Source organism: Defluviitoga sp. (assembly GCF_035349255.1).
In the GTDB taxonomy this organism is placed as follows: domain Bacteria; phylum Thermotogota; class Thermotogae; order Petrotogales; family Petrotogaceae; genus Defluviitoga.
In genome coordinates this window covers 1-51,352 of the sequence record NZ_DAOPSE010000010.1, presented here as the reverse complement: position 1 = coordinate 51,352, position 51,352 = coordinate 1, and the positions used below count along the sequence as shown (strand labels likewise).

The 51,352-nt window shown below is 31.9% G+C and carries 45 protein-coding genes, 2 tRNA genes and 1 pseudogene; 28 read left to right on the top strand and 20 right to left on the bottom strand.

All coding sequences use genetic code 11. From position 1 onward, the window contains the following. Positions 1–49 precede the first annotated feature (49 nt). The gene (locus PKN74_RS04185) at positions 50–1,462 is read right to left on the bottom strand and encodes a TldD/PmbA family protein (protein ID WP_472308919.1); all 1,413 of its coding nucleotides are present in this window, start codon (positions 1,460–1,462) and stop codon (positions 50–52) included. A gap of 215 nt (positions 1,463–1,677) precedes the next feature. On the opposite strand from PKN74_RS04185, the gene fsa reads away from it, so the two are divergent. Then, on the top strand, positions 1,678–2,343 hold the full coding sequence (gene fsa / locus PKN74_RS04180) for a fructose-6-phosphate aldolase (RefSeq protein WP_472308917.1): 666 nt from the start codon (positions 1,678–1,680) through the stop codon (positions 2,341–2,343). 36 nt (positions 2,344–2,379) lie between these two features. Here fsa and groL read toward each other — a convergent pair whose 3' ends face one another. Together groL and groES are read right to left on the bottom strand one after the other, a co-directional pair. After that, positions 2,380–4,002, bottom strand: a complete 1,623-nt coding sequence (gene groL / locus PKN74_RS04175; RefSeq protein WP_472308915.1) for a chaperonin GroEL — start codon at positions 4,000–4,002, stop codon at positions 2,380–2,382. A 20-nt stretch (positions 4,003–4,022) separates the two neighbouring features. Further along, entirely contained in the window at positions 4,023–4,292 is a 270-nt protein-coding gene (groES, locus tag PKN74_RS04170) for a co-chaperone GroES (protein WP_472308913.1), read from the bottom strand. A gap of 483 nt (positions 4,293–4,775) precedes the next feature. Between groES and PKN74_RS04165 the strand changes: the two genes are divergently transcribed. The 7 genes from PKN74_RS04165 (at position 4,776) to PKN74_RS04135 (ending at position 13,048) form a co-directional block, all read left to right on the top strand. Continuing rightward, a complete protein-coding gene (locus PKN74_RS04165; RefSeq protein WP_472308911.1) occupies positions 4,776–5,705 on the top strand; it encodes an aldo/keto reductase in 930 nt (309 codons plus the stop codon). Between the two features lie 98 nt (positions 5,706–5,803). Further along, positions 5,804–6,757, top strand: coding sequence for a carbohydrate kinase family protein (locus PKN74_RS04160; RefSeq protein WP_472308909.1), 954 nt, complete (start codon positions 5,804–5,806; stop codon positions 6,755–6,757). Positions 6,758–7,204: 447 nt separating this feature from the next. Further along, a complete protein-coding gene (locus tag PKN74_RS04155; RefSeq protein ID WP_472308907.1) occupies positions 7,205–7,954 on the top strand; it encodes a copper homeostasis protein CutC in 750 nt (249 codons plus the stop codon). 48 nt (positions 7,955–8,002) lie between these two features. Further along, a complete protein-coding gene (locus PKN74_RS04150) occupies positions 8,003–9,283 on the top strand; it encodes a homoserine dehydrogenase (RefSeq protein WP_472308905.1) in 1,281 nt (426 codons plus the stop codon). Next, on the top strand, positions 9,283–10,347 hold the full coding sequence (gene thrC / locus PKN74_RS04145; RefSeq protein WP_472308903.1) for a threonine synthase: 1,065 nt from the start codon (positions 9,283–9,285) through the stop codon (positions 10,345–10,347). Before PKN74_RS04150 ends, thrC begins: the two co-directional genes overlap by 1 nt. Positions 10,348–10,423: 76 nt before the next feature. Beyond that, positions 10,424–11,857 (top strand): aspartate ammonia-lyase, encoded by a 1,434-nt coding sequence (locus PKN74_RS04140; protein WP_472308901.1) that lies wholly within the window; start codon positions 10,424–10,426, stop codon positions 11,855–11,857. A 15-nt stretch (positions 11,858–11,872) separates the two neighbouring features. Then, entirely contained in the window at positions 11,873–13,048 is a 1,176-nt protein-coding gene (locus PKN74_RS04135; protein ID WP_472308899.1) for an NAD(P)-dependent malic enzyme, read from the top strand. Between the two features lie 43 nt (positions 13,049–13,091). Here PKN74_RS04135 and PKN74_RS04130 read toward each other — a convergent pair whose 3' ends face one another. The 4 genes from PKN74_RS04130 to PKN74_RS04115 are packed head-to-tail and all read right to left on the bottom strand — an operon-like array spanning position 13,092 to position 17,434. Next, positions 13,092–14,336: a Gfo/Idh/MocA family protein gene (locus tag PKN74_RS04130; RefSeq protein ID WP_472308897.1), complete on the bottom strand. Its 1,245-nt coding sequence runs from the start codon at positions 14,334–14,336 to the stop codon at positions 13,092–13,094. Positions 14,337–14,359: 23 nt separating this feature from the next. Next, on the bottom strand, positions 14,360–15,187 hold the full coding sequence (locus PKN74_RS04125) for a sugar phosphate isomerase/epimerase family protein (RefSeq protein WP_472308895.1): 828 nt from the start codon (positions 15,185–15,187) through the stop codon (positions 14,360–14,362). Between the two features lie 23 nt (positions 15,188–15,210). Further along, positions 15,211–16,236, bottom strand: coding sequence for a Gfo/Idh/MocA family protein (locus PKN74_RS04120; protein WP_472308893.1), 1,026 nt, complete (start codon positions 16,234–16,236; stop codon positions 15,211–15,213). Positions 16,237–16,264: 28 nt separating this feature from the next. Next, positions 16,265–17,434 carry an ROK family protein gene (locus tag PKN74_RS04115; protein WP_472308891.1) on the bottom strand — a complete coding sequence of 390 codons (1,170 nt, stop codon included), beginning with the start codon at positions 17,432–17,434 and terminating at the stop codon, positions 16,265–16,267. A 508-nt stretch (positions 17,435–17,942) separates the two neighbouring features. On the opposite strand from PKN74_RS04115, the gene PKN74_RS04110 reads away from it, so the two are divergent. From PKN74_RS04110 to PKN74_RS04075, 8 genes are all read left to right on the top strand, one after another. Continuing rightward, positions 17,943–19,181, top strand: a complete 1,239-nt coding sequence (locus PKN74_RS04110; protein WP_472308889.1) for an ABC transporter substrate-binding protein — start codon at positions 17,943–17,945, stop codon at positions 19,179–19,181. Between the two features lie 165 nt (positions 19,182–19,346). Further along, positions 19,347–20,747 carry an alkaline phosphatase family protein gene (locus PKN74_RS04105; protein WP_472308887.1) on the top strand — a complete coding sequence of 467 codons (1,401 nt, stop codon included), beginning with the start codon at positions 19,347–19,349 and terminating at the stop codon, positions 20,745–20,747. Between the two features lie 225 nt (positions 20,748–20,972). Next, on the top strand, positions 20,973–22,214 hold the full coding sequence (locus tag PKN74_RS04100; RefSeq protein ID WP_472308885.1) for a carbohydrate ABC transporter permease: 1,242 nt from the start codon (positions 20,973–20,975) through the stop codon (positions 22,212–22,214). Positions 22,215–22,216: 2 nt separating this feature from the next. Beyond that, positions 22,217–23,053 (top strand): carbohydrate ABC transporter permease, encoded by an 837-nt coding sequence (locus PKN74_RS04095; RefSeq protein WP_472308883.1) that lies wholly within the window; start codon positions 22,217–22,219, stop codon positions 23,051–23,053. Then, positions 23,054–24,160: an alkaline phosphatase gene (locus PKN74_RS04090; protein WP_472308881.1), complete on the top strand. Its 1,107-nt coding sequence runs from the start codon at positions 23,054–23,056 to the stop codon at positions 24,158–24,160. 2 nt (positions 24,161–24,162) lie between these two features. Continuing rightward, positions 24,163–24,924: an endonuclease/exonuclease/phosphatase family protein gene (locus PKN74_RS04085; RefSeq protein ID WP_472308879.1), complete on the top strand. Its 762-nt coding sequence runs from the start codon at positions 24,163–24,165 to the stop codon at positions 24,922–24,924. 33 nt (positions 24,925–24,957) lie between these two features. After that, positions 24,958–26,064, top strand: a complete 1,107-nt coding sequence (locus PKN74_RS04080; protein ID WP_472308877.1) for an alkaline phosphatase family protein — start codon at positions 24,958–24,960, stop codon at positions 26,062–26,064. Further along, entirely contained in the window at positions 26,048–26,809 is a 762-nt protein-coding gene (locus PKN74_RS04075; RefSeq protein ID WP_472308875.1) for a PHP domain-containing protein, read from the top strand. The genes PKN74_RS04080 and PKN74_RS04075 overlap by 17 nt, the downstream gene beginning before the upstream one ends. 57 nt (positions 26,810–26,866) lie before the next feature. Here the strand turns inward: PKN74_RS04075 and PKN74_RS04070 are convergent, their stop codons facing one another. Further along, a complete protein-coding gene (locus tag PKN74_RS04070; protein ID WP_472308873.1) occupies positions 26,867–28,042 on the bottom strand; it encodes a type III PLP-dependent enzyme in 1,176 nt (391 codons plus the stop codon). Positions 28,043–28,256: 214 nt separating this feature from the next. Here PKN74_RS04070 and PKN74_RS04065 point away from each other — a divergent pair. The 4 genes from PKN74_RS04065 (at position 28,257) to PKN74_RS04050 (ending at position 31,486) form a co-directional block, all read left to right on the top strand. Beyond that, positions 28,257–28,344: transfer RNA gene (locus tag PKN74_RS04065), tRNA-Leu, on the top strand. A 298-nt stretch (positions 28,345–28,642) separates the two neighbouring features. Next, the gene (locus PKN74_RS04060; RefSeq protein ID WP_472308871.1) at positions 28,643–29,794 is read left to right on the top strand and encodes an MFS transporter; all 1,152 of its coding nucleotides are present in this window, start codon (positions 28,643–28,645) and stop codon (positions 29,792–29,794) included. Positions 29,795–29,917: 123 nt separating this feature from the next. After that, on the top strand, positions 29,918–30,865 hold the full coding sequence (locus tag PKN74_RS04055; RefSeq protein ID WP_472308869.1) for a GAF domain-containing protein: 948 nt from the start codon (positions 29,918–29,920) through the stop codon (positions 30,863–30,865). Positions 30,866–30,877: 12 nt separating this feature from the next. Next, a complete protein-coding gene (locus tag PKN74_RS04050) occupies positions 30,878–31,486 on the top strand; it encodes an NUDIX hydrolase (protein ID WP_472308867.1) in 609 nt (202 codons plus the stop codon). On the opposite strand, the gene PKN74_RS04045 is transcribed toward PKN74_RS04050, so the two are convergent. Together PKN74_RS04045 and PKN74_RS04040 are read right to left on the bottom strand one after the other, a co-directional pair. Continuing rightward, complete coding sequence (locus PKN74_RS04045; protein WP_472308865.1) at positions 31,483–32,730, bottom strand: glycerate kinase type-2 family protein; 1,248 nt, start codon at positions 32,728–32,730, stop codon at positions 31,483–31,485. The genes PKN74_RS04050 and PKN74_RS04045 overlap by 4 nt on opposite strands. A 23-nt stretch (positions 32,731–32,753) precedes the next feature. Next, a complete protein-coding gene (locus PKN74_RS04040) occupies positions 32,754–33,698 on the bottom strand; it encodes a sensor domain-containing diguanylate cyclase (protein WP_472308863.1) in 945 nt (314 codons plus the stop codon). A gap of 313 nt (positions 33,699–34,011) precedes the next feature. Here PKN74_RS04040 and PKN74_RS04035 point away from each other — a divergent pair, with 313 nt between their 5' ends. Next, complete coding sequence (locus PKN74_RS04035) at positions 34,012–34,971, top strand: potassium channel beta subunit family protein (RefSeq protein ID WP_472308861.1); 960 nt, start codon at positions 34,012–34,014, stop codon at positions 34,969–34,971. 56 nt (positions 34,972–35,027) lie between these two features. On the opposite strand, the gene lpdA is transcribed toward PKN74_RS04035, so the two are convergent. Beyond that, positions 35,028–36,386: a dihydrolipoyl dehydrogenase gene (gene lpdA / locus PKN74_RS04030; protein ID WP_472308859.1), complete on the bottom strand. Its 1,359-nt coding sequence runs from the start codon at positions 36,384–36,386 to the stop codon at positions 35,028–35,030. Positions 36,387–36,390: 4 nt separating this feature from the next. Beyond that, positions 36,391–36,732 (bottom strand): carboxymuconolactone decarboxylase family protein, encoded by a 342-nt coding sequence (locus PKN74_RS04025; RefSeq protein ID WP_472308857.1) that lies wholly within the window; start codon positions 36,730–36,732, stop codon positions 36,391–36,393. Between the two features lie 186 nt (positions 36,733–36,918). Between PKN74_RS04025 and PKN74_RS04020 the strand changes: the two genes are divergently transcribed. Beyond that, positions 36,919–36,994 (top strand) — tRNA-Pro (locus PKN74_RS04020). A gap of 72 nt (positions 36,995–37,066) precedes the next feature. Here the strand turns inward: PKN74_RS04020 and PKN74_RS04015 are convergent. Beyond that, a complete protein-coding gene (locus tag PKN74_RS04015; RefSeq protein WP_472308855.1) occupies positions 37,067–38,035 on the bottom strand; it encodes an adenine nucleotide alpha-hydrolase family protein in 969 nt (322 codons plus the stop codon). A gap of 400 nt (positions 38,036–38,435) precedes the next feature. On the opposite strand from PKN74_RS04015, the gene PKN74_RS04010 reads away from it, so the two are divergent. Further along, complete coding sequence (locus PKN74_RS04010; protein ID WP_472308853.1) at positions 38,436–39,326, top strand: AEC family transporter; 891 nt, start codon at positions 38,436–38,438, stop codon at positions 39,324–39,326. On the opposite strand, the gene PKN74_RS04005 is transcribed toward PKN74_RS04010, so the two are convergent. From PKN74_RS04005 to PKN74_RS03975, 7 genes and pseudogenes are all read right to left on the bottom strand, one after another. Then, complete coding sequence (locus PKN74_RS04005; RefSeq protein WP_472308921.1) at positions 39,323–40,993, bottom strand: putative ABC transporter permease subunit; 1,671 nt, start codon at positions 40,991–40,993, stop codon at positions 39,323–39,325. The two genes, PKN74_RS04010 and PKN74_RS04005, sit on opposite strands and share 4 nt — an antisense overlap. Beyond that, positions 40,962–41,714, bottom strand: coding sequence for an ABC transporter ATP-binding protein (locus PKN74_RS04000; protein ID WP_472308851.1), 753 nt, complete (start codon positions 41,712–41,714; stop codon positions 40,962–40,964). The genes PKN74_RS04005 and PKN74_RS04000 overlap by 32 nt, the downstream gene beginning before the upstream one ends. 301 nt (positions 41,715–42,015) lie before the next feature. Beyond that, a pseudogene (locus tag PKN74_RS03995) lies at positions 42,016–43,248 on the bottom strand (peptidase U32 family protein). Next, positions 43,245–44,600, bottom strand: a complete 1,356-nt coding sequence (locus PKN74_RS03990; protein WP_472308849.1) for a hypothetical protein — start codon at positions 44,598–44,600, stop codon at positions 43,245–43,247. The pseudogene PKN74_RS03995 and the gene PKN74_RS03990 overlap by 4 nt, the downstream one beginning before the upstream one ends. Positions 44,601–44,618: 18 nt before the next feature. Continuing rightward, complete coding sequence (locus tag PKN74_RS03985) at positions 44,619–45,593, bottom strand: AI-2E family transporter (protein WP_472308847.1); 975 nt, start codon at positions 45,591–45,593, stop codon at positions 44,619–44,621. A gap of 49 nt (positions 45,594–45,642) precedes the next feature. Then, positions 45,643–46,200 carry a DUF4416 family protein gene (locus PKN74_RS03980; RefSeq protein WP_472308845.1) on the bottom strand — a complete coding sequence of 186 codons (558 nt, stop codon included), beginning with the start codon at positions 46,198–46,200 and terminating at the stop codon, positions 45,643–45,645. Further along, a complete protein-coding gene (locus PKN74_RS03975; protein WP_472308843.1) occupies positions 46,187–46,777 on the bottom strand; it encodes a helix-turn-helix domain-containing protein in 591 nt (196 codons plus the stop codon). The genes PKN74_RS03980 and PKN74_RS03975 overlap by 14 nt, the downstream gene beginning before the upstream one ends. A gap of 168 nt (positions 46,778–46,945) precedes the next feature. On the opposite strand from PKN74_RS03975, the gene PKN74_RS03970 reads away from it, so the two are divergent. The 5 genes from PKN74_RS03970 to PKN74_RS03950 all read left to right on the top strand — a co-directional run. After that, positions 46,946–48,625: an acyl-CoA mutase large subunit family protein gene (locus PKN74_RS03970; protein ID WP_472308841.1), complete on the top strand. Its 1,680-nt coding sequence runs from the start codon at positions 46,946–46,948 to the stop codon at positions 48,623–48,625. A gap of 337 nt (positions 48,626–48,962) precedes the next feature. Beyond that, the gene (locus tag PKN74_RS03965; protein WP_472308839.1) at positions 48,963–49,364 is read left to right on the top strand and encodes a cobalamin B12-binding domain-containing protein; all 402 of its coding nucleotides are present in this window, start codon (positions 48,963–48,965) and stop codon (positions 49,362–49,364) included. Further along, positions 49,342–50,262, top strand: a complete 921-nt coding sequence (gene meaB, locus PKN74_RS03960; protein ID WP_472308837.1) for a methylmalonyl Co-A mutase-associated GTPase MeaB — start codon at positions 49,342–49,344, stop codon at positions 50,260–50,262. Before PKN74_RS03965 ends, meaB begins: the two co-directional genes overlap by 23 nt. A 1-nt stretch (position 50,263) precedes the next feature. After that, positions 50,264–50,686, top strand: coding sequence for a methylmalonyl-CoA epimerase (gene mce / locus PKN74_RS03955; RefSeq protein WP_472308835.1), 423 nt, complete (start codon positions 50,264–50,266; stop codon positions 50,684–50,686). A 44-nt stretch (positions 50,687–50,730) separates the two neighbouring features. Further along, on the top strand, positions 50,731–51,352 hold a 622-nt coding region (locus PKN74_RS03950), incomplete at its 3' end, for a carboxyl transferase domain-containing protein (RefSeq protein ID WP_472308833.1).

Sequence of the window (51,352 nt, the reverse complement as noted above, 5' to 3'; positions counted from 1 at the left end):
TTTTTTATAAGTAATAAAGCCTTTTCTAAAATTTGTTGTATATTATTCATCATTCTTTTCCTCCTTTTACTATTCCCCCAACAACCATTTTCGGGATTCTAATGGTAGGTTGTGCATCCGAAACAGGCGCAGATTGGCCATCCTTTCCACATGTTCCTACTCCAAAACCTAGATCATTTCCAACCATATCTATACTTTCAAGAACCTTGAGCCCGTTACCAACTAAACTTGCTCCTCTAATAGGTTTTGTTATCTGTCCGTTTTCTATAACATAACCTTCATTAATGCCAAACTGAAAATCTCCACTTATGACATCTACTTGTCCACCACCCATTTTTCTAACGAAAATTCCGTAATCTACTGATTTTATAATGTCTTCCGGGTTATCATCCCCAGGTAAAATCAATGTGTTCCTCATTCTGACTATCGGTAAAACCATATAGGATTCCCTTCTCCCGTTTCCTGTTGGTTGTACAGAAAACTTTTTAGAAGTTATCTTTGAATGCATGTATCCTCTTAAAATACCATTTTCAATTAAAATTGTCCTTTCTGTGGGAGTTCCTTCATCATCATAATTGAGTGTACCTCTCTTGTTCATTATTGTCCCATCATCGACAACAGTAATTTTCTCGGAAGCAATTTTTTGGCCTATCTTATCCCTATATACAGAACCAGATAAAACTAAATCAGCTTCCATGCCATGTCCACAAGCCTCGTGAATCATAGTTCCGCCGGCTTCGGAAGAAATAACAACCGTAAACTCACCTGCAGGAGCCTCTTCTCCTTCAATTTGAGCCACAACTTGTCTAACTGCATCGTCAACAACTTTTTTCATCATTTGTTCTGTAAAAAATTCAAACCCTTCGTTTGCTGCATCTCCTGCATAACCTATAAACAAATTCCCTTCTTCATCTTCGCCAATAACTGTGACACTATAACGAGGGTAGTTTCTAATATCTTCGGCTATGGTTCCCTCAGAATTTATTATTTTTACTTTTCTACAACTATCTGAATATGAAATAGTAACCTGTTTAATTCGACTATCTACATCCCTTAATAAATTGACTCCTGCAAGAACTTTTTCAACTTTCTTATCTATTTCTACTTCATCAAAAGGGATTTGGAAAGGGGAAAAATTTCTTTTTTCACTCTCTTTCAAATCTTCAACCTTTAATGTTTCTTGGGTTTCAAATCTTTCCGATGCTATCGCTTTTAAATTATTTGCAAGGCTTATAAGATTTTCAAAAGTTGGTTCGTTAGTGTGTGCAAATATAGTTTCTTCCCTTGATACTACCCTCAAACTTGCTCCTCTACTACTTGAAAAATTTACTTTTTCAATTTTACCATTGTCATACAAGATAAAAGTACCATAACTATCTTCTAAAAAGATTTCTGAATATTCTCCACCACACGAGAGAGAATGATTCAATACTTCTATATACTGTTCTTTACTTAATTCCACTTTTTATCCCTCCTAATAATTTCCAAATTCGGAACCTCTATACAATTATACACGTATAAATTGCTAAAAATAAAATCAACATAAAATTTAAAAAAAATAATATTTAATCCTTTTTTGATTTAATTCTTTTTGAGATATAATTGATATACTATAATCCGTTTTAGATTTTAATAATAATTTTGAAATTATCTAAATAATAGTTGGGAGGGAACATGATGGAAATTTTTTTGGACACCGCTAACATCAATGAAATTAAAAAAGGTGTTGAATGGGGTATAGTAGATGGTGTTACAACAAATCCTACCTTAGTTTCAAAGGAAGAGGCTCTTTTTGAGGAAAGAATAAAAGACATATGTGAAGTAGTTCAAGGTCCTGTAAGTGCCGAAGTCGTCTCAACGGATTATGAAAAAATGGTAGAAGAAGCGCAAAAATTAGCTAAACTAAGTGAGCATGTTGTAGTTAAAATTCCTTTGATTCCTGATGGTATAAAAGCTATAAAGACTCTCACTAGAAAAGGTATTAAAACTAACGCTACACTTGTTTTCAGCCCTTTACAGGCTCTACTTGCTGCAAAAGCAGGCTCAACTTATGTTAGTCCTTTCATAGGAAGAATGGATGATATAGGTAATACAGGAATGACAATAGTAGAAGAGATAATGGACATTTTTATTAACTACGGTTATGAAACAAAAGTGATAGTCGCTAGTGTCAGACATCCACAACATGTTTTAGAAGCCGCTTTAATTGGAGCGGATGTTGTAACTATGCCTTTTGGCGTTTTAGAAAAGATGTTTAAACATCCTATGACAGATATCGGACTTGAAAACTTTCTTAAAGATTGGCAAAAATATCAGGAATATCTCAAAAATAAACTTAAATAAAAAACGTGCCTTCCGGCACGTTTTATTTTTTGCTTATTAATACATGTCGGGAACTTCAGGCATAGCAGCCGCAGTTTCCTCTTTTGGTTCCTCCACCACCAAAACTTCGGTTGTAATCAACATCGACGCTATGGATGCCGCGTTTTGCAGAGCACATCTTGCCACTTTTGTAGGATCTATTATTCCTGCTTCATACATGTTAACATATTTTTCCTTCAAGACATCGAATCCATAAGCTGGATCGTCACTCTCCTGGATTTTTTGAATGATGATGGCAGGTTCTAATCCAGCATTTATTAAAATTTGTCTTGTTGGTGCATCTAGTGCCTTTGCAACAACTAAAGCTCCTATTTTTTCGTCACCGTCCAATTGTTCAGCAATTTCCTCGACCGCCTTACGTGCTCTGAGTAACGTGACGCCTCCACCTGGAACGATTCCCTCTTCAACAGCTGCTCTAGTGGCAGATAATGCATCCTCTATTCTATGCTTCTTTTCTTTTAATTCCGTTTCCGTTGCAGCTCCTACTTTAATAACAGCGACACCGCCCGACAATTTTGCTAATCTTTCTTGTAAAGTTTCTTTTTCATATTCAGAAGTTGTATTTTCAATTTGGGCTCTTATCTGCTTAATTCTATCCTTAATTTCTTCTGGATCTCCTTTTCCACCAACGATTATAGTATCTTCTTTACCAACTCTAACTAGGTCGGCACGACCCAGATCTTCCAAAGTTATATTTTCAAAAGAAAGTCCAAGTTCTTCCGTTATAACAACTCCACCAGTTAGTACAGCTATATCTCCTAACATCTCTTTTCTTCTATCACCAAAACCTGGTGCTTTTACAGCTACCGATTCTAAAGTGCCTCTTAATTTATTCAATACCAGAGTTGAAAGAGCTTCTCCTTCTACATCTTCTGCTATTATTACCAAGGGTTTTCTAGTTTTTGCAACACTTTCTAGGAGAGGTAATAGTTCTCTTACGGTAGATATTTTCTGTTCTGTTATTAGGATATATGGTTCTTTTAGTTCTGCCTCCATTTTTTCTGGGTTAGTTACAAAATATGGAGAAATATAACCCCTATCAAATTGCATACCTTCTGTAAATTCAACAAAGGTGTCTAAAGTTTTAGAATCTTCCACAGTTATGACACCATCTTCTCCAACTTTATCCATAGCTTCAGCAATTAGACTTCCGACTTCTTCACTGTCAGCAGATATAGCTGCAACATGAGCAATTTCTTCCTTACTTGAAAGTTTTCTGCTCGAATTTCTAATATGTTCTACAGCTTTATCGGTTGCTTTAGCAATACCATTCTTCATTAAAATTGGATTTGCTCCAGCAGCAACATTTTTTAAACCTTCTTTGATCATAGCTTGGGCCAAAACAGTAGCTGTAGTGGTTCCATCTCCTGCTACATCATTTGTTTGAGAAGCAACTTCCTTTAATAGTTCTGCCCCTAAGGCTTCAAATTTATCCTTAACTTCTATTTCCTTCGCAATGGAAACTCCGTCATTTGTTATTGTTGGTGAACCCCAACTTTTTTCAAGTACAACATTTCTACCTTTTGGACCTAAAGTTATCTTTACAGCATCTGCCACTATGTTTGCACCTTTTTCTAAGGCTCTTCTAGCTTCTTCGTTAAATTTTAACATTTTTGCCATTGTCAAGACACCTCCTACTTTTATTCTTCTATTTTTGCTAATACATCATCGACGTCAATAATAATATATTCTACGTCTTCAATTTTAATTTCTGTACCTGCATACTTTGAAAATATTACTTTGTCTCCAATTTTTAAATCAAACTCTTCTTCTAGCTTACCAATTTCAACAATTTCTGCTTTTTGAGGCTTTTCTTTTGCAGAATCTGGTAATACTATACCACCTTCTGTTTTCTTTTCTTCTTTTATAGGTTTAATAAGTAGTCTGTTTCCTAACGGTTTTACTGTCATTTGTTAATACCCCCTTTGTATATTTTTGATTAATTATTTTTAATTATTTTAGCAATTAAAGGTTAAGAGTGCTAATCCTTTAATATGATAACATTTCTAGGTTAAATAGGCAAGGTTGAAAAAAAACAATTATTCAGGAATAAGAGCGTTTATACCGATTTATTTCTAATTAAGTGTAAAAATCTCTTGTTTTCTCCATTTTTCTCTCTTTTTCTATTTTAAACACCTATTATTAAACAAAAAGAAAGCAAAAATAATCTAAGAAGTAACATTTTTTACCTAATTCGTAACTCAAAAATTTATCATAAAGCTGAAAGTTGATATAATTAGAGTATTAATATTTGAAAATATTTTTAATATGAATTTTAAACGACTTAAATTTTTTTTAATTTCTTAGACACTAAAATTATTAATCAGATTTCTGTATTATTTAGCTTATTTATTTTCAAAAGTTTTTACATCTATTGAAAAGAGGTGAGGATTTTGAGATACAAGAAACTTGGTAAAACAAATATAAATGTTTCCGTTGTTGGACTAGGTGCTTGGCAACTTGGTGGAGACTGGGGTCCTTTAGAGAAAGATCACGCTTTAAAACTACTAAATTTAGCTTACGACAATGGAGTTAACTTTTTTGATACTGCACCTGTATATGGTTTTGGAAGATCTGAAGAAGTAGTAGGAGAATTTTTGAATCAAATTAATAGAGATGAAGTTTACATCGCAACTAAGTGTGGCTTAGAGTGGGATAATAAAAGCAGAATTAGAAACAACCTAAAAAAAGAAAGGGTTTTGAAAGAAATAGAAGAATCTCTTACTAGATTGAAAACCGATTATGTCGATCTTTATCAAATTCATTGGCCTGATCCAAATACCTTATTGGAAGAAACAGCAGAAGCCCTTCAAAGAATACTCGATGATGGAAAAGCAAGGTATATTGGTGTTTCTAATTTTAGCGCTGAACAATTAGAAAAATTGTGTAAATACTTAAACGTTGTCTCCACACAAAATTATTACAATATGCTTGTTAGAGACATTGAAAAAGATTTGTTTCCAATAGTAAAAAAATATAACTTAACCATTATTCCTTACAGCCCGTTGGCTAAAGGATTGCTTACAGGAAAGATAACGAAGGATTTTGAACCATCCAAAGACGACCCAAGAGCTGGAGATAGAATATTTAAGGATAAAAAGCTATTTTTAAAAAATATAAAAAAAGTTGACAAAATAAAAGATATTTCTAACAAAATAGGAAAACCTCTTTCACAAATAGCAATAAATTGGTTGTTATATCATGATGAGGTTAGTACTGTTATTGCAGGTACTAAGAATGAACAACATTTACTGGAAAACATTAACTCGAGTGACTGGGTCATGACTAAAGATTTATTCGAAGAAATAAATAAACTATTATGATTATATATATTGGTTATAATTGTGACTGAATTTATCAATAAATTAAAGTTACCTTATTTACAAAATGCATAAAAATATAGCTCCTAGGAGGTAGATGTATGTCTATTCTTTGTGCAGGTGAAATCCTTTATGATTTTATATCTCAATCTCCTAACAAGGGTTTGGGGGAAAGTGAGATATTTGAAAAAAGGCCAGGTGGTTCTCCTTTTAATGTCGCAGTTGGATTATCAAAACTAGGCGCAGAGGTTTCATTTTTGACCAAAATAGGTTCTGACGAATTTGGGAAGTCGCTTTTAAACTACATTAAAGAAAGTAATATTAATACAGATTGTGTTATTTTTCAGAATGGGTATAAAACTACTTTAGCTTTTGCTGCTGTAGATGAGAATGGAAAAGCTGAATATGAATTTTATAGAGATAATGCTGCAGATGTTAACTTAAAAATGGAAGATTTGAAAAATTTACAACTCAATAAATTTTCACTCTTTCATTTTGGTTCTATAGCTTTGTTGGAAAAACCTACATCCCTAACTTTAAAAAATTTATTTGAAGAATTAGTCTCTAAAAAGAAAATTACTTCTTTTGATCCAAATATCAGAAAATCTATGATAAAAAACGAAGAAATATATTTGAGACTTATTAATCAAATAATCAAGAAAGTTGATATCTTAAAATTGAGTGACGATGATCTTTATTATATTACAAAAGAAAAGAATGTTGAGAAAGCTGTTTCTAGTTTAAATGTGAAAGATGGTTGTGGAATTTTCTTAACTTTAGGAAGTGAGGGTTCAATGGTATTTAAAGACAATAAATTTGAGTTTGTTCCTGCTTATAAGGTTAATGTTGTAGATACAGTTGGTTGTGGAGATTCTTTTATGGCTTCTATTTTGTATAAATTAAAAGATTATTCTTACAATGAATTAAAAACTATTTCATTATCTGCTTTAAAGGATTATGCAGATTTTGCTAATAAATGTGCTGCTATAGTTGCTTCTAAACCTGGCGCTGCAAATGCTATGCCAAATTTAGAAGAAGTAATGACTTTCTTTTGATTTTTTTGAGTTGATATTTTTTATTTTATATTATTATATAAATAGTAGTGGTAGTGATAGGATAATGTTGACAGTTTAAAAAGCTATATAAATATCCTTTCATGATGAATTGGTTATGTTGAAAAGTAGTAAAAATTTTCAAGTACTTTTTGAACTTAAATGTTCATAAAGGGAAAAAAGAAAAAATATCTATATTTTTGTTTATAAGTAAAATTTTCAACAACATCTTGAACTAAGTTATAAACTTAGAAGTTTAAGGTTATTTTATCAACCTTAAAATGTTTATAATTTCGTTTATAAAAGAGTTGAAAGAAATTTTCATGTTACCTACTCATCGTATAAAAAGGTTATTGATACAGGATACAAGTGACAAGTTATCAACCTATTGTATGTTGATAAAGTTATCAACATACATAATTAAATAAAATAAGGGGTGAGGAGGGATTTATGTCAAGAATAATATTAGAAATTTGTTGTGCCTCAGCAAGGGATGTTGTTGAGGCTGAGAAAGGTGGAGCGGATAGGGTTGAATTGAATTCAGGAATGGTATATGGAGGCTTGACTCCAAGTATAGGAGAAATAGAAGAAGCAAAAAGAAGAACAAAGATTCCAATTATTGTTATGATAAGGCCTAGAAGTGGAGGATTTTGTTATACCGATATTGAATTCGAAGTGATGAAGAAAGATACACAAGCCGCTATTAAAGCTGGAGCAGATGGATTAGCTTTTGGAATATTAAATGCTGACGGAACAATTGATATAAAAAGGAATAAAATATTAAAAGAAATAGCAGGAAATAAAGAAACGGTTTTTCATCGAGCTTTTGATGTCGCACCAGATCCCATTAAAAATATAGATATTCTTGTTGAAATAGGTATAAATAGAATATTAAGTAGTGGACAAGAGGCCACAGTTGAAAAAGGTATTAGAAATTGTAGAGAAATTATTAGTCATTCTAGTGGTAGAATAGAAATATTATTAGGGGGAGGAATTAGGGATTACAATGTAAAAAAGATTATAGAAGAAACTGGAACTAAGCAGGTTCATTTATCAGCATTTAGAGAAGAGTTTGATAACTCAACAGTTCATCAAAATAAAGTTAGATTCAATAAATATGAAGAAATGCCCGAAAATATTTATCAAGTTATAGATTGTAAGAAGGTAAGATTAGTAAGAAATATTATTGATAATGTTTAGTATTTAACAATTTCTAACGGGGAATAAAGTTTAAAGGAGGGTAACAATATGATAGGAGTTGGACTTTTGGGATTAGGAACCGTAGGAAGTGGAGTGCATCAGATTTTGACCAACAAAAGAGAATACATTAAACGGAAGTTAGGCGAAGAAATAATAATCCAAAAAATTTTGGTCAAAGATGTAACCAAAAAAAGAAAATATCATGTAGATAACTTTCTTTTGACTGACAAATTTGAAGATGTACTTAAAAATTCCGCTATTCAAGTTTTAGTTGAGCTCATTGGAGGAGAAGAACCTTCTTTTAGTTATATTAAAGAAGCTATAAAAAGAGGAAAACACATTGTTACTGCTAACAAGTTGATAATGGCTAAACATGGAGAAGAAATAGTTCGTTTAGCTGAAGAAAATAGCGTCAAAGTTTATTATGAAGGTAGTGTTGGAGGCGGTATCCCAATAATAAAAACTTTAAATGAATCTTTGGTAGCAAATAAGATAGAAAGAATATATGGTATTTTAAATGGAACAACTAATTATATTTTAACTCAAATGACTGAAAAAAAGGTTGATTTTAAAGATGCTTTAAAGGAAGCTCAAAATTTAGGATATGCCGAAAGCGATCCCTACTTTGATGTAAGTGGATTGGATTCTGCATATAAAATATCTATCTTATCTTCTTTATCGTATGAAACTTTTGTTGATGTAGATTCTCTGTATATCGAAGGTATAGAAAGAATAGAACCTGAAGATATAGAAATAGCTGATGAATTAGGTTATGTAATAAAATTATTAGCTATAGGGAAAAGATTGGAAAATGATAAACTAGATATTAGAGTTCATCCAACTTTTGTTCCAAAAAACAATCCAATATCAAGGATTAATGGTGTATATAATGTTGTTCAAATTCATGGGGATACTGTTGGAGAAATTATGATGTATGGTCAAGGTGCGGGAGAAATGCCTACGGCTAGCGCAGTAGTAGCCGATATTATAGAAGTTGCTAAAAACATTAAGTACAACATAAGTAACGGATTAATCAATAATTTACAACCTCATACCCTAGTAAGTATCGATGAAGTGGAAAATCCTTTTTATATCAGATTAATGGTCAATGACAAACCTGGTGTTTTTGCAAAGATTGCTAAAGTACTAGGAGATAATAATGTAAGTATTGCCTCTGTTATTCAAAAACATAGACTAACTCCCGTAGTTCCCATATTTTTAAGGACACACCCGGTAAAAGAAAAATATTTAAACCAAGCTGCTAGTGAATTGTCAATGATAGATGATGTGAGAGAAATTAAAAATATAATTAGGGTGGAGGAATTATAATGGCTCATCAAGAAATATGGGAAGGTATCATAAATGCTTATAAAGAATTTATGCCTGTTAAAGAAAAAACGAAGATAGTCACTTTACAAGAAGGAAACACTCCACTTATATTTGCTGAAAAAATAAGTAACAAATTGGATATAGAGTTATATTTGAAGTACGAAGGAACAAATCCCACAGGATCTTTTAAAGACAGAGGAATGACTTTAGCGGTGACAAAAGCCGTGGAAAACGGTGATAAAGCCATAATATGTGCTTCCACAGGAAACACTTCAGCATCAGCAGCTGCCTATGGAAGTAAAGCAGGTTTAAAGACTGCTGTAATAATACCAGAAGGTAAGATAGCATTAGGGAAACTAACTCAAGCTTTGATGCATGGAGCGATAGTTATTCCTATAAAAGGTAATTTTGATATTGCTTTAGAGCTAACAAGAAAAATAGCAACTGATTATCCAATCAATTTAGTGAATTCATTGAATCCATACAGGATAGAGGGACAGAAAAGTGCAGCTTTCGAAGTTTGTGATCAATTAGGTGGAGTTGCTCCTGATATACTTGCTATTCCCGTTGGTAATGCTGGAAATATAACATCATATTGGAAAGGATTTAAAGAGTACTATCAGGCCAAAAGAACTAACAAGTTACCGAAAATGTTAGGTTTTGAAGCAGAAGGATCAGCTGCCATAGTTAGACAACAAGTTATCAAGAACCCTGAAACGATTGCTACAGCCATTAGAATAGGGAATCCTGTCAATTGGGAAAAAGCAGTTGAAGCAGCAAGAGAATCTAAAGGGAGTATAGATTTTGTTACAGATCAGGAGATATTGGATACGTATAAAGAATTAGCTTTCCTAGAGGGAATTTTTGTAGAACCAGCTTCAGCTGCTTCTGTTGCTGGCATTAAGAAGTTCGTTAAATTGAATAAAATAGAAAAAGGTTCTAAAGTTGTAGCTGTTTTAACAGGTCATGGGTTAAAAGATCCAGAAACGGCAATGAGTACAATTAAATCACCAGTAGCCATCGAACCTAATTTAAACAAGATTCTGAATATGATAGGTTTATAAAGTTATAGCAACTTCTTAAGAAGTACTATCTGTTCTATAATAGAGAAAAAAATAATTATGAAAGGAGTAAAGATCATTGTCAAGGATTGAACGAGATTCTTTAGGTGAAAAAGAAATTGAGAATGATAGGTATTATGGTATTCAATCATTGAGAGCAAAAGAGAATTTTCCGATTAGTGGACAAAAAGTACACCCTTTGCTTATAAAAAATCTAGCTTATATCAAAAAAGCAGCAGCTTTAATGAATTTAGAAGTTGGTTTATTAGAAAAATCTATAGCCGGAGCTATTGTGAAAGCAGCAAATGAAATAATAGAAGGTAAATTTCTTGACGATTTTATTATAGATGCAATACAAGGGGGAGCCGGTACTTCTGTAAATATGAATATTAATGAGGTAATAGCAAATAGAGCTATTGAATTATTAGGGGGCAAAAAAGGTGATTATAGTGTCGTTCATCCAAATAATCATGTAAATATGAGTCAATCGACCAATGATGTTTTTCCGACCGCTATAAAGATGACAACTATCGTTCTTTTAACAGAACTAATTGAAGAATTGAAAAATTTAAGAGATTGCCTGAAAGAGAAATCCAATGAATTTGACGAAGTTGTGAAGGTTGGAAGAACCCAACTTCAAGATGCAATTCCCATACGATTAGGTCAAGAATTCAAAGCGTATTCTCTAGTTGTAGATAGAGATATAAGGCGGCTCCAAGCGTCCTTAGAAAGTGTTATGATTGTAAATATGGGGGGTACAGCTATTGGTACTTGCTTGAACGCTGATGAATTATACACAAAAGGGATAGTTGATAAGATAAATGAAGTATCAGGTTTTCACCTTGTACAAGCGGAAGACCTTATAGACGCAACACAGAACAATGACAGTCTCTTGGAAGTCTCATCTTTGTTAAAAACGTGTGCTGTTAATTTATCTAAGATAGCAAATGATTTAAGGTTGATTTCATCAGGGCCCCGTGCAGGTATAAGCGAAATAAATTTACCGGCTGTACAGCCAGGTTCTTCAATTATGCCTGGTAAAATTAATCCTGTTATACCAGAAGTTTTAAATCAAGTTTCTTTTCAAGTTATAGGGAACGATCTAACGATAACTATGGCAATTGAAGCAGGACAATTAGAATTAAACGCGATGCTTCCGATAGTGGCCTTTAATTTGTTTGAGTCGATACAGATACTGAAAAATGCGGTTAACACTTTTACCATTAATGCTATTAAAGGTCTCACTGCTAAAGAACTTCGTTGTAAAAATTTGGTAGAGAATAGTTTAACTTTAATAACCGCTTTAACACCACATCTTGGTTATGAAACTTGTTCGGTTATAGCACAAAAGGCATTAAAAAGTGGAAAAAATATTCGAGATGTAATTTTAGAAGAAGGTTATTTATCGGAAAATGAAGTAGACAGGATTTTAAATCCTTATGAGATGACCAAAGGTGGTATAGTAGCCAAAGACTTATTAAATAAAAAAGGAAAAAGAAGTTTTTCAGATTAGAGGAGGTTGCTAACTTTGGACATTTATGAAGAAGCACTTAAATTGCACGAAGAGAAAAAAGGCAAAATCTTTATTAGTAGTAAAGTGGCTATAAACAATCAACATGATTTAAGTATCGCCTACACACCTGGAGTAGCTGAACCTTGCCGTAAAATTCACGAAAATGCTGAAGACGTATATAAATATACTGTAAAAGGGAATTTAGTTGCAGTTGTTACTGATGGTACAGCAGTTTTAGGCCTTGGTGATATTGGACCAAAAGCAGCAATGCCTGTTATGGAAGGGAAATGTATACTTTTTAAGGAATTTGGAGAAGTAGATGCTATACCAATTTGTTTAGACACAAAAGATGTGAATGAAATAGTAGAAACTATAAAAAGAATAGCTCCAACATTTGGAGGAATAAATTTAGAAGACATTTCTGCCCCCCGATGTGTAGAAATTGAAAATGAGTTGAAAAAAGAAATAGATATACCGATATTTCATGACGATCAGCATGGAACAGCCGTTGTAGTTAGTGCAGGATTAATAAATGCTTTGAAAATTGTTGGTAAATCTTTAGATGAAATTAAGGTCGTTATAAATGGGGCAGGAGCGGCAGGTAGTGCAATTGTTAAGATGCTTCTGAGCTTAGGAGTAAGAGATATTCTAATTTGCGATACCAAAGGGATTATTTATGAAGGTTCTCCTACAAATAATTGGTTGAAAGAGGAATTAGCCAAATTAACAAATAGAAAAGGAATAAAAGGTTCTTTGAAAGATGCAATAGTAGGAGCAGACGTGTTTATTGGCGTTTCTGTTGGTAATGTGGTAAATAAAGAGATGATAAAAAGCATGAGTAATGATGCTATAGTTTTTGCGTTAGCAAATCCTATTCCAGAAATATTTCCCGACGACGCAAAAGAAGCAGGAGCAAGAATAGTTGCAACAGGACGGTCAGATTTTTCGAATCAGATAAATAATGTTCTGGCTTTTCCTGGTATATTTAGAGGGGCACTTGATGCTAGAGCAAGTGATATTAATGATGAAATGAAGATAGCAGCCGCATTTGCTATTTCAAGCGTAGTAGATGAGACACAACTAAACGAAGAAAATATCATCCCAAATGTCTTTAATCGAAAAGTTTCAAAAGAAGTAGCGAAAGCAGTAAAAGAAGCGGCGATAAAGAGCAGGGTAGCAAGAATAGAATAAAAATAAAGCCCGCTTCTCTAAGTTTAAAAGCGGGCTTTTTAAGTTATTTGATTTTTTCTTCTTTGTATTTTTGGTAATCAACAATTGAGTTATTAATTCTTGAATACTCTGCTGCAAACGCCATAAAATGACTTTCAATCAAATTGAAATAATCAAGATTTACATTGGAATCAAGATTTTCTAAATATTCGTCTATTAGGTTGAAATCTGATCCTTGGTGTCCTGTTTTATATTTAGGATTGACTTCTATAACTTCCCTTTTATCATTACTAAAAGTATTTATTTCTATATAATTTTTTTCAAAGTTCCCATATAGGTCACCTTTAGATCCAGTTATTTCAATTATTCTTGTTTTATCGTGCGTAAAAGCGTCAAGTGCAAATATAACGTCTATATTTTCATCAAATTTCATTACTACCTTTTGATTGTCAAGTACGTTATTATCCAATTTATATACACATTTTCCAAAATTTGTGGTTCTTAAAGCATGGATTCTGCCTTCATAACTCAGATCATTGGTTATGGTATTTACTGGCCATCCATTGTTTTGCATGTCCAAATATATTTTAGTAGCTGAATATGGGCAACTGTTCTGTAATTTACACTCTAAACATCTTTCAGAGCCATCTTTTGGAAAATTTTCTTTTCTAAAATGTTTTAAACTTCCAGTAGAATAAATTTGCAAACATTTTCGGCCCAATAACCACTGAAGAATATCAAGATCATGGCAACTTTTAGTAAGAAGGATAGGACCAACTTCCTCAGATTTTCTCCATCTTCCCCTGACATAGCTGTGGGCCATATGCCAATATCCAATATGTTCTTCTTGGATAACTGAAACTAATTCTCCAAGAATTTCTGAAACAAGAACCTCTTTAATTTTTTTGTAAAAATCAGAAAATCTTAAAACATAAGCAGGCATTATGTATTTATTTATTTCTATTGCTTTTTTAATGATTTCAATAGAGTCTTCTATTGTAGGAGCAACAGGTTTTTCTATCAGTATATTGTATCCTAAATCTAAAAAAGCTAAAGCGGGGTCTTTGTGTAAGTTTTCTAATGTAGCAATAATGGCTATATCTGCAATTTTTGGAAACTTTGAAAGGTCTTTCCAATCTTTTACGCAATATCTATCCTCGATATTATGAATTTTCTTAAAATAATTTCTTCTGTAATCATCTGGTTCAGCAACGCCAACAAATTTTAGTTTGTCTTTGTGTTCAAGTGCATATGCTCCATATGTGTTTATACCTCTTTCTCCTGCTCCTATCAGTATAGCAGTTTTCATACTTTTTATTTCCTCCTAATAATTCAATATTTGTTTAATATATCTAATAACAATTCTTTAGCTTTTAAAATATCTTTTTTCTGCTCATGACCTGTAATTTCTCTTTCTATTATTAAAGGACCTTTATAATTGTAACTTATTAATTTTTCTAATAGGAGTGGAAAGTTTACCGAACCTTCTCCGACAGGTGTTTCTTCTCCAAGATCTCTACCATTTGTAGGATATTTTCCATCTTTTACATGTACACTTCTAATTAGTCCTTTATACAAATCTACAGCATCAACAGGATTGGCTTTGCCATACATTAGTAAATTAGCTGGATCTAGGTTTATTCCAAGATTGTCTAAACCTACATCTTCGATGGTTCTTAATAGAGTAATCGGAGTTTCTTGTCCTGTTTCAAAATTAAAATAAATTCCTAGTTTTTTGGCCTCTCTGGCCACATATCTAATAGATGTCACCGTTTCCAGATATTCAGAGGTCGAGGGATTTTCTGGAATAAATCCTACATGGGTTACTATATCTTTTACACCTATTTCTTTAGCAAACTTAGCGCCTTGTTTTAGAGCTTCCATTCTTACATATCTAAATTCTTTTGGGACTAATCCTAAAGTAGCAGGTCCTTCAACGAAATCCCAGACCCTTGGCCCTGGCCACCCAACCCATAAGCTACATATTTTGATTTTGTCTTTAGTAATCTTCTTTAATTTTTCAGCATTCTCTTTTGTTAGATTTTCAATATGCCAAGCATTTACTTGACACATATTCAGACCCAATTCATCTAAATCTTTCGTTCCATGTTCTAATAATTCCTCTAATGGAATGATTACTCCTATGTCTAGATCATACATAAATTTTCCTCCTCATTTTACTGTTATTTTAAATTTACGATTTTTCCGTTATTATCAGCAGACTTCATTTCTGCTAAGGCAATTCTTATTGTTTCCATAGAACTTTTTGGAGGACAAACTTCTATAGGTAAATCGTTAAGTACAGCATTGGCAAAATACTTTATTTCTCTGTAGTATGCATTTTCATTTGAAATTTCTGGTACAAAGGGTTTTCCAACATTTGGAGTTACTTTTAACTCTCTTCTTTCATATATTATGTTACCTTCTTCGAAGTTTATTCTATAGCGCATTTCAAATGGAAAATCACCGTTTAATAACCAATCATCTTCTGCAATTATTATTTTTTTATCATTAAAAAAATATCTCGTTGAAACTACATCATATCCGGAGGCAGGTAATATATTAGTTGAAATGGTGGAAACAGCATGAGGAGTACCAAAAAACCAGTTTATTACGTCTACGTCGTGGATATGTTGATCTAATAGCACACCCCCACTTTTATCTTTTTGTAGTAGCCAGTTTTGATACGACCATTTTGGAGTATTTCCACCTCTAAAGAAGTACGATTCAATTACTTCACCAAACCTTTTGGTATCTATCATTTCCTTTGCATATTCGTAAGCGGGCCAAAAACGTAAACAATGTCCTATCATCAATTTCTTGTCGTTCCTTTCTGCTGCCTCTATCATTGCTTGACATTGTTCCAAGGTAAGTGCCATTGGTTTTTCACATAAGACATGTATTCCGGCGTTTAAAAACTTCACAGATACCTCAGAATGCAAATATGTAGGCAAAGCAATGTCAACAAAGTCTAGTTTTTCTTTTTCTAACATCTCATCAATTCTTGTATACAAATTGTATTTTGAAAAATCAAACTTCTTTTCTCCTACCTTTATGTTTCCTGGAATAAATTTGTTCTCAAACTTTGCAGGATCTATATCACATATAGCAACTAGTTTTAAAGGAAACTCTTCAGATTCTAATCTTATATAATTCTCTAAGTGACTTCTTCCCATAAATCCTATACCTATTAAACCAACTTTCAACATCTTACCCTCATCTCCTGTATTAATAATATTAAAGTATATTTAAAGTTTTAATTTCATTAAAACCTAATACATTATCAAGGACTTCCCAAAAACTTCCTTTAATGATTAATAGGTTTTCATCTTTGTTGATTAGAAAAATGTCTTTTTTTTCTATTAATTTTTCTAATTTACTGACTATATTTTCTGTAAGAGAAGGACAATTTCTTGTAACAGTCCCATTGAATATCACCATTTCTGGATCTAAAACCATTATAACTGGTGCAAAAACTTCCGCTATTTTTTTGGAAATATATTCAAATTCTCTATTTACAATGGTCAATTGATTGTTTCTCTCTAATTCTACTAAAATTTGTTCACTATCTTCATAAGATAAGTTCAGTTTATTTTTAGCAAATTCAATAAGAGATCTTTCAGAAATTATTTTTTCTAGTTCTTCGTATTCACCTTTATATTCTACTTTTAATTGTCCTATTTCTCCAGCATTTCCTTCTTTTCCCGTATATAATTCACCATTTATTATAATTCCCATTCCTATCCCCATACTGAAATATATTGCCAGCACATTTTCGTTTCTGGAGTTGCTTTCGTAGAATCCCTTTGCTAGCAAGTTAGCGTCATTTTCCCAAAAAACAGGTATCTTTTCGTCTTTCATTTTGATATATTCAAATATAGGTTCATCCTTCCAGCCATAAAATCTACTTTTTATTATTTTTTTGTTTCTTTTATCTATGGGCGTAGGTAGAGCAACACAAATACCTAAGACTTCGCTTTGTTTTTCTGATAATATTTCATCTAAAATTTGTTTTATTTCTTTTTCCACTTGATTCCATAAATCAGAAAATTTAATGTTTCTTTCAAAAATAATTTTTTTGCTCTTTAAAGTATGTTGGTGATTGTCTAGAAAGAATATATTTGCATTTTGATACTCTATATGAACCACTATTATTGTCTTTGAATCAGGATTTAAATATATTTTTTTAGATCTTCTCCCTAAACTACTGGAAGTATCCAACTCCTCTAAAATAAAACCTTCTTCTATCAGCTGAGCTACATTATTACTTACAGCGGGAAAACTAATATTTAAATCTTTGGATATATTCGTCCGCGTTGTGTAAGTATTAAAATTTTTGAATAAGTAATGTAAAATTCTTTTTTTATTTGTCTCGCTAATTTTTTCAGATATCCGACTTTTAGCCACGTTAAATCACTCCTCAAATTTAACATGGAGAAAAATGTATAAAAATACATTTTGTTTCATATCCATGCTTTAATTATAGTATATTGTTGAAAGTTTTTTATCTTAAAAAATTATAATATATTTTATTATTTAATTAAAATAGCTTTCTTTACGTTTAAGAAAGAATAAAGGTAATTACAGCAATTTAGCACTGTTTAATTGTAAAAATCCCATTCGCTTTAATTCTTGATAATGGAAATTCAAACAAATTCTAAGGATTTGTGATGTAATTAGCCATAAAATAGATTAATTACACGCCATTATAAATAAACAAAGATAATGTGGTTTTGAAATTAAAGAAAAGTCGTCTATAATATTTTTAGATTAAAAATATAATTTTGTTTTTTCTTTTATATTTCTATTATATAAGCTAAACAATAAAAAATAAAATAAGAAGCATTTATAGGTGTTATTTAACTAGAGTTAACGAAAACAACTTTAAATTTTTAGGATGAAGGAGGTTATTAAAATGAAGAAGTTTCTAAGTGTGACATTATTAGTTATTTTATGTGTTGTAGGATTTTCAAAAACGACTATTGTTCACTGGATGCATCATTCTCCAGCAAGATTAGAATTTGTTAAAAGTATGTCGGAACAATTTATGAAGGAAAATCCAGATATAGAAATAGTAATACAATCAATTCCTGAAAGTGAATACAAAACAAAATTGCTTGCAGCTGTGGCAGCAGGAAGCGGGCCGGACGTTGCTCAAGTTCCTGGAGAGGCAATGTTAGAACTATATTATTACCAGGTTATTCAACCCTTTCCAAAGGAAGTTATGTCAATTGAAAAGCTTCAAAAAGACTATATAGAACCTACTGTAAGAAACCTAATCATTGATGGTGAGATATATGGATTACCAACAGATGTCCAAACAATAGTTTTGTTCTATAATCCAGTATTATTTGAACAAGCAGGTTTAGATCCCAATAGACCACCAGAAGATTGGAACGAATTGATAGAATACGCCAAAAAATTGACAGTATGGAAAGATGGGAAAATGATTCAAAGTGGATGGGCTTTCGAGGGTTACGAGCGAGAACTAGAAACCATGATGAGATGTGCAGGAGCTACTTTCTGGGAAGATGAAAATCGAACAAGGATAAAAGTGGAACCAGCAATGATTGAAACTTATGAATTTTATAAAAAGGCTATAGAAGAACACAAGGTATACACACCAGAATTTGGTTCAAGATGGACAGGTTTTAGGCAAATAAAAGAGGGAATGGTATTCGGTCATGGAGCCATGGTTGGTTCTTTCCAGGTTGGAAGTCACCCTGACTTAGTTTTCAGGACTGCTCCGGTTCCTAAACATCCTGTAACTGGGAAAAGAGTAACCGTCCTTACATCTTGGTCATTATCTATAATGGATGGATGCCGAGACCCAGAAGCAGCGGCTAAGTGGTTGTTGTATATAACATCAGAAGAGGCTCAGAGAAAGTGGTTAGAAGAAACTGGTGAACTTCCTTCTTTAAAAGTTGTGGCAGAAGATCCAAAGTATAAGAACGATCCTCTTTTAGGAGCTGTAGTTGATTCCCTAAATTATGCAGAACCCACATTTTCGAAGGGTTGGGCCAATCCAGCTTCTATGTTGAGAGATGGATACAACGATATTATCAAAAAAGGTGTACCAATTGAAGAAGCAGCTGCGAGAGTGGTAAAAGAGATAAACAAATATCTTGAGGAAACTTTTGGACAATTTAAATAAAAATAGCAATAATAAAGAAATTTTATTAAAACATTAAAATTAAAATGCCCCCTTATGGGGGGCCTTTTTAAGAAACTGTTTAAGTGTATTAATTTAAGTAACTACTCTAATCTAAACTGAGTTTCTTAGTTACTCAAGAAACTTGATGAAAAGGGAGAGAGTAAAATGAGAAGAAAGTTTTCATATATTTTAGTTTCGTGTTTTCTTCTGTTTGTAATTTTGCTGAGCGGAGGTTGGGCATCTACACCAGTGGATGAGCAACCGCTTCCTGAAGAAGATAGATATTTAGTCTACATTATCTGGGATGCATTTAGGTACGACTATTATGAATGGGCAAATGATGGACAATATGATGGAACACCGGCGCTTAACGAACTTATCGAGAACGGAGTTCTATTTACAGACGCAAGTACTGGCATACCTTCAATTACTAATCCAATGCAAGCTGTATTAGTAACGGGAGCTTATCCAAGGACAACCGAGAATATATACAGATATTTTGATAAAGATGAGCAAAAGGTAAAACAAACAGCGAGAGAAAATTCCGCTGAAACATTAGCAGAAGCAGCAGCTAGTCAAGGGCTTAAGGTAGCTTCTGTTCAGCAATTTATGGTTCTAGATAGAGGGACTAGCTATGAAGATCCTTCTCATCTTTATATTCAGCCTGGAGGAGATTTTAAGAATAGAGTAGATGAGGCAATCAAAATCTTGAAAGGGGAACCTGTTGTAACTCAAGGTACGACTGAAATAGTATTTGATGGAATACCAGACATCATGTTCATTTATGCAGATGATTTAGACACAGTTGGTCACAATGAGAAACCATCTTATGGTTATTATGATGGTACGGCTGCATCTACTGAAAAAGAGCGAATTGAAAGGTGTATAGAAACTGTAATTCAAATGGATAATGAATTGGCAAGATTAATAGAAACTTTAAGAGAAATTGGGATTTACGATAAAACTTCTTTTGTTTTAGCTGCAGATCATGGGATGACTCCTTATTCAGGAACATCTAGTCTTAATGATTTAATGGATGTATTAAAAAGCTGTTTAAGCGCGTTGGGTTACGATGTTGATGAAAAATCCGTAGAATTTTTAAATACAGGAAATACTCCTAGTAAAACTAACAGAATTGTGATAGTCAGTGTTGGTCTTCAAGCTCAGATCTATTTAAATTGGGAATTTACTGAAAATGAGTACAATTTTATAGTAACCGCCTTAAAATCCGAATTACATAGTGATTATATTGGAGGTGTTTTAACCTTCGATGAACTTCAGGAAAGGGGGGCTCATCCAGATACTGGAGATATTTTAGTATGGCCCAATCCGCCACATCATTTTAAAAATAGCACCTCTAATTATAAAGCACGAGGAGGACATGATACAATAGACGAAAGTAGTCAACATGTATTTTTGTTAATGAGTGGAGCAGGATTTAAAAAAGGAACTCAGATAAATACAAAAGTTTATAATTGGGATATTGTTCCAACTGTTTCACATGTGATTCAAATTGATCCTCCTGAAAATGTGGATGGTAGAATTATCACAGAGGCAGTTCAATAAAATTAAGATTAAGATTAAATTGTTGAATCAATGATAAACTAGGGAGCGAAAAATCACACTTATAGATGAATATGGCAAAAAATTATGTTTTTTTTCTCAGTTGACGTGTGAAAATATTTTGTTGCCATTTTTGCTCCCTATCTTTTAATAATTAAGACTCTTTTTTGTGTACATTTTAACCCGAATGATAACAATTTGTGCTTACTGTGTGAGGGGAGGAATTAAATGGAGTCCTATGATAAGAGTTTAAATATTTTGTTTATACCAGGCATATTAATAACTACTATTGGATTATTTTTACCAATAATAGCGGACAAAGGAATAATGTTTTTAAAAGATTTTAATGTGTTTGGCATCTCTTATTTGTATATCTTTATAGCTATAATAGTGATAAATATTTTAATTAACTTTACTAGCAAACGAAAATGGATAATGTTAGCTTCTTTTATCCAGTTGTTTTTTGTACTCTCCATACCTTTTCTTAGGAATCAGTGGAAACAAGTTTATCGAGCGAAGTTTTTCCTATATTTTTTCAAAAAGGCGACGTTTGGTTGGTATTTTTTGGCAATAGGGAGTGTTTTTTTAGTTGTTTACGCATTTAAACTTTTTTCTAAGAAAAAAACGGTTCCTTACTTATTTGTCACACCGACACTTGTAGGTGTTTGTTTTTTAACTTTTTTTCCTGCAATATTCGCTATATTTATTAGTTTTCGCAAATGGAATTTACTTGTGCCTGTAAAACCTTTTGTGGGGTTATCTAACTACGCTCAAGCAATAACGGATGAATATTTTTTGAGATCACTATGGACAAGTTTTAAATACGCTTTAGGAGTTGTTCCAAGTCGTATTGTGTTTGGTTTCCTTTTTGCGTATCTGATATACTCTATTCCAAAGTTTAAAAGCTTTTTTAGAGTAGTGTACTTTTTACCTTTTGTTACTTCGACAGTCGCCGTAAGCGTTATTTGGAAATGGATTTATCATCCGTACTATGGATTAGCGAATTATTTTATAAGTTTGTTCGGAATGAAACCTATAAATTGGTTAGGTAATCCGTCAATAGCAATTTGGGCTGTAGCGGCCGTTTCTGTGTGGCGATCTTTAGGGTATGATATTATTATTTTTCTTTCAGGAATAAATGACATACCTGAGACTGTATTGGAAGCATCTCAAATTGATGGAGCGACAAGATGGCAACAGTTTTGGAAAATCATAGTTCCTCTAATTAAACCTTCTCTTATATTAATATTTATAACCTCCACAATCAGTGCAATCCAGGTGTTTACGGAAATTTATATGATGACTGGTGGTAGTGCAGATACAAAAACCGCTGTTTATTATATTTGGGAATATGGATTTACCAGACTACAAATGGGATATGCTTGTGCTATGTCTATGATATTATTTGGCATCATTTTAATTATTTCTCTTATTCAAATGAGAGTTACAAACCTTTTGGAGGAGGAGTGATTATGAAATCTAAGAAAAAAACTAATAGGATATTTTATACAATTTGTTATATTATACTTTCGTTGGTAGCTGTAATAATGATAATGCCATTTTTGTGGATGATACTATCAACATTCAAACCTCTTTATGAGTTATATATCTTTCCACCCACTTTTTTGCCTCAGAACTTCACACTTGAAAATTACAAAGAGGTTTTTACTACAGTACCTTTTTTTAAGTATTATTTAAATTCTTTTATAGTTACTGTTTGTTCGGTAATTTTAACTTTATTTACAGCATCCACTGCTGGTTTTGCTTTTGCAAAATATCAATTTAAAGGTAGAAATGCTATATTCAAGGTGTTGCTGAGTGCAATGATGATACCTTTTCCTGTGACAATAATTCCTTTATATATTATGGTTTATGAACTTGGTTTAGTTGACACTTATGCGGCTTTAATAGTAACAGGTTCTATTAGTATTTTTGGTACCTTTTTGATGAGACAATTTATACTTGGAATACCAGATGATCTCTTAGATGCAGCTCGTATAGATGGAGCGAGTGAATGGCTTATATATAGAAAGGTTATTCTACCAAATATAAAACCTGTTTTATCGGCATTAGCTATACTTTCGTTTATGGGAAGCTGGAATGCATTTTTATGGCCTTTATTAGTGGTAAACACTGACAAACATAAGACCGTTCAATTAGGTGTTCAATTCTTCTCACAACAGTATGGGGACTTAGTGCATCTGCAACTGACGGCCGCGGCTCTCGCAATTTTACCTATTGTAATTGTTTATTTGATCCTTCAAGAACAATTTATACAAGGAATTACCATGAGTGGGGTGAAAGGATAAGTGAGCAAATTGAAAAGATTTTTTGCTATATTGTTCGTTTTTGTTTCAGCGATGATGTTAATTGCCCAACCAAAGAATATTGTAGTAATAATGGGAGATGGAATGGGCTATAATCATTTACTTCTTTCAGAATTATTGGCAGAGATAAATAATTTGGAGATTGCAACAAACAAGTTTCAAGTTGCTTCTTTAGTTAGAAATGAAACAATAGATAATATTGTTACCGATTCTGCAGCTGCCGCAACTGCTTTTTTTTGTGGGCAAAAAACTAAGTTAGGGTGTTTAGGAATTGATAAAGACCAAATTCCTATCAATTCTATAGCTACTATTTTGAAAGAAGAAGGATATAAAATAGGTTTAATTACGAATACAAAATTTTCTGATGCAACACCTGCTGCAATGTATGCACACGCCTTTAGAGATGACAAAAAAAAGATACTGGAAGATCTAATTGAAACAGATTTTTTGGACTTTTTTGTAGCAGGAGGCTTAGAAGATTTAGGAGTGAATCCCTTTACTCTTAAACCAACTTCTAAATCACCCTTAAAAAAATTAAACGAAAATGGTTATAAAATATATGGAATTAATTACGAACCTTTATTTGATGGACCAAATGATAAGTTTATGGCGTTCGTTTCTCTAGGGCATAAAAGCTTCGAGAACCAATTGATTGCAGGAGAACCTACCTATCTTGAAATTATAGAAAAAACAATATCAAAAATAAATTTGGAAGAACCTTTATTTCTCTTTATTGAATGTGGAAGAATAGATCATGCAAGTCATATAAATGATGAAAAGGCTCTTAAAGCAGAATTAATCATGTTTCAGAAGATAGTAAATTACATCACAAGAGTTTTCCCCTCTGAAGATACTTTGTTTATAATTTTTGCTGATCATGAAACTGGAGGTCTTTCGCTCATGTCATCTCCTACAAAGAGTGAAGATATTTCTATAAAATGGAATACTACAGATCATACGGCGACTTACGTTCCTTTCTTAACCTTTGGAAATTCTAAAGATTCTTTTCCTAAACTTATGCACCTTATGGATGTAAAAGAATATTTATTAGAGATTCTTGAGATAAAAATTCCTGAAGGAGTGCACTGAAAATGAAAAAATACTTTATATTCATGATTATGGTATTTATATACTCATCTTTATCTTTTGGAGTGATAAAAGTGATGACATACAATATACGGCATGGCCTAGGTATGGATGATATATTTGATTTTCAAAGGATAATAGATGTAATAAAAGCAGAGAATCCTGATATATTAATGCTTCAAGAGGTTGATCAAGGTAGATCTAGAAGTTTAGATCTAAAGCAAGCTGAAATTATAGCTGAAGAACTAGGAATGGACTATTATTTTTATCCAACTGAAGGAAAAGATAATTATGGGGTAGCTATTTTTAGTAAATTTAGATCTATTGAAAAATTTGGTTTTGAATTACCACAACCAACATGGATGTTGGCTACGCAAAGAGGAGCTGCGGCCATGGTAATTGAAGTCAACGGAGAACAAATGCTTGTGATTAGTACTCACTTGGGTCTTGGAGGTTTACAGGAGATACAAACAGAAGTATTAGAAATATTGAACATATCAGAAAAATATGGGTTACCTACACTGATAGGGGGAGATTTTAATATATCATATTTTGAATTATCGTATGGTGTAAAAGAGTTTTTAGATAAATTCGAATTAGTTAATCAAGAGTTGAACAAAGAAATTAAGACTTTTCAATCAGATATTCCAGGTTCACAAATTGATTTTATTTTTTTCTCAAGGGGAGATTTTAAAATTCTGGATGCATATACTGTAAACTCCTTAGCCTCAGACCATTTGCCACTTGTTGCTGTAATAGAATTTTGATAATTATTTATAAAATCACAGAGGGTGTTAAATTTGAAAAAGCTTTTGTTCATAACAATTGATTCATTAGGACAAGATCTTATAGACAAATCAGATGCTGTATTTATCAAAAGTATAATGAGAACGGGAAATACAATCGAAAATTTACGAACTGCTTTTCCATCACTAACAACACCAATGATGACAACGATCTTGACTGGAAAATATCCTGAAGACCACGGGATTTATTCTAATTCGATTTATGATTATGAAAAAAATAAAGTTATTGGAAAATTACGAGATGTAAGAGTTCCTACTATTTCTGAAATATTAATGAAGGCAGGTTATAGGACACTTTCAGTTCAACATTTTATGCTTGAAAACAGGTGCAATAAATATGTTCAGGTTGATGGATCTAAACCACAAAATAATACTAATACTATCATCGGTGAATTAGAAAAGTCAGACTACGATGCAGTGTTTACTATTTATCAAAGTGTCGATTCAATAGGACATAAGTATGGGTCTTTACATAGAAAAAGGATTGAAGAATTAGAAAAAGTTGATCACCAAATTGAAAAGTTGTTTAATTTTGTTACAAAAAAATGGGGGAATTTTTTGCTGGTTATAAATTCTGACCATTCTATGAGTACCTACAAAAAACGTAGTAAATTTTCAATAATTAGTCTATTGAATAAGCATGGGTTAAAAAGCGGTTTCTATGAACCTGGGCAAAGAATTCCTCAAGATATTGATTGTGTTCTAATTAGACAACCAACAGTTCAAATTTATCTTAAAAGTGAGAAGGGAAAAAAACAAAAAAACGAAATTATTTATGATTTAGAAAGTGAAGAAGACGTTGCTAAAGTTTATGATGAATATGAGTTGGCTAAATTACATAATCCTTACTTATGTGATATCGCATATACGTTAAAAAAGGGCTATACAAATAATTTTAACAGTTTATTGTTAGCAATTAAAAGTTTTGGATACCATGGGACTTTTGAAGAAAGTAATGCAATAGCGTCTTTTTATGGAGGAAGTATTAAGCAAGATAAATTAAAAGATTATGATTTGACTGTAATAACTCCCAAAACTTTAGAATATTTAGGGATAGAAATCAATTTAGGAGTTGGTAAAGAGAATGCTGCCGAAATATGATTTACACATACATACAAATTATTCAGATGGGTCTCAGACTTTTGAAGAAATCCTGGCTAAAGCTGAAGAAATCGATTTGAAATACTTTGGAATTAGTGATCATTATGAGAAAAATCACAATTATAGTGTCAAAGTTAGCGCAGACGAGTATTATAATCACTTTTTGAAAATTAAAGATGAAGCAAGTGAGAAAGGTATAATCATGTTGTTAGGTGCAGAGGTAGGATTTAATGATGAAGAGATTTTACTTCCTGAAAACATGCCTAAGGTCCATTATATAATTGGAACCATTCATCAAATGCCTAAAAATTTGGAAGAAGTAGATTATTGGAATTTATATAAAAAATATGTAGAGAAAGCAGTTTCAGAATTTTCTTTTCAAATACTTGGTCATGTTGAAGGATATTTGCCAATCAATAAGTTTATGAAACCCGGAAGTACTTTTGAAGATAGAAGAAATTTTGAAAAAAAGATAGCGAAAAAATATTTTGAGTTGGAGTGGTACAAAGAAATTGCAGTAGAAATGGCGAAAAACAAGATTGCTTTAGAAATTCATGAAATGTCCGAGTCTCCAAGAACAGAAGTGATAAAAATTATGGTTGACAATGGGGTAAAGCTTTCCTATGGGACTGACTCTCACGCGTTGCATCAATTGGCCAAAAGAAGTTATTTGAGGAGAGTTAACGAACAATTGGGGTTGAGAGCAGATAATTTTTTAGAACTTGAAAGTTTTTTAAATCGATAAAGAAAAAAAACAGGAGCGTAAGCTCCTGTTTTTTGATTTATTTTGTAAAAACTATAATTAATATAAAGAATTTTCGCTAATTGGTAAGAATTCTCCTTGTAATATATGTTCCAATTCTTCAATGGTGTAGACTTTGATAGGTTCTATACCATTAAAGTACGTTGCATATTCACTAGTGTAAGCTCCAGTATTTATAAAGTAAACAATATCGTTATAATCTATGTTAACTGGCAGTTCAATTTCATCATAAATAGTATCAACACTATCGCATGTAGGTCCAGCAAGTGTCATTGTCATCGTTTCAGTACTTTCTTTTCCTTCTACGATAACTTCATACCTAAAATTCTCAATGGTTTCCATTAATCCGTGAAAAACACCAACATCCAAGAAAACCCATGTTTGAGTACCTTTTCTACTTCTTAATAAAACTTTTGAAGCGATTATACCAGCATTTCCAACCATAGATCTACCTGGTTCTGCTATAATCCTTAATCCTTCTACCCATCCTAAATATTCATGAACTGCTTCGTTTACTACTTCCCCTATTTCTTCTACTGTAGGTACAGGTTTAATATGCTGAACGGGAATTCCACCACCAATATTCAACAATTTTAGATCAATATTTTCTTTATGAAGTTTTTCGAAAACCTCACTTGCACTTAATATTGCTTCTTTCCATTTATATTTATTATATGATTGAGAACCTACATGGAAAGAAACTCCATAAGGAACCAAGCCTTTTCTTTTGGCATACTTCAAGATATGGATAAGATGATCAACATCAGTTCCAAATTTCCCCGAAAGAGGCCAATCGGAATCATTGGAACTCATAGCTAATCTCCCATAAACTTTTGCTCCAGGAGCATTTCTTGCTATCTTCTCAACTTCCATCTCCGCATCAACTGCAAAATATTCAACACCGTTTTCCCAAGCAAACTTTATATCCTTTTCCTTTTTGATAGTATTACCAAAGCTCATTCTTTCTGTCGGTATTCCTAAGTTCATCAATTTTACAATTTCACCTTTTGATGCAACATCAAATGATGATCCAACATCTCTTAATGTTTCAAGAATGCTCGGGTGTGAATTTGCCTTAACGGCATAAAAGATCTCTACGTTATTTATTGAATTCTTAAGTCTTATGTAATTTTCTTTTACATAGGAATTATCTATCACTAAAAACGGTGTTTCCAAAACCTGAGCTGCCCTTCTAATGAGCGGCGTCAATTTCAATTTTTTCATCCTCCTAAAAAACTATTTTTATTCTTGTATTATTTTTACCGGTACTATATTTAACACTTTTAAAGTAACACTAACACATTGGATAAGTTAATATATAATTATAAAAGGTTAAATTTTTAAACAGTCAAATAGTCTAGGAATGTTCATCTAAGCAGCTTTTATATTTTAAGATTTTGTTATATAATATATTGTAAAGAAATAATTAGCCGAGATGGCGGAATTGGTAGACGCGTAAGATTCAGGATCTTATGGGCTTGACGCCCGTGCGGGTTCGAGTCCCGCTCTCGGCACCATTATAGCTCACAAGGAAATAGAGGAAAAGAAGTTTTTAATTTATTTTGAAGAGGTTATAGATAGGTAATGCATGCCATAATTTAATTGGTTTAGGGCAACGTCCTCACCTACCAGTTTGTTAAAATATTAATAAGGTATTTAGAGATAATAATTAATGAAATTATTAATTCTAAGATAACCGGTGAATCAGATTTTAAAATAGCCACATCATTTAAAAAAGAAGGGGTTAATACGAATCAACTCACATCAGAGCAAAAATTAGCTTATAAGTTTATCTTGTTGATGGGAATTGTAAGTTTGCTGGGAGATATTGTTTACGAAGGAGCGAGGAGTATTTCTGGGCCATATCTAGCCCTTTTAGGAGCTGGAGCTAGTATCATCGGAATAGTTGGGGGAATCGGGGAATTTGTAGGATATGCTTTGAGGTTGGTTTTTGGATATTTTGCGGATAAAACTAAAGCTTATTGGACTTTAACGATTATCGGATATAGTTTGCTTTTTTCTATCCCTCTTTTAGCCGTTTCTAATAGATGGCAGATAGCGGCTCTGCTTTTGATAATAGAACGAATGGGAAAAGCTATTAGAAGTCCATCAAGAGACGCTATTTTGTCGCATGCTACAAAGCAGGTAGGAAGAGGATGGGGGTTTGGTATTCATGAAGCGCTTGATCAAATTGGAGCTATAATAGGTCCTTTAATTTTTAGTACAGTTTTTTTGGTTAATTCCGAATACAAAGCAGGATTTGTCATTTTAGTGATTCCAGTTATTATCTTGTTAGTATTATTATTTATTGCTAGATCTGAGGTTCCTTCTCCACAAAAATTAGAGATTTATGAAGAGTTCGAAAACCCCAAAAAATTAAAGGAAAACGAAAAAAGAGAAAAGTTACCTAAAATATTTTGGTTATACACCTTCTTTACCTTATTAACTGTAATGGGTTTTGTTCAATACCCACTAATTGCGTATCATCTTAATGTTAATTCTATAATTTCAAATGTTTGGATACCTGTTTTCTACGCAATAGCTATGGGTGTAGATGGAATCACAGCTCTTATCATTGGAAAAACATATGATAAGATAGGTCTAAAATCATTATTAATCGTACCATTATTAACTTTTGCTGTACCTTTTTTTGCTTTCTCCTTTTCAAAAATATTTGTTTTATTTAGTATAATAATTTGGAGTATCGTAATGGGAATACATGAAACGATTATGAGGGCAGCGATAGCAGATTTGATACCCCTCGAAAGAAGGGGAACTGCATATGGAATATTTAACACAGTCTATGGATTATCAATGTTTATCGGTGGAACATCAGTCGGTTTTTTATATGATATTTCCTTTGTTTACGTGATAACTTTTGTTGTTATTATTGAGATAATTTCGCTAGCTCTTTTGTTTCCTCTTACTAGGGGTAACGATCAACTACATCAATCTACAAAAAGTTAATACTATATTATAGATATTGGTTACAAAGGCAAAAACCTTCAAACAATTTTCATTAAAATATAGATTAAGCAATTGAATTTATATTCGACAAAGTTTTAGAGTAAGGAGGAATATGCATTAAATATGAGAAGCGTTTTTAGAGATTTTACTGATGAGTTTTTTCAAATATTGACCTATCCGAAAGAAAAATGGAATGTTTTTTGGGAAAATTATAAAAATTCAATGAAATTTATAGAGCCGTTGATGAAGAAACATAATTTAAATGATGAAAAAGTGGTAGAAGTATTAAAAAAAATAGGAAGAAAAGAGTTAGATAAAGCGTACTGGTATAAACAGTCAATGATGAAGAAATTTAAAAGTGAAATCATTGGAGAGCTAACAAAAAATTCCGAAAAATTGCAAGTTAATAGAGGAGATTATGCCGTTTATCTGGTGTGTTTTTTAGGGCAGGAACCTTATGAATTCTTGGATTCTTTTAAGGGGACCATTATAGTAGTTGACTTTTTATATATTTACCTAAACAAAAATAGAATTAATCCTAAAGATTTAGTGGAAGAAGCAATCTTGAATTTTGTCACAACAGTTCCTTCAAACAAGAAAAAGGCGGATTTTTGGGTTTTATTTGATAAGATCCAAACTGTTATTACAAATAGTAATTACAAGACAAAAGAAGAAGTTATGCAAAGAATAGTTGAGCTTTTAAGTGAAAGAATAGATTATTATAATTGGGTTGGATTTTATCTTGTGGATGATGAAGATAAAGATTTATTAGTTTTAGGTCCCTATGTAGGTGAACCCACTGAACATGAAAGAATTAAGTTTGGCCAAGGTGTTTGTGGCCAGGCTGCTAGTGCGAAAAAGGCCTTTATTGTAGGCGACGTCACCAAAGAAGAAAACTATCTTTCTTGCAGTCCTAAAACACAATCTGAGATAGTTGTACCCATCTTTGATAAAAAAGGTAACATCATTGGAGAAATAGACATCGATAGTCATCAAAAAGATGCTTTTGATCAGGATGATAAAGCATTCTTGGAAGAAGTAGCAAAGTTAATAACTTATAGATTCTATTAAAAAGGTGATTTAGTGAATAAAGAAAAAATAACTAAGATTTTTGAAAATTATGTTCCTAAACCTATAGGAATAGAAAGATCTTTTTCTGTACTGATTTCTCTAATTGAAATAGAAGATTCTATACATTTGTTATTTGAACAAAGAGCTGATCATTTAATAAGGCAACCAGGAGAAATTTCTTTTCCTGGTGGTAAAATAGAAGTCGGGGAAACACCTGAAAACGCAGTTATTAGAGAAGCCTGTGAAGAATTGAATATTGAACCTGATCTTATAGAAATTCTTGGTTCCTGTGATTATCTTGTAACACCTTTCAATGATCTAATTCATTCTTTTGTTGGGTTATTGAAAGTAGATCTAGAGAAAATAAAACCAAACATCGAAGTTGAATACATATTTACTGTTCCTTTAGAATACTTTTTAGTCCACAAGCCCTTAAAATACGAAGCTTATATAACTCCTGAAATAAATGAAGTTTTTCCGTATGAACTTATACCTAAAGGCAAAGAGTATGAATGGAGAGTTGGAAAATATCCCATTTATTTTTACATTTACGAAAACTATATAATATGGGGTATCACGGCTAGATTTACTTATGAATTTATAAGAAAGTTAAAACTTTAGCTGTCGCAAAGAATGAAAATAAGATCATTTACATTTGTGCCTGTAGGACCTGTTTTTATCAAACCATCTATCGCTTGAAGAGCCATATAAGAGTCGTTGTTTTTAAGGACACTTTCAATGTCTATATTTTTTTCTTTTAGTCTATTCAGAGTTTGTCCATCAACTATGCCACCGGCGGCATCTGTGGGGCCATCGGTGCCATCAGTACCTACAGAAGCTATGATGACTCCCTCATAATTGCAAATTCCTCGGGCTGCTGATAATGCAAGTTCTTGATTTCTACCACCTGATCCTTTCCCTTGAACCTTGACTACAGTTTCCCCACCCAAGATAACTGCACAAGGTTTATTTACAGGCCTATCCTTTTCTTTTATCTCTCTGGCGATGGAAGCTAAGAACAAGCCAGCTTCTTTTGCTTCACAGTCAAGAGTTGTAGTTAAAATTATAGAGTTATAACCCAATTTTTCAGCTATTTGTTGAGCATTTTCACATACCTTAGTTACACTACCAATAATATATGTTTCTACATTGTTCAATGATTTTGGGGTTTCAGTAAATGCCTGCAAAATATTTTCTGGAAGATCTAAGTTATACTTATTTAAAATGTTCTCAACATCTTCTAAGGTAGTGGAATCGGGAAACGCAGGACCAGATGCAATACTGTCTAATCTATCTCCTAGAACATCTGACAGTATTAAAGAGTAAATTTTAGCTGGTTCCACTATCTTGGCAAATTTACCCCCTTTTACTTGAGAAAGATGTTTTCTAACTGTATTTATTTCGATTATGTTTGCTCCAGATTTTAATAGGACATCATTTAACTTTTGCAAGTCTTCTAATGTTACACCATCATTCGGTAGTTCAAAGAGCGAAGAACCACCACCGGAAACTAAAAATATTACCTCGTCATCTTCGTCAAGATTTTTTATCATATCTATAACTGTTTTTGTTGCTTTTATAGTGTTTTCATCTGGAATAGGATGACCTGTTTCATATATTTGTAGGCCTTCTATATATCCTAGAGAATGACCATACTTTGTTATAACTATACCTTCCTTTATTTTATCTTTTAAGGATTCTTTTGCTGCTTTTGCCATTCTCCAAGCGGCTTTACCTATTGCAACTAGATAAATATTTTCTCCTAAATTTAAGCTAGCTAATTGCTCTTCAACCGCACGTTCAGGCAATACTGAATCTATCGAACTTTTGATTATTCTAAAAGCATCTTCTCTCAAGTTTTTCAAAGAATCAACTCCTAAAACTATTGCTATCTGTTTGAAAATTTTTTTTGTATGTACATTTTTTTGTCAGCTATAGCTAAGGCTTTTTTAAAATCGTTGGTTTCCTGAGGTAATAAACAATAACCTATACTAATTGATGACGTGATTGTATAATCCTCTATCAATATTGTATCACTAACGATCAATTGTAATTTATTTGTAATTTTTTCAGCATCTTCACGATTGTTTATATTTTTAAGAATTAAGACGAATTCATCTCCACCATATCTAAAAATTAAATCCTCAGTTTTAAGAGAGTTCTTTATTCTTTCGACAATTATCTTAAGTACTTGATCTCCTATCATATGACCAAATGTGTCATTGATTGTTTTGAAATCGTTTATATCTATAAATACTAAAGCTATATTTTCGTTAACTGTTGGATGATTAAGTATATAATCTTCTAAAGCTTTTCTATTATATGTTTCGGTTAAAGGATCCAAATGGTAATTTAAGAATAACTCGTTTAACCCAAAAACTTTTGTTAAGACCTTTTCAATTTCGTTTTTAAAAGCTTTAGCTAATTCCTTTTCCATTTTAGTAAATCTTTTTGTTTTAAACCAATCCATGTTCAAAACCCCAACAATTTCATCACCAATTTTAATAGGTATACCTAACCAAGAAACAGTGAAAGGGTTTTTTTGTTTCCACATAACATTTTCCTTTACATTTTTAATAAAAAATGATTTATTAGACTCTAGCACGATTCTTATATTTTCACCTTCGTTTTCAAGCTCGAAGGCAATCTCTTCAAGAGGGACAAAATCTAAATTTTTCGACCATGTCAAAAATGTCCAAGGCCCTTTATTAGGCGTTAGTAAAAAGCTCCAAGAGTCAGATCTTAAAAAATTAGGTATGTGTTCTAAAAAAATTCGTAGGATTTCATTTTTTTCCTTTTCATTTTCCAAACAGTATATTGCAGTTTCATACAATATACTTTTAAACCTATTTATAACAATTTTATTAGGTGATGGGGGTATTAAGACAGAAAACCTCTCTTTATTAGAGACTAAACGTTTGATATATTTAACGGTTTTAATACCCCTATAAAGTATAAAAATCAACATAGAAGTAATAATGGTTAATAAAATAAAAACAAAAATCACTTAATCACCCAAATTCCATTTATGAATTTTTAAATACTATTAAGATAATTATATCACAAACTACAATTTAAAATGAATGATTTTTTTGATATAATTAAGTTAGTTTAGTAAACTATTACTCTGATCAAGGAGGGATAATGTGAAATATAACAATCTTGGGATAGCAGGCATTAAAGTAAGTGAAATTTCCTTGGGTTCATGGCTAACTTTTGGTAATCAACTTGATACAGAGGGCGTAAAAAAGACCATGAGAGTGGCCTACAAGCATGGCATTAACTTTTTTGATAACGCTGAAGCTTATGCAAACGGCCTTTCTGAATCATTAATGGGAATGGCGATAAAAGAGTATCGGCGTGAGGATCTTGTTATTTCAACAAAAATTTTTTGGGGTGGCAAAGGTCCAAATGATTTAGGAGTTTCAAGAAAGCACCTTTTAGAAGGAATATGGAATTCGTTAAAAAGATTGCAACTAGACTATGTAGATCTCATCTTTTGTCACAGACCAGATCCAACTACCCCAATAGAAGAAACTGTCTTTGCAATGGATTACATCATTAGAAATGGGTTAGCTTTGTATTGGGGTACTTCTGAATGGTCTGCAGAACAATTAGAAAAAGCATATATTATTGCCGATAAAAGGAATTTAATAGCCCCTACCATGGAACAACCTCAATATAACATGTTTATGAGAAAAAAAGTGGAGAAAGAATTCGCACCTCTTTATGAAAAGTATGGGTTAGGGCTAACAACTTATAGTCCTTTGGCGAGTGGACTCTTAACAGGTAAATATAATGAAGGAATTCCTGAAGATAGCAGATTAGCAAAATTTGAAGGTTTAAGAGAAGATTTAGAAAAAGGAGGATTGCTTTCTCAGGAAAATATAGAAAAGGTAAAAAGGCTGACAAAAATTGCGAATGATCTTGGAGCCACTATGGCTCAGTTGGCTATTGCTTGGATACTTAAAAATCCACATGTAAGTACAGTTATAACAGGAGCGAGTAAACCAGAGCAGGTAGAGGAAAATGTAAAAGCAATAGAAATTAAAGAAAAATTAACAGATGATGTAATGCAAGAAATAGAAAATATACTCAATTCTTAATAGTAATTATTAGACTGAACAATTAATCCCACCTTTTTGGTGGGATTAACTTTAGTTTATATGTGAATAGCTTTTCCTTCGGCTCCTTCGATTGATCCAAGTATTATTTCAGTTAAGGTAGGGTGAGGATGAATGGCGTCCATGAGATGGTTTGTAGACAACCCATATTTGACAGCCAAAACACCTTCCATGATCATATCTGTAGCGTTTGGAGAAACTACGGAAAGACCTATTATTTTTTTAGAACTTTTATCTACTAAGACTTTGGCGAAACCGTTTTTTTCATTCATAGTTTTGGCTCTTGCATTGGCTGAAATTGGAAACTTAGAAACAATTACTTCTTCAGGATTGGCATCTTTTTCTTTTATGCCTACAGTTGCAATTTCAGGATTAGAGAAAATGACGTTAGGAACCGTGCTGTAATCCATTTTCTTATCTTCGCCAGCTATATTATGAGCGGCAACGATTCCTTCGTACATTGCAACATGAGCTAACATTATATCTGCTCGAATATCTCCTACTGCGTAAATATTTTCAATATTTGTTTTCATATTAAGATCAGTTTTTACACCTTTGTTTATCTCTACACCCAACTTTTTAACATCATCTGGAATCACTGGTTTTCTCCCAACAGCTAATAGAATTTTGCTACTTTTTATTTCTGTGACATTACCATTTCCTTCTATCTTTGAAACATAAATTTCATCGTTTCTTGTAATTTCCATGACCCTGTGTTTTTCGTAAATTTCTACTCCTTTTCGCAAAAGATTTCTTTTTATTTCTTGGACAACATCTAAATCTTCACTAGGTAATATATGATCCATAAGTTCTACAATATATATTTTTTTTCCCAAACTAGCCAAAAAGGTTGCAAACTCTATTCCAATTACTCCTCCTCCCACTATTAAAATGGGATCAGAAAGATCTTTTAAGTTCGTGAAAAAATCATCGCTGGTCCAAATTCCATCTATTTTATTAAATGGAGGAAATATAGCAGGTTCTGATCCATGCGCTAAGATTATATTTTCAGTTTCTAGAATAATATTGTCAGCTTGAACATGATTTTTATCAACTATTTCTGCGGTAGCTTTTATAAATTCTATGTTATTTTTCTTAAATAAAAATTCAATTCCTTTTCTTGTTTGAGAAACTATTGCTGTTAAAAAATCATCTATTTTGTTTATATCATAAGCAACAGAATTTACATTTATTCCAAATTTATTGGACTTAGAAATTATTTCATCATATAAATGAGCTGACGATAGTAATGCTTTAGTGGGGACACATCCTTTATTAGCACATGTACCACCAACATGCTCCTTTTCAATTATCGCAACTTTTTTTCCTAATTGAGACAATCTAATTGCTGAAACGTAACCTCCAGGACCGGCCCCAATAATGACTGTGTTGTACATTTAATTACCCCCTAAACTCTTTTAGGGCGTCTAAAACCAAGCCAGCATGCATTAAAGCAGGTCCCCCGCCCATTAGAATGGCCATCCAAGCAGCTTCTAATATCTCTTCTTCTGTTGCACCAGCGTTTAAGGCATCTTTAACGTGAAAAGCTATACACCATTCACAATCTCGTGCGATAGACAATGCTACTGCTATAAGTTCTTTGGTTTTTTTGTTTAAAGATTCTCCTTCTTCTTTTTCAATCGTTTCTGCCATTTCCTGAAACGCTCGCATTTTATCCGGACTTTTTTGTGAAAATTCTGCCATCCATTTTTGCGCTTGAGAAAAAGATTCTTTCATACTCATAAAATCACTCCTTTTTGAAGATAATTTTTCTATGTTTGGTTTTTCTTAAAATAAAAAGAAAGATTAATTACAAGTTCTGTCATAACTCTTTTAATTACACTAATTATACTATTATTTAAAAAATAAATCTAAAAAACACCAAAAATATGATAAAATATAAATAAGAAATACCAGATTTTTGACATTCGGGGCGTAGCGCAGTGGGGAGCGCGTTGGTTTCGGGAACCAAAGGTCGCTGGTTCAAATCCAGTCGTCCCGACCAAAAATATAAGAGCCTCTTCTTCAGTTATCCAAGAAGAGGCTTTTTATGTAAGACAATCTAAATTCCTATATTTTAGATTTTTTCATAATCGTATACCGAGAAAGTCCACAATTTTTTGTTTGAGCTTTTTTTCCACTCAGCCGTTATAGGCATAGCAAACTCTGGAGCTAATCTACCATTTAATACCCAATATTTTGAAACTTCATTGTTAAAAATACCCGGATTTGCTAAAATCTTGAGTTTCAAAGGTCCATCGACGACATCGATCTTATCTATGCTTTTTTCTTTTTCCAAAATTTTGATAATTTCTTTAACTATTTTATTCTCTGGCAAAGGCTTTATGTTTATTAAAGCTACATTCTCTGAAAGGGGTCCTATTATTTTTACATTAGCTATTTCTCGTCTAACTTCATAATAATCTAAAATGTCAAGTAACACTTCATTGGCTACCACGGCGGCCCGCGAGTGATATTCGGGATTAACAGCCATTTTCAAAAGATGCTTAAACTTGCATCCTTCCCTAGTACTGTTTTCGCCTATTTTAGGAATGGTAAAATTATAATATTCTAATATTTGCTCAATTTCACCTTTATCTAAATCTACCAAAGGAGCATAAATTCCATCCATAAATTTTATGCCTGTTTTTCCCCAAGAATCAGATTTATTGGCGCCGGAAGCCACAACACCTTTATGTGAGAATTCTTTTACTTTGCCAATTTTTACTTTTCTTGTACATTGATTACAATTTGGACCATGGTACATTATAACTTCTTGTTCATGGTTGCTGCTTATAAAATTTAGTTTTAAATCAAGTTGTTTAGATAAAAGTAAAACAGCTTCAATTGCTTTAGAATAAGAATAAGCCCCAAAACATACATTTACCAAAGTTATTTGATCATTAGGTAAAGCATCTTTTGCAAGTAGGGCAACAACTGTGCTATCCATTCCACCAGAAAAAGCTATATATAGTGGTTGATTTCCAACAATTTGTTTAATTTCATCTTTCATATTTTTAATAGTTTCCTCTAAGTTTTTAACCAAAAGTTATAATACCTCCAAAATTACACTAGTTTTGGTTCTTATCTCAAGAAGGATGGTTAGGGTGTAGCCTTGTAACCCCCTTTAAATTCCAAAATGTTCTCCAAAAAATTAATTACTTTTTTAGAAAGTTTAAAAGAGAGATAAATTCAACATAAGCTGATTAATGGAATTTTTAAAATTACTGAGTTTTCAAAATTTCTAAATAGGAACTTAAGAAGTTATTGTAATTGTACATAAAATATGTTAAAAATAATGAAAATTTTTACCAAAATCATTTTAAATATTTTTGTGACAACACAATAAAAATAATGTTTTAGCCAATTGTTTTCGAAGTGATAATGTTATAATTAAAATAATTACTTAATGTCTTAAAATAATAATTATTCCTAGAGGTGCAAAAATGGCTGCCCTTATCAATTTTGTGGTAATTGTTGCCTTAGGATATCTATCTAAAAGGTTTTTTCCAAAAAACACAGGGGAAATATTGTCAACATTAATTGTTAATTTTACCCTTCCTATGACGGTTTTTATTGGTATTAGTTCATCTAGAGTGTTAATATCCGATTTATATTTCATTTTGATAGGTTTTTTAGGTTGTTTATTGACTTTTTTCGGAGGTAACTTATTAGTAAAATTTTTAGATATAGAAGATGAAGATGTAAGTACTGTTATATTATTATCTTTTTGTGGGCTAAATATAGGACTTTTTATGTATCCATTGGCTGAAATGCTGTGGGGTTTAAACTCTATTACTTATTTTGCATTGTATGACCTTGGAAATAGTATAGTGCTGTATGGAATAGGAAAGTCAGTTGCAGAAGGTAAAAAAGGAGGATTTAAAATATTAGATTTGTTAAAATTTCCTCCTTTTATTGCGCTGATAATAGGTTTAATTTTTAGTATAACAGGGTTTACTTTGCCAGATTTGGTAATCTCTCCTATAAGAGTAATCAAGGAAGCAAATAATTTCTTAATAATGTTTTTAGTGGGATTCTATCTAGACCTTTCTACGATTAAAAAACATAGTAAACTTTTAACAATTTCTGTTGGGGCCAAATATTTAATAGGATTTTGTATTTCCTTAATAACCCTGTTGATTCCCGTTAGAAACCAGCTAGAAAGAATGTCTCTTTTCATATCTCCATTGCTTCCAACAGCTATGATGATTATAGTTTATTCAATAAAGAATAACTATGATTCTGAGTTGGCAAGTAGTATTGTAAGTTTAACAGCTATAATATCATTTATAATAGTTTTTTTGGTAACAGCCCTTTTTAATTTTGGGATTTAGTCTTCATTCAAAAGGTTGGTCGTTCGAGTTTTTAAGATCTGCCATAATAATAAGTCAAATACTGCGAAAACGCAACTAAATAAAATTAGAACATAATATTGATCCGTATAGTTAGATAAGAAATAAAATAAGAAACCAAGAAGTATTAGAATTCCGAAAATAACTAATATTGAAAATAAACCGTTTGCGTTCTGCTTCATCGCTTTTTGAGGGTTATCCCAATCAAAGAACGGTTTAAAGGCATCTATCAACATTTGAAGTAGATTAAAGAAAATGCTTATAATTACTGAAAAAATTAGGACATTGACAAATTCTGGAAAGTTGAGCTTAAACAAAAGATATCCAATTAAAGCTCCTGATACAATACCAATGCTACTGAGTTGCATTATGTGGATAAATTTGGTTCTTAAAATTTGTGAACTAGTTATTGGTAGAATCTTCAATTCTTTGATGAATTTACCTTCCCTTGAAAAACAAGAATAAGATAGACCACTTAGTGAACCTGCTAAAGAAGAAATGATAACCACCCAATACATTTTCATACCTAAAAGAGGTCCCTTTATTTCCCTTTGCAAATTAATTCCAATTCCAGCGTCTATGATGGCTAGAAGCACGCATAAACCCGGAAATATTAATACGTTAGTAAAGCCATTGACTGAAAAAGAAGGAGTTTTTAAAAAGTATAACCATTCTCTTTTCAAAAGTGCTTTGTTTGGGGATAAGACCTTATTAAAAAGTAAATCAATATTTTTTTCTTCTTCTTTCTTGGCTGAGGTAGAAGTTTCTAGAAAGTTTACATATGTTGAATAATATAATTTTTCACCGATATATAAACTTAGAATTAGAAGTATAATATGAAAACCTATAAAACCTAAAGTCCATGAAAATCTATATATTCCAGTATTTATTAGCGATTTAGCTGCTAAAAATGCGGGAGGATAAACCCAAGTTAACCGTGAAAAAATACTTCTGGGATTAATATAAATGTCAGGCATGTTTTGAGGATTTTTTGTAACAACGAAAAAAATATCATTGGATGAAAAGATATATATTAAAGCTAAAACCATAAGGAGAGAAGTTATAATATAAAGAATAAGTTCTTTGTTTTTAAATTTTTTGAACAAATGGGAAATTGGTAGAATGAAAACTAATACAAGCAGTACTGGAAAAATCTGTGAAAATAATATTACCAAAGCCATAGAAAAATAATATCCAACCGATAAATGATTGTAAATGCCGAAATAAATTAAAGCAGGCAACAAGAAAATAAGAGAAATTATCATCTGATCACATAAAACAACAGACAACTTTCCTAAAATAACCTCATATGGTTTCAAAGGTAAAGTTATAAGAAGCTTCATATCTTTTTTGAGAAAGAATTCGCCTATTAGTACGAATGCCCCTAAGAAAAAGCCTATAAATCCAGTTATCATGACAAACTCTGCTATAAATAGTGATTCTGTACCTTTTAAAGTGTAAAATTCTAAGTTAACTTTTATAAAGTCTAAATAAAAAGGAAAATAAATTATTATTAAAGTAGCAAGAACGGCTAATAAGGCAAAAAAGGGAATAGTTTCATCTTTAGTATGCTTTAATAGGTATCTATTCTTTGATATTTTATAATGCTGATCAAGCTCAATCAAGGAAAGAGAAATCCATTTTTTCATTTTCACTTTTCGTCACCTCTAGAAATAATTGTTCTAGGCTCTTATCTCCTTTTATTTTTCGGAGTTCATTGATAGTTCCTTGAAAGATGATTTTTCCTTTGTCTATTATAGCTATTTCATCACATATTTTTTCTGCTATTTCCATAATATGAGTGGTAAAAAAAACTACATTCCCCTTTGAAGCGTGTCTTTTCATGATCTTTTTTAATATAGAGGCTGATTCTGGATCTAACCCAACTATTGGTTCATCTAAAATCAATATTTTAGGATTATGTATTAAAGCGGAAATTAGAGCTAATTTTTGCCTCATACCATGAGAATATGTTGATATAGGATCTTTTATAGCGTCAAGAAGTTTAAAAGCTTGTAATAACCAACCTCCTCTTTTTCTTCTTTCTTCTATAGATACCTCAAAAACATCACAGATGAAATTTAAATAGGAAATGCCAGTAATTTTTTCAAATAACAAAGGGTCATCTGGTACAAAACCGATAATTTTCTTGACTTTTTCTGGTTCTTCTCTAATATCCATTCCATCTATTAATATTTTACCTGCTGTTGGTTTACATAACCCCACTATCATATTTATTGTCGTTGTTTTTCCAGCTCCGTTGGGACCTAGAAAACCAACGACCTTACCTTCTTTTATTTGGAGATTAATATTATCTACAGCTATAATTTTTTCTGAAAAAATTTTTGTAAGCTCTATTATTTCTATCATAAACTTTTAACCTCCTTTTTAGAAATATTACTCACTTTAGAAGTTCTTAAAGCTAAGTTTTATCAACATTTTAGATTTGTATCCTTTATAGAATACCGCCACAATTCCAATCTTGACCTATCGTCTATTTCTTTAACTAATTCTTTATTTTTTCCGAAAAAAGGAAAAAGACTCCGACCTGCACCCACTTTAAATTCAAAATCTTATTTTTAAAAATTATTCATTTCAAAAGCCAGTAAGAAATATGATAAACATCTCAGGAGTTTTTTAAATGACTTAGATTAAAAAAGCGAACTAAAACTTAGGTCGCAGTAACATCCGTTCTTAAAGATCTTATCAAATCTCCGATTTGAACAGAACTATCTAATTTTAAAATAATTCTTTGATTAGGATTTGCTTGTTCTATAATTTCGTTACTTTCATAGTTAATTATTTCACTTAATAATAAATTTATATTTTCCATTTTAGATCTTATTACTTCTATTTTTTCTCCAGTTTTAATCTTATTCTTTACATCAACTTCGTATGAATTTTCTGAGATTTTATCTTTTACGATTCCAATAAAATTATATCTTCTAATATAAGAAGAAGTTTCATAATTTTGCGAATTACTCTTAGGCTTATTAAGATAAAATCCTGAAGTGTACTGCCTGTGGCTAACATTTTCCAGTTCGTCTTTCCATTCTTTGATTTTATCGTCGTTATATGTTCCTTCCAAATAACTATCAATAGCTTCTCTGTAGACTTTAGTGGTAATACCTGCATAATAACTACTTTTCATTCTACCTTCAATTTTAAGAGAATCTACCCCTGTTTCAATTATTTTATCAAGGAATTCCACTGTACAAAGGTCCTTTGAATTCATTATGTAACTACCCCATTCGTCTTCGAAAACCTGGAAATATTCACCAGGTCTTTTTTCTTCCATGAGATAATATTTCCATCGACAAGGTTGAGTACATTTACCTCTATTGGCATCTCTCCCTGTTAAATAATTACTAAGAAGACATCTTCCTGATATAGAAATGCACATAGCACCATGAATAAAAACTTCCAATTCAATTTCGGGGACTTTTTGTCTTATTTCACTTATTTCTTTCAAAGACAATTCTCGAGCAAGGATAACTCGCTTAGCACCAAGATCTTCCCACATTTTAACACTAGCCCAATTAGTATTATTTGCCTGAGTACTAATCGTTATAGGTATATTGGAGTATTTTTTTACTAGGTTAAAAACTCCTAGATCAGAAACTATAACGGAGTCTACCTCAATACTTTCTAAGTATCTGATATATTCTGGTAAAGTTTCTAATTAGGGATTGTGTGGAATAGCGTTGAGAGTAACAAAAATTTTTTTGTTCAATTTATGTGCTAGGGTAACAGCTTTTTCTATTTCTTCATTGTCAAAGTTTTTAGAAAAAGCACGCAGATTAAGAAATTTACCTCCGATGTAAGCAGCATCTGCGCCATAATGGAACACGGTCTCTAATTTTTCTAAATCACCAGCAGGCGAAAGTAACTCAATTTTTCTCATCTTGGTAATTTTATATTCACCTCTAAAAGATATTTAAGGTTAAAAGTTTCAAATTCATTTTCACCATTTTTAAGAAATTTCCAGTCAAAACCAAATTTCCCTATTTTTGTATTGTAAAGAATTGAAAAATCTCTATAATTAACTTTACCAAAAGAATTAGTTCCATGATCCCAAATATAACTAAAACAAGCGTTTTTAAAAGCTAAAATTAATTCGAGACTTCCAATTTTAGAATTTTCTCCATATTTAAATCCAAAAGGATAATCAAAAAAGATGCGGGAACCCGGTTCATTAGACAAAGCAATAGTCCTGTAATATAAATTATGGTACGGTATTTCACTAGAAAAAAAATTATCTTCAATCCAATATCTTTCATAACATAGTTTAAATTTAGACGACTTGCCTTCAAAAATTTTTGAAACACCTAATCCATATCCGTTACTTAAAGTCTCATAATTCAGCGCGTACTCTCCGTCAAAACTTATGCCATAAAAGGGAATTATTTTAAGATAGCCTCCATATATACCGACATCTGACTTAATAAATACATTTATAGGATTAGGTAATTTACCTGCAACTTGATTTAAGGAACTAAAGCCTATAAAAAGATTTTCGTTTAATTTATAATTGATTCCGTTGTAAAAAGCGTTTCTAGAAGCAACATATTCTCCTTCCATTTTTTCTTGTTCATTCTTCGAAAGTTGAGGAACCATAGATAATATTGCAAAATCATAATTAAGATTGTCTGAAATATTAAAACATATATTCATTGTATCATAATATGGAGAATTATCTGATAAAACTAGATTATACTTCATAGGTCCGTAAGAAAGAGGTATGCGACCAATTAAAAAGTCGAATTTGTCTTTTCTGTAAGATAAATATGAAAATGTAGGAAAATCTAATGATATGTAATCTATTCTAGGAAGATTAAAAATGTTGTAATTCCCATATTGAAAATATGTTGTGTCACCAAGCCTAAAATCAGCAATAAATTGGGCGAAAAAATCATCTCCGTAATAAGTTTTAAAACCAAAATTGAACAAATTTCCATTTTCAAGGACAAAATCTCTGAAAAGAGTGTCAGGTAAAGCGGAAGGTCTATACCACCCTCTTTCAAGGTTAAAGTAATCTATATTCCTCTTTTCGTACTTTAGATCAATAGAGGTATGGATATAATTTTGAAACTCCTTTGGGATTTTTTCAGATTCATAATAAATAGGATATTTCAAATTGACGTCACCCAAAGCTTCAAAATAATACTCTGGATCGCTTTTGCTTAGTAATTTTGCAGAGGCAAATCCGATTATACAAATTGAAAATAAGAATAGAAAAAGAGTAATTTTTTTCATAAAAGACACCCCGATTTTTTATTTTATTCTCAAAACCCAGTATTCCCAAAAGTTAATAACGTAAATTACAATTGGAAGAGCAACAAGAACCCCGATAAAACCAAATAATTCTCCAAATAAGAAAGATGATATGAGGATTATAAACCAGTGTAAATCTAATATTTTGCTTTGGATTTTTGGGTATAAAAACCACATTTCTAATTGGTTACTTATTAAAGCAATAGCTAAACCTGCTATTAATCCGGTTAGTCCTTTTTCTGTTAAACCTACTATACATAAAAGTATACCGGCAGCAATAGAACCTAAGTAAGGTATAAAGTCTCCAATCCACGCAACTATCCCAATGAACAAAGAATTTGGAATACCCACAATATACGTTGCTAATCCTATAACAAACCCTACAATAGTTGCAGATAAAAATCTACCATGTATAAATCTTTCAACCTCACCATAGAAGGATTTTAAGAATTTTACCCCTTTGTTTCTTTCGTTTACAGGATAAAGTTTCCACAAATTGTCTCTCATCAAAGATTTCAAAGATCCTATAGCGACTGTTGTTACTATAAGCACTATTAAAGACATAAATAAGGAGGGAGTTATCGAAATTAACTTGTTTATTAAGTTAAAGCCAATATTAGAAATATTTTTTGAAAGTTCGTTCATTAAATCTAAGACCCATTCAGGTACGTTAGTAATTTGATCACCCTTTGGAAGTGCAAAGGCCGAAAGAACTGAAAATAATTTTTTACCTTCACTTATCACGACAGGAAAAAATAAAATAGCTGCATAAAAAAATGCCCCTAGAACTAACAAATGTGATAAAACTGAAGCTACCTTATTGTTCATTATTTTTGAAAAGAGGTTGGTAGGAACATTTATTAACAAAGATAAAAAAAATCCTAGTATCAACGCACCCGTGATATAAGGGGCATAATGGGACAAAATCAAGAATATAACAAGATATATTAAGCTTAACCAGCCACCTAAAGACATTTATTTGTTCACCGTCCGTATGTTAGAATAGTGAATATAAGAATCTTATTTATTCAAAACTGATCTTTTTCCTTTTTTTCAAGTAATTATTTCTTATGATTTCTAATTCCTTGAGATAGGTAGGATCTCTAAAATTAGCATAAGTATATTCTAAAGGTTCCCATTTACCAAAGTTGAACATTAAAGTTATTTCAGCGTAAATATTTTTTCCTATATATATTCTGTTACCCCAATGTTTTGTACTTGCCAAAACAAATTGAGTATGATGAATGTATCCAATGTCTACATTCACTTTTCTTTTATTATCAACGGAAAACTTCCTTTCGATCTCATTTGTAATTAATTTTGCGTCAGGTAAAAAAGCAGGAGAACTTAAATATTCAAAACTTATCAATCTTGCCTCGATCAAAACATTCTTTCCCATTTCTTCATTGTAATAGTATGTAAATTTTTGAAAATCAAGAACCGGAGAAACGTAATCAATTGGGCCAAAATTTTCTTCTAAAAGTTCTTTTAATCCCATGTTGTATAACCATAGTTCTGAATCTCCAGCGGTAAAAACATGTGCCATAAAATTTACAAAATCAGGAGGTTTAGGATTTCCCATTTGATAAAATCACCTCGAAATTTTCAAGATTCACGTTATAAACAGCATTCAAAGTTGTGATAACAATATTTCCATTGTTTTTGTTTCCTTTAACCTTTATACTTTCTCCAGGAGCAAGCTCTATTTTTATTGTATTTTCTGGTGCAAGCAAAGTATCGTTGACTATTATCTCTGAGGTAGTATGATTGGAGATTGTAATAGTGTAAAGATTTTTATATAAAAAATTTCTATAAAATGTCAAATCTTTGATTACAAAGTAAAGAAATGCAAAGTTAACGATAAAAAAGATTATTAGAACGATCTTAAATCTTCCCTTTTTATTTTTTGTCTTCTGCTCAGGTTTAGAATTTTCATCATCTTCATAAATTATATTTATTTCTTCATTTAATAATTGACTAAGCCGATTTGCAATATCTTTTAAAGATACAATAGAAAAATCTTCTAGTTTTCCATCTAGAATCTTTTCTAAACTTGAAAGAGGAATTTTTAATTTTGTCGAGATTTCTTTTAGAGAATAATCGGAATTTTCAATAAGAACTCTTAAATTTTTGTCAAAATATACCTTTATGTTCTTCACCCCAATCTTTTACTTACAGAGAAAAAACCGCCTATACTATATCATAGCACAATTACGGATGAGAGTTAAAATGATTATTTTATTTGTAAAATTAAAAGTAATAAGGTAAAATAGCAATAGTGAATATTTATTGAAATTTTTTTCAAAAAATGCGGGGAGGTATGATCGATGTTTGATAAAAATGAACTTGATAAGATTAAAATGAAAAAAGAAGAATGGGAAGAAAATACGTTAAAAAAAACTATTCAACGTTTTCCTGAAAGAAAAAGTAGCTTTTTAACTACATATGATAAAAATATTGATGTTGTTTATACCCCCAAAGATTTAGAAAACTTAGATTATTTAGAAGACATAGGTTTTCCTGGTGAGTATCCTTTTACAAGAGGAGTACAACCAACTATGTACAGAGGTAAGTTATGGACAATGAGGCAATATGCAGGATTTGGAACTGCTGAAGAATCAAATGAAAGATATAAGTATTTGTTAGAGCAAGGTCAAACTGGCCTTTCCATAGCTTTTGATTTACCTACTCAAATAGGCTATGATTCAGATGATCCTTTAGCAGAAGGAGAAGTTGGTAAGGTAGGCGTAGCAGTAGATTCTTTGGAGGATATGGAAATATTGTTTAACGGTATACCTCTTGATAGGGTTAGTGTCTCTATGACGATTAATTCAACAGCGATTATTCTTTTGGCTATGCTTGTCGTTGTAGCTAAAAAACAAGGGGTTCCTTTGGACAAATTAAGAGGTACTATCCAAAATGATATACTGAAAGAATACATAGCAAGAGGGACATACATATTTCCGCCTAAAGAATCTATGGATATAATAGTCGACATTTTTGATTATGGAAGTAAAAATCTTCCAAAATTTAATCTAATAAGTATTAGTGGATATCACATTAGAGAAGCAGGAGCAAACTCTGTACAAGAAGTTGCTTTCACATTGGCAGATGGGATAGCTTACGTTGAAGCAGCGATCGATGCGGGATTAGATCCGAACGAATTTGGCAAGAATCTTTCCTTTTTCTTTAGTTCTCATAACAACTTTTTAGAAGAAATTGCTAAATTTAGAGCTTCTCGAAGAATATGGTCAAAAATTATGAAAAATAGATTTAGTGTAAGTAATGAAAATGCTATGAAATTGAAGTTTCACGCTCAAACTGCCGGCTCTACACTTACCGCTCAACAGCCTTTAAACAACATAGTTAGAGTAACGTTGCAAGCGTTGTCTGCAGTTTTAGGAGGCGCTCAATCTCTCCATACTAATTCATTTGATGAAGCTTTAAGTCTTCCAACAGAACAGGCCGTTACAATAGCCTTAAGAACCCAACAAATAATTGCGCACGAAACAGGGATTACCGATACTGTGGATCCTTTAGCAGGATCTTATTTTATTGAAAAGTTGACTTTAGACATAGAGGAGCAGGTGGAAGAGTATTTAAAAAAGATCGAAGAATTGGGGGGCATGGTGGAAGCAATAGAGATAGGTTATCCTCAACAAGAAATTTTGAATTCGGCTTATCAAACTCAAAAACGGATTGAAGAAAAAGAAGAGATAATAGTCGGCGTAAACGAATTTAAATCTGAAAAAGAAGAAAAGTTGGAAGTTCTAAAAATAGATGAAGAAATTGAAGAAAAACAAAAAGAAAAATTAAAAGTTTTAAGAAAGAAAAGGAATCAAAAAGAGGTTGATCATTCACTTGAGAACTTAAAGAAAGCTGCTATAGAAAAAGTAAACATATTTTCCTACGTTATCAAATGCGTAGAGTCATATGCCACCATCGGTGAAATAACAAAAGTTTTAAAAGAAATATATGGAGAGTATAAAGAAAATTTAATAATCTAATAGAATTTCTGATTTTGAGTAATCATCAAGGCTATAATTGTTGTTCCTACTTTGTGGAATGCGGGAATTAGAGGAATGAAGTGGTAATAAAAAATAAGATTTCTAATTTATGTGGGGTACAAGGGCGAAGGCTTCCAACACTTTTTAAGTATAAGTTCTGAAAAAAACGGCAGAGACATTCTACATAAGCATCACCAAATAAAGAAAATAATAATCAGTTAGAAATAGAGCAAAGAAGGTATTTTTTAAAAAACTAAGATTTTAAATTTTGAAAGAATTTAGTCTCATAAAGCCTATAATGTCTAGTTTTTTATCGAAAGGAGGGTGACTTTTAAGAATGGACAAAAAAATAAGAGTTATGATTGCTAAACCGGGTCTTGATGGTCATGATAGAGGAGCCAAAATAATAGCCCGAGCTTTGAGAGATGCAGGAATGGAAGTTATATACACTGGTATAAGAAGAACTCCAGAAGAGATAGTAGAAGCAGCTATACAAGAAGATGTTGATTTAATAGGTCTCTCTATACTCTCGGGTGCTCATAACATATTATGCAAAAAAATTATTTCTCTTTTAAAGGAGAGAGAAGTAGAAATGCCCGTTATTTTAGGAGGAATCATTCCAGAAAAAGATATTCCAGAACTGAAAGAGATGGGGATAATTGAAGTTTTCACCCCTGGAACTTCTCTTAACGAAATAGTAGAGAAGGTGAAGTCTATTGCAATGGCAAGAAAAGTATGAAGGACTAATTTCTAAGTTTAAAGCTAGAGATAAAGCAGCTTTAGCTAAAATGATTTCACTTATAGAAGATAATGTCGTTGACTCGTGGAAAATAATTTCGAAATTGCAAGCAGATTCACCACCAAAAAATTCCTATATCATAGGAATAACGGGAAGTCCAGGAGTTGGAAAAAGCACTTTTATTTCTAAATTTGTTGAACTTTTTTTGGAAAGTGACGAAAAAATAGGAATAATATTAATAGATCCAAGTAGCCCTTTTTCTGGTGGTGCCTTTTTGGGTGACAGAATAAGGATGTTTGAACTTACCAAATCCCCAAACGTTTACATAAGAAGTTTAGCAAGTAGAGGTGCTAGTGGTGGATTATGTAACTCAATATACGACATAATAGAAGTTATGAAATCTTTTGGTTTTGATAAGATAATCATTGAAACCGTGGGAGCAGGACAAACGGAAATAGAGATTTTTTATGCATGTGATTTTGTAATCTTAATTTTATCGCCAGATTCTGGCGATGAAGTGCAAATTTTTAAAGCAGGAATAATGGAAATAGCCGATTGTTATGTAGTAAACAAAATTGATTTACCTTCTTCTAAAAAGTTTATAGTGCAAATGGAAAATTTTTTGAATTCTGAAAAGAATATTCAAAAAAAATTGTTTGGTGTAAGTTCGCTTGAGAATAAAGGAATAGATAAAATAAAAAATTGGATCGAGTTACAACAAAAAGAACCAAAAGATAATGCAGTCAAAAATGAAATTAGGAAAAAAATTCGAGTTAAAAATTTTTTTATAAATGTAATAGAAAATATATTAATTAATCTTTCAACTGAAGATTCAGACATATTTACTTTAAGGAATGAAGTTTTAAAATTGTTGTGCAAAGAAATAGGGGGTGAATAAAATGAAAGTAAAAATCGATCATATAGGTATAGCGGTTAAATCAACTGAAGAGGCTCTTAAATTCTATCAAGATCTTCTTAATCTAGAAAAAAGAGGCGAAGAAGTTTTAGAAGATAGAGGAATAAAAGTAACATTTTTGTACCTAAACGATGTTAGAATTGAATTGATGGAACCTGTAAGAAATGATTCTGAAATTTCCAAATTTTTAGAAAAAAGGGGAGAAGGAATTCATCATATTGCATATCAAGTACTAAATATAAATTATTTTTTGAATAAGTCGAAGGAGTTAGGCTACAAAACTTTATCTGATGAGCCGGAAATTGGTGCAGGAGGCGATTTAGTTTTTTTCCTACATCCTAAATCTGTGCACGGAATATTAACAGAATTTGTGGAAAAAAGAATAAGTGAGAATTATAGAACATAACTCTTTAGAAAATGTCTAATTCTATGAATAGGGGAGGAAAATTAATGCCGGACGAAGAAATGCAGAGAAAAATAGAAGATTACAAAAAGAGAAAAGAAAATCTTTATCTTGCAGGTGGGAAGGAAAGAATAGACAGACAACACAAACAAGGTAAGTTAACAGCTCGAGAAAGAATTAATCTTCTTGTAGATGAAGGAACTTTTGAAGAAATAGATATTTTCGTTAAACATAGATGTACTTATTTTGGATTAGATCAAAAGGACTTTCCTTATGATGGAGTTGTTACTGGATTTGGAGAAATTGATGGTAAAAAAGTTGCTGTTTTTTCACAAGATTTTACAGTTCAAGGCGGTTCCTTAGGAGAGATGCATGCCAAGAAGATTATGAAACTGCAAGATCATGCATTAAAGTATGGAATCCCTATCATTGGGATAAACGATTCCGGGGGTGCTAGGATCCAAGAAGCTGTCGATGCCCTTTATGGTTATGGAGGAATATTTTATAGAAACACCCTTGCTTCTGGGGTGATCCCACAAATAACTATTATTGCAGGACCGTGTGCCGGGGGAGCTGTCTATTCTCCCGCGTTGACAGATTTTATCATCATGGTAGATAAAACTTCTCAAATGTTTATAACTGGTCCTCAAGTTGTAAAATCTGTAACGG

Excerpts from the sequence above, each read along its gene's own strand:
- groL (WP_472308915.1), bottom strand. The coding sequence starts at position 4,002 with ATGGCAAAAATGTTAAAATTTAACGAAGAAGCTAGAAGAGCCTTAGAA.
- PKN74_RS04085 (WP_472308879.1), top strand. The coding sequence starts at position 24,163 with ATGAAAAAATACTTTATATTCATGATTATGGTATTTATATACTCATCT.
- PKN74_RS04095 (WP_472308883.1), top strand. The coding sequence starts at position 22,217 with ATGAAATCTAAGAAAAAAACTAATAGGATATTTTATACAATTTGTTAT.
- mce (WP_472308835.1), top strand. The coding sequence starts at position 50,264 with ATGAAAGTAAAAATCGATCATATAGGTATAGCGGTTAAATCAACTGAA.
- groES (WP_472308913.1), bottom strand. The coding sequence starts at position 4,292 with ATGACAGTAAAACCGTTAGGAAACAGACTACTTATTAAACCTATAAAA.
- PKN74_RS04150 (WP_472308905.1), top strand. The coding sequence starts at position 8,003 with ATGATAGGAGTTGGACTTTTGGGATTAGGAACCGTAGGAAGTGGAGTG.
- PKN74_RS03970 (WP_472308841.1), top strand. The coding sequence starts at position 46,946 with ATGTTTGATAAAAATGAACTTGATAAGATTAAAATGAAAAAAGAAGAA.
- fsa (WP_472308917.1), top strand. The coding sequence starts at position 1,678 with ATGGAAATTTTTTTGGACACCGCTAACATCAATGAAATTAAAAAAGGT.
- PKN74_RS03990 (WP_472308849.1), bottom strand. The coding sequence starts at position 44,600 with ATGAAAAAAATTACTCTTTTTCTATTCTTATTTTCAATTTGTATAATC.
- PKN74_RS04105 (WP_472308887.1), top strand. The coding sequence starts at position 19,347 with ATGAGAAGAAAGTTTTCATATATTTTAGTTTCGTGTTTTCTTCTGTTT.
- PKN74_RS04155 (WP_472308907.1), top strand. The coding sequence starts at position 7,205 with ATGTCAAGAATAATATTAGAAATTTGTTGTGCCTCAGCAAGGGATGTT.
- PKN74_RS04160 (WP_472308909.1), top strand. The coding sequence starts at position 5,804 with ATGTCTATTCTTTGTGCAGGTGAAATCCTTTATGATTTTATATCTCAA.
- PKN74_RS04025 (WP_472308857.1), bottom strand. The coding sequence starts at position 36,732 with ATGAGTATGAAAGAATCTTTTTCTCAAGCGCAAAAATGGATGGCAGAA.
- PKN74_RS04000 (WP_472308851.1), bottom strand. The coding sequence starts at position 41,714 with ATGATAGAAATAATAGAGCTTACAAAAATTTTTTCAGAAAAAATTATA.
- PKN74_RS04010 (WP_472308853.1), top strand. The coding sequence starts at position 38,436 with ATGGCTGCCCTTATCAATTTTGTGGTAATTGTTGCCTTAGGATATCTA.
- PKN74_RS03965 (WP_472308839.1), top strand. The coding sequence starts at position 48,963 with ATGGACAAAAAAATAAGAGTTATGATTGCTAAACCGGGTCTTGATGGT.
- PKN74_RS03980 (WP_472308845.1), bottom strand. The coding sequence starts at position 46,200 with ATGGGAAATCCTAAACCTCCTGATTTTGTAAATTTTATGGCACATGTT.
- PKN74_RS04055 (WP_472308869.1), top strand. The coding sequence starts at position 29,918 with ATGAGAAGCGTTTTTAGAGATTTTACTGATGAGTTTTTTCAAATATTG.
- PKN74_RS04005 (WP_472308921.1), bottom strand. The coding sequence starts at position 40,993 with ATGAAAAAATGGATTTCTCTTTCCTTGATTGAGCTTGATCAGCATTAT.
- lpdA (WP_472308859.1), bottom strand. The coding sequence starts at position 36,386 with ATGTACAACACAGTCATTATTGGGGCCGGTCCTGGAGGTTACGTTTCA.
- PKN74_RS04075 (WP_472308875.1), top strand. The coding sequence starts at position 26,048 with ATGCTGCCGAAATATGATTTACACATACATACAAATTATTCAGATGGG.
- PKN74_RS04120 (WP_472308893.1), bottom strand. The coding sequence starts at position 16,236 with ATGTTGAAAGTTGGTTTAATAGGTATAGGATTTATGGGAAGAAGTCAC.
- PKN74_RS04110 (WP_472308889.1), top strand. The coding sequence starts at position 17,943 with ATGAAGAAGTTTCTAAGTGTGACATTATTAGTTATTTTATGTGTTGTA.
- PKN74_RS04100 (WP_472308885.1), top strand. The coding sequence starts at position 20,973 with ATGGAGTCCTATGATAAGAGTTTAAATATTTTGTTTATACCAGGCATA.
- thrC (WP_472308903.1), top strand. The coding sequence starts at position 9,283 with ATGGCTCATCAAGAAATATGGGAAGGTATCATAAATGCTTATAAAGAA.
- PKN74_RS04125 (WP_472308895.1), bottom strand. The coding sequence starts at position 15,187 with ATGTATGATCTAGACATAGGAGTAATCATTCCATTAGAGGAATTATTA.
- PKN74_RS03985 (WP_472308847.1), bottom strand. The coding sequence starts at position 45,593 with ATGTCTTTAGGTGGCTGGTTAAGCTTAATATATCTTGTTATATTCTTG.
- PKN74_RS04130 (WP_472308897.1), bottom strand. The coding sequence starts at position 14,336 with ATGAAAACTGCTATACTGATAGGAGCAGGAGAAAGAGGTATAAACACA.